This is a genomic window from Streptomyces sp. NPDC058371 (assembly GCF_042723265.1).
Classification (GTDB): Bacteria; Actinomycetota; Actinomycetes; order Streptomycetales; family Streptomycetaceae; genus Streptomyces.
Genome location: NZ_JBHXJC010000005.1, coordinates 172,804 through 230,225, shown reverse-complemented (window position 1 = coordinate 230,225; position 57,422 = coordinate 172,804). Strand labels below are relative to the sequence as shown.

The 57,422-nt window shown below is 70.4% G+C and carries 47 protein-coding genes and 1 tRNA gene (2 of these 48 only partly in view); 21 read left to right on the top strand and 27 right to left on the bottom strand.

What is annotated here, in order from left to right; all coding sequences use genetic code 11:
• The 3 genes from ACFWM2_RS18300 to ACFWM2_RS18290 form a co-directional block, all read right to left on the bottom strand.
• Positions 1-686, bottom strand: the 5' portion of a protein-coding gene (locus ACFWM2_RS18300; RefSeq protein ID WP_383280340.1) for a DUF3068 domain-containing protein. Its footprint begins 307 nt before the window's first position; the window shows 686 of its 993 coding nt (coding positions 1-686); it begins with the start codon at positions 684-686; its stop codon lies off the left edge, out of view.
• A 96-nt stretch (positions 687-782) separates the two neighbouring features.
• Positions 783-917, bottom strand: a complete 135-nt coding sequence (locus ACFWM2_RS18295; protein WP_383280338.1) for an SPW_0924 family protein — start codon at positions 915-917, stop codon at positions 783-785.
• A 145-nt stretch (positions 918-1,062) separates the two neighbouring features.
• Positions 1,063-2,733, bottom strand: coding sequence for a lytic transglycosylase domain-containing protein (locus tag ACFWM2_RS18290; protein WP_383280335.1), 1,671 nt, complete (start codon positions 2,731-2,733; stop codon positions 1,063-1,065).
• 286 nt (positions 2,734-3,019) lie between these two features.
• Between ACFWM2_RS18290 and ACFWM2_RS18285 the strand changes: the two genes are divergently transcribed.
• On the top strand, positions 3,020-3,868 hold the full coding sequence (locus ACFWM2_RS18285; RefSeq protein WP_383280332.1) for a DUF4184 family protein: 849 nt from the start codon (positions 3,020-3,022) through the stop codon (positions 3,866-3,868).
• Positions 3,869-3,892: 24 nt separating this feature from the next.
• Here ACFWM2_RS18285 and ACFWM2_RS18280 read toward each other — a convergent pair whose 3' ends face one another.
• Both ACFWM2_RS18280 and polA read right to left on the bottom strand, forming a co-directional pair.
• A complete protein-coding gene (locus ACFWM2_RS18280) occupies positions 3,893-4,420 on the bottom strand; it encodes a hypothetical protein (RefSeq protein ID WP_383280329.1) in 528 nt (175 codons plus the stop codon).
• A 641-nt stretch (positions 4,421-5,061) separates the two neighbouring features.
• Positions 5,062-7,788 (bottom strand): DNA polymerase I, encoded by a 2,727-nt coding sequence (gene polA / locus ACFWM2_RS18275; RefSeq protein ID WP_383280326.1) that lies wholly within the window; start codon positions 7,786-7,788, stop codon positions 5,062-5,064.
• 125 nt (positions 7,789-7,913) lie between these two features.
• Between polA and ACFWM2_RS18270 the strand changes: the two genes are divergently transcribed.
• The 8 genes from ACFWM2_RS18270 to ACFWM2_RS18235 all read left to right on the top strand — a co-directional run bounded on the left by ACFWM2_RS18270 (position 7,914) and on the right by ACFWM2_RS18235 (position 17,435).
• Positions 7,914-10,193 (top strand): FdhF/YdeP family oxidoreductase, encoded by a 2,280-nt coding sequence (locus tag ACFWM2_RS18270; protein ID WP_383280324.1) that lies wholly within the window; start codon positions 7,914-7,916, stop codon positions 10,191-10,193.
• A gap of 61 nt (positions 10,194-10,254) precedes the next feature.
• Entirely contained in the window at positions 10,255-10,743 is a 489-nt protein-coding gene (locus ACFWM2_RS18265; protein WP_383280321.1) for a PaaI family thioesterase, read from the top strand.
• A gap of 58 nt (positions 10,744-10,801) precedes the next feature.
• Positions 10,802-11,449 carry a hypothetical protein gene (locus tag ACFWM2_RS18260; RefSeq protein ID WP_383280318.1) on the top strand — a complete coding sequence of 216 codons (648 nt, stop codon included), beginning with the start codon at positions 10,802-10,804 and terminating at the stop codon, positions 11,447-11,449.
• 295 nt (positions 11,450-11,744) lie between these two features.
• Complete coding sequence (locus ACFWM2_RS18255; RefSeq protein ID WP_383280315.1) at positions 11,745-12,965, top strand: branched-chain amino acid ABC transporter substrate-binding protein; 1,221 nt, start codon at positions 11,745-11,747, stop codon at positions 12,963-12,965.
• A gap of 147 nt (positions 12,966-13,112) precedes the next feature.
• Entirely contained in the window at positions 13,113-14,045 is a 933-nt protein-coding gene (locus ACFWM2_RS18250) for a branched-chain amino acid ABC transporter permease (RefSeq protein ID WP_383280313.1), read from the top strand.
• A 5-nt stretch (positions 14,046-14,050) separates the two neighbouring features.
• The gene (locus ACFWM2_RS18245) at positions 14,051-15,835 is read left to right on the top strand and encodes a branched-chain amino acid ABC transporter permease (RefSeq protein WP_383280310.1); all 1,785 of its coding nucleotides are present in this window, start codon (positions 14,051-14,053) and stop codon (positions 15,833-15,835) included.
• Positions 15,836-15,840: 5 nt separating this feature from the next.
• Positions 15,841-16,722, top strand: a complete 882-nt coding sequence (locus tag ACFWM2_RS18240) for an ABC transporter ATP-binding protein (RefSeq protein WP_383280307.1) — start codon at positions 15,841-15,843, stop codon at positions 16,720-16,722.
• Entirely contained in the window at positions 16,719-17,435 is a 717-nt protein-coding gene (locus tag ACFWM2_RS18235; RefSeq protein WP_383280304.1) for an ABC transporter ATP-binding protein, read from the top strand. Before ACFWM2_RS18240 ends, ACFWM2_RS18235 begins: the two co-directional genes overlap by 4 nt.
• A gap of 90 nt (positions 17,436-17,525) precedes the next feature.
• Here the strand turns inward: ACFWM2_RS18235 and ACFWM2_RS18230 are convergent, their stop codons facing one another.
• The gene (locus tag ACFWM2_RS18230; RefSeq protein ID WP_383280300.1) at positions 17,526-18,185 is read right to left on the bottom strand and encodes an ANTAR domain-containing response regulator; all 660 of its coding nucleotides are present in this window, start codon (positions 18,183-18,185) and stop codon (positions 17,526-17,528) included.
• 103 nt (positions 18,186-18,288) lie between these two features.
• On the opposite strand from ACFWM2_RS18230, the gene ACFWM2_RS18225 reads away from it, so the two are divergent.
• Together ACFWM2_RS18225 and ACFWM2_RS18220 are read left to right on the top strand one after the other, a co-directional pair.
• A tRNA-Leu gene (locus ACFWM2_RS18225) sits at positions 18,289-18,363 on the top strand.
• Positions 18,364-18,469: 106 nt separating this feature from the next.
• On the top strand, positions 18,470-19,234 hold the full coding sequence (locus ACFWM2_RS18220) for a transcriptional regulator (protein ID WP_383280298.1): 765 nt from the start codon (positions 18,470-18,472) through the stop codon (positions 19,232-19,234).
• 5 nt (positions 19,235-19,239) lie between these two features.
• On the opposite strand, the gene pyk is transcribed toward ACFWM2_RS18220, so the two are convergent.
• On the bottom strand, positions 19,240-20,676 hold the full coding sequence (gene pyk, locus ACFWM2_RS18215; protein WP_383280295.1) for a pyruvate kinase: 1,437 nt from the start codon (positions 20,674-20,676) through the stop codon (positions 19,240-19,242).
• 127 nt (positions 20,677-20,803) lie between these two features.
• The gene (locus ACFWM2_RS18210; RefSeq protein ID WP_383280293.1) at positions 20,804-21,514 is read right to left on the bottom strand and encodes an SIMPL domain-containing protein; all 711 of its coding nucleotides are present in this window, start codon (positions 21,512-21,514) and stop codon (positions 20,804-20,806) included.
• Positions 21,515-21,652: 138 nt separating this feature from the next.
• Here ACFWM2_RS18210 and ACFWM2_RS18205 point away from each other — a divergent pair, with 138 nt between their 5' ends.
• Positions 21,653-23,458 carry a bifunctional metallophosphatase/5'-nucleotidase gene (locus ACFWM2_RS18205; protein ID WP_383280290.1) on the top strand — a complete coding sequence of 602 codons (1,806 nt, stop codon included), beginning with the start codon at positions 21,653-21,655 and terminating at the stop codon, positions 23,456-23,458.
• Between the two features lie 266 nt (positions 23,459-23,724).
• Here ACFWM2_RS18205 and ACFWM2_RS18200 read toward each other — a convergent pair whose 3' ends face one another.
• The 7 genes from ACFWM2_RS18200 to ACFWM2_RS18170 form a co-directional block, all read right to left on the bottom strand.
• A complete protein-coding gene (locus ACFWM2_RS18200) occupies positions 23,725-25,143 on the bottom strand; it encodes a lysine N(6)-hydroxylase/L-ornithine N(5)-oxygenase family protein (RefSeq protein ID WP_383280287.1) in 1,419 nt (472 codons plus the stop codon).
• Positions 25,140-26,513: a pyridoxal phosphate-dependent decarboxylase family protein gene (locus ACFWM2_RS18195; protein WP_383280284.1), complete on the bottom strand. Its 1,374-nt coding sequence runs from the start codon at positions 26,511-26,513 to the stop codon at positions 25,140-25,142. Before ACFWM2_RS18195 ends, ACFWM2_RS18200 begins: the two co-directional genes overlap by 4 nt.
• 447 nt (positions 26,514-26,960) lie before the next feature.
• A complete protein-coding gene (locus ACFWM2_RS18190) occupies positions 26,961-27,800 on the bottom strand; it encodes an SDR family oxidoreductase (RefSeq protein WP_383280282.1) in 840 nt (279 codons plus the stop codon).
• A gap of 160 nt (positions 27,801-27,960) precedes the next feature.
• Complete coding sequence (gene pepN, locus ACFWM2_RS18185; protein WP_383280279.1) at positions 27,961-30,498, bottom strand: aminopeptidase N; 2,538 nt, start codon at positions 30,496-30,498, stop codon at positions 27,961-27,963.
• 80 nt (positions 30,499-30,578) lie between these two features.
• Entirely contained in the window at positions 30,579-31,154 is a 576-nt protein-coding gene (locus ACFWM2_RS18180; RefSeq protein ID WP_383280276.1) for a two-component system response regulator, read from the bottom strand.
• Positions 31,155-31,370: 216 nt separating this feature from the next.
• Positions 31,371-31,739 (bottom strand): chorismate mutase, encoded by a 369-nt coding sequence (locus ACFWM2_RS18175; RefSeq protein ID WP_383280273.1) that lies wholly within the window; start codon positions 31,737-31,739, stop codon positions 31,371-31,373.
• 11 nt (positions 31,740-31,750) lie between these two features.
• Entirely contained in the window at positions 31,751-32,635 is an 885-nt protein-coding gene (locus tag ACFWM2_RS18170) for a helix-turn-helix domain-containing protein (RefSeq protein ID WP_383280271.1), read from the bottom strand.
• A gap of 109 nt (positions 32,636-32,744) precedes the next feature.
• On the opposite strand from ACFWM2_RS18170, the gene ACFWM2_RS18165 reads away from it, so the two are divergent.
• Positions 32,745-34,568, top strand: coding sequence for a beta-galactosidase family protein (locus ACFWM2_RS18165; RefSeq protein WP_383280268.1), 1,824 nt, complete (start codon positions 32,745-32,747; stop codon positions 34,566-34,568).
• Here ACFWM2_RS18165 and ACFWM2_RS18160 read toward each other — a convergent pair.
• From ACFWM2_RS18160 to ACFWM2_RS18150, 3 genes are all read right to left on the bottom strand, one after another.
• Complete coding sequence (locus ACFWM2_RS18160) at positions 34,454-37,534, bottom strand: endo-alpha-N-acetylgalactosaminidase family protein (protein ID WP_383280265.1); 3,081 nt, start codon at positions 37,532-37,534, stop codon at positions 34,454-34,456. The two genes, ACFWM2_RS18165 and ACFWM2_RS18160, sit on opposite strands and share 115 nt — an antisense overlap.
• A gap of 91 nt (positions 37,535-37,625) precedes the next feature.
• A complete protein-coding gene (locus ACFWM2_RS18155) occupies positions 37,626-38,081 on the bottom strand; it encodes a GNAT family N-acetyltransferase (protein WP_383280263.1) in 456 nt (151 codons plus the stop codon).
• 118 nt (positions 38,082-38,199) lie between these two features.
• Positions 38,200-39,030 (bottom strand): S1 family peptidase, encoded by an 831-nt coding sequence (locus ACFWM2_RS18150; protein WP_383280260.1) that lies wholly within the window; start codon positions 39,028-39,030, stop codon positions 38,200-38,202.
• A gap of 184 nt (positions 39,031-39,214) precedes the next feature.
• On the opposite strand from ACFWM2_RS18150, the gene ACFWM2_RS18145 reads away from it, so the two are divergent.
• On the top strand, positions 39,215-40,114 hold the full coding sequence (locus ACFWM2_RS18145) for a hypothetical protein (RefSeq protein WP_383280257.1): 900 nt from the start codon (positions 39,215-39,217) through the stop codon (positions 40,112-40,114).
• Between the two features lie 100 nt (positions 40,115-40,214).
• Here ACFWM2_RS18145 and ACFWM2_RS18140 read toward each other — a convergent pair whose 3' ends face one another.
• Positions 40,215-41,138 carry an SDR family oxidoreductase gene (locus ACFWM2_RS18140; RefSeq protein WP_383280255.1) on the bottom strand — a complete coding sequence of 308 codons (924 nt, stop codon included), beginning with the start codon at positions 41,136-41,138 and terminating at the stop codon, positions 40,215-40,217.
• Position 41,139: 1 nt separating this feature from the next.
• Positions 41,140-41,880: an SDR family oxidoreductase gene (locus ACFWM2_RS18135; RefSeq protein WP_383281080.1), complete on the bottom strand. Its 741-nt coding sequence runs from the start codon at positions 41,878-41,880 to the stop codon at positions 41,140-41,142.
• A gap of 92 nt (positions 41,881-41,972) precedes the next feature.
• Between ACFWM2_RS18135 and ACFWM2_RS18130 the strand changes: the two genes are divergently transcribed.
• The 4 genes from ACFWM2_RS18130 to ACFWM2_RS18115 are packed head-to-tail and all read left to right on the top strand — an operon-like array spanning position 41,973 to position 45,449.
• Positions 41,973-42,725 carry an enoyl-CoA hydratase family protein gene (locus tag ACFWM2_RS18130; RefSeq protein ID WP_383280252.1) on the top strand — a complete coding sequence of 251 codons (753 nt, stop codon included), beginning with the start codon at positions 41,973-41,975 and terminating at the stop codon, positions 42,723-42,725.
• Positions 42,722-43,585 carry a CoA transferase subunit A gene (locus ACFWM2_RS18125; protein WP_383280249.1) on the top strand — a complete coding sequence of 288 codons (864 nt, stop codon included), beginning with the start codon at positions 42,722-42,724 and terminating at the stop codon, positions 43,583-43,585. The genes ACFWM2_RS18130 and ACFWM2_RS18125 overlap by 4 nt, the downstream gene beginning before the upstream one ends.
• Complete coding sequence (locus tag ACFWM2_RS18120) at positions 43,582-44,370, top strand: CoA-transferase subunit beta (RefSeq protein ID WP_383280246.1); 789 nt, start codon at positions 43,582-43,584, stop codon at positions 44,368-44,370. The genes ACFWM2_RS18125 and ACFWM2_RS18120 overlap by 4 nt, the downstream gene beginning before the upstream one ends.
• Positions 44,370-45,449 carry an NAD(P)H-dependent flavin oxidoreductase gene (locus ACFWM2_RS18115; RefSeq protein ID WP_383281077.1) on the top strand — a complete coding sequence of 360 codons (1,080 nt, stop codon included), beginning with the start codon at positions 44,370-44,372 and terminating at the stop codon, positions 45,447-45,449. The genes ACFWM2_RS18120 and ACFWM2_RS18115 overlap by 1 nt, the downstream gene beginning before the upstream one ends.
• Before the next feature lie 70 nt (positions 45,450-45,519).
• Here ACFWM2_RS18115 and ACFWM2_RS18110 read toward each other — a convergent pair whose 3' ends face one another.
• The 3 genes from ACFWM2_RS18110 to ACFWM2_RS18100 are packed head-to-tail and all read right to left on the bottom strand — an operon-like array spanning position 45,520 to position 48,133.
• The gene (locus ACFWM2_RS18110) at positions 45,520-46,677 is read right to left on the bottom strand and encodes an acetyl-CoA C-acetyltransferase (protein ID WP_383280243.1); all 1,158 of its coding nucleotides are present in this window, start codon (positions 46,675-46,677) and stop codon (positions 45,520-45,522) included.
• 19 nt (positions 46,678-46,696) lie between these two features.
• Positions 46,697-47,311, bottom strand: a complete 615-nt coding sequence (locus ACFWM2_RS18105) for a TetR/AcrR family transcriptional regulator (RefSeq protein WP_383280240.1) — start codon at positions 47,309-47,311, stop codon at positions 46,697-46,699.
• Between the two features lie 30 nt (positions 47,312-47,341).
• Complete coding sequence (locus ACFWM2_RS18100) at positions 47,342-48,133, bottom strand: SDR family oxidoreductase (protein WP_383280237.1); 792 nt, start codon at positions 48,131-48,133, stop codon at positions 47,342-47,344.
• A gap of 72 nt (positions 48,134-48,205) precedes the next feature.
• Here ACFWM2_RS18100 and ACFWM2_RS18095 point away from each other — a divergent pair, with 72 nt between their 5' ends.
• Positions 48,206-49,396 carry an acyl-CoA dehydrogenase family protein gene (locus ACFWM2_RS18095; RefSeq protein WP_383280234.1) on the top strand — a complete coding sequence of 397 codons (1,191 nt, stop codon included), beginning with the start codon at positions 48,206-48,208 and terminating at the stop codon, positions 49,394-49,396.
• Positions 49,396-50,490 (top strand): acyl-CoA dehydrogenase family protein, encoded by a 1,095-nt coding sequence (locus ACFWM2_RS18090; protein ID WP_383280231.1) that lies wholly within the window; start codon positions 49,396-49,398, stop codon positions 50,488-50,490. The genes ACFWM2_RS18095 and ACFWM2_RS18090 overlap by 1 nt, the downstream gene beginning before the upstream one ends.
• Here ACFWM2_RS18090 and ACFWM2_RS18085 read toward each other — a convergent pair.
• Together ACFWM2_RS18085 and ACFWM2_RS18080 are read right to left on the bottom strand one after the other, a co-directional pair.
• Entirely contained in the window at positions 50,465-52,126 is a 1,662-nt protein-coding gene (locus ACFWM2_RS18085; protein WP_383280228.1) for a cytochrome bc complex cytochrome b subunit, read from the bottom strand. The genes ACFWM2_RS18090 and ACFWM2_RS18085 overlap by 26 nt on opposite strands.
• Before the next feature lie 116 nt (positions 52,127-52,242).
• Entirely contained in the window at positions 52,243-52,794 is a 552-nt protein-coding gene (locus ACFWM2_RS18080; protein WP_383280226.1) for a HutD family protein, read from the bottom strand.
• Between the two features lie 246 nt (positions 52,795-53,040).
• On the opposite strand from ACFWM2_RS18080, the gene ACFWM2_RS18075 reads away from it, so the two are divergent.
• Complete coding sequence (locus tag ACFWM2_RS18075) at positions 53,041-53,961, top strand: chitosanase (protein WP_383280223.1); 921 nt, start codon at positions 53,041-53,043, stop codon at positions 53,959-53,961.
• Positions 53,962-54,092: 131 nt separating this feature from the next.
• Here ACFWM2_RS18075 and ACFWM2_RS18070 read toward each other — a convergent pair whose 3' ends face one another.
• Both ACFWM2_RS18070 and gltB read right to left on the bottom strand, forming a co-directional pair.
• Positions 54,093-55,553 carry a glutamate synthase subunit beta gene (locus tag ACFWM2_RS18070; RefSeq protein WP_383280220.1) on the bottom strand — a complete coding sequence of 487 codons (1,461 nt, stop codon included), beginning with the start codon at positions 55,551-55,553 and terminating at the stop codon, positions 54,093-54,095.
• Positions 55,546-57,422, bottom strand: partial view of a glutamate synthase large subunit gene (gltB, locus tag ACFWM2_RS18065; protein ID WP_383280217.1) — the 3' end only. The gene runs 2,719 nt beyond the window's last position; the window shows 1,877 of its 4,596 coding nt (coding positions 2,720-4,596); its start codon lies off the right edge, out of view; the stop codon is at positions 55,546-55,548. Before gltB ends, ACFWM2_RS18070 begins: the two co-directional genes overlap by 8 nt.

Sequence of the window (57,422 nt, the reverse complement as noted above, 5' to 3'; positions counted from 1 at the left end):
CCGGTGAGCGGCTCGACCCAGAACTTGCGGACTGTCGTGTACCAGCGGGTCGTGCCCGTCTTGGCGACCGACTCCGGGGTGATGCCCTCGACGGGCATGATCTTGGGGAACGGGACCTTGGTCCAGGGGATGGTCTGCTCGAAGTAGTAGACCTCGACGCCGCGGAAGTTCTGCGTGCCCTTGTAGTGGATGGGGGCCGTGGTGCGGGTCTGCGCGTCGAAGTACTCGTAGTCCCGCTTCTCCGTCCGGAAGGGCCACTTGAACTCGATGCCGTCCCGCGTGACGGGGTCGCCGTCGACCGACTCGCCCGTCGCGTGGACGGGTTCCTGGCTGTGCGCGTCGAAGATGTAGCGCTCGGGGAGCTTGGAGACCATCTCGCCGTCGGGTCCCTCGACATAGGAGAGGGAGTCCCAGACGACGACGTCACGGCCCGCGGTGCGCTCGATCCGCTCGGAGGCTTTCACATTGCCCTTGAGCGTCTGCACGATGGTGATCTTGGGGACCTTCTTGGCGGTCATGCTGCCGTAGTCGAGGAGGGTCGCGTCCTTCGCCTCCAGGACCATGTCCTGGTACTGGTTTGCCGGGACCTTCGCCAGGCGCGGGAAGGCGTACCAGCGCAGCAGTGGGGACAGCGCCGTGAAGAACACGGCGAGGGCGAGCAGGACGAGGCTGGCCTTGCGTCGCATCTCGGCGGCCCTCCCGGTGCGTTACGGGGTCTGCGGGGACGGTGGCTCTACGGGGTGCTCGGGCGTTCGCTACGGGCGCTCGCGGACGGTGGCTCGCTAAGGGTGCTCGGGGACGGTGGTGAGCATCGGCTTCGGTGAGGTCGTGCCGGACGGTGAGCCCATGGCCGTGAGGGTGAGCACCAGCACGAGCGCTACGGCGAGACCGGTCGCGGCGGCGATGAGGGCACGCATACGAGCCTCCCGGCGGACGGAGAACTGATACATCGTCAGGTCGGGCACCGTAGCAACGGCGGGCCGAGATGAGAACACGTTGCACACACGGACAGCGGCGCCCCTCCGTCCGGGGACGGAGGGGCGCCGCTGTGCGGTGCGCTTGTTACGAGGTGGCGGCGGCCACCGTCAGCTCCACGGTCAGCGTGGCGCCGCCGGTGGTGTTGATACGGAGCAGGAACGTGCCGGTCGCGTCGTCCGCGTACAGCTTCGGCAGCTTGAGCAGACCGTCGGCGTCCGTGGTGAGGCCCGTGAGGGTGCGCACGGTCTTGCCGTCCGCGTCCTTGAAGTAGGGGCCCTTGTCGTTCACGGTGGCGTCGTCGGCCGACTTGATGAGCGTCGCGGTGGCCGCGACCTTGTCCGCGGCGGATCCCTTGTACGTGGCCTTCACCTCGACCTGGTCCGCGAACTCACCGCCGGGCACGCAGGTCAGCGGGGTGTCGCCGGTGCGGGCGAGGGTGTCGGCCTGGCGGGGCGTGACGGTCGCCGTGTAGTCGAGGCCGGTCACCGCGCGGCCCACGACGGTGGCCCGGACGGTGAAGTCGCCGGTCTTCTCGCCCGCCTGGAGCGCGGGCGCGGTGGCCTTGCCGGCGGTGTCGGTGACGACCGTGGCGACGCTCTCACCGCCGGTGAAGGTGGCGTCCGTGTCCCCGACGATCGTGAACCGCACCCGGACCTTCGGCACGGCCTTGCCCGCCTTGGTCTCGGGCCGCGTGGTGATCTTCTCGCCGAAGGTGTCGCCCGCCGTCGCGGTGAGCTTGGCGGTCCCCGCATCCTCCAGGTGGTCCACCGTCTCGGTGGGGGTGGGCGGAGTCGGCTTGGGCGTGCCGGGTGTGCTCGGCGGCGGTGTGCTGGGCTTGCTCGGGGGCGTGCTCGGCTTGCTCGGCGGCGCGCTGGGCGTCGACGGCGTCGAGGGCGACGGGGTGGGGCTCGCGCCACTGGTGTCGTCGCTGCTGTGCGAGGGCAGGCTGCCCGTGCCGTCCGGCACCTCGTGAGTGCCCTTGCGGTAGAACTCCAGCCACGACAGCACCGTGTTGAGGTAGGCCGTCGAGTTGTTGTAGCTGAGGATCGACGCGTTCATCTGCGACTGGACCGACATGTCGTGGTCGAAGCGGCACAGGTAGTGGCCGGCGGCGAGGGCCGCGTCGTAGACGTTGTTGGGGTTCTTCACGCCGTCGCCGTTGCCGTCGCGGCCCGCCCACGCCCAGGTGGAGGGGATGAACTGCATCGGGCCGACCGCGCGGTCGTGCGTGCTGTCGCCGTCGTACGCGCCGTTGTCGGTGTCGCTGATGTTCGCGAAGCCGTTGCCGTTGAGGACGGGGCCGAGGATCGGCGTGAACGTGGTGCCGCTCGAGTCGACGCGGCCGCCGCGGGCCTGGCCCGACTCGACCTTGCCGATCGCGGCGAGGAGCTGCCAGGGCAGGTTGCAGCCCGGCTTGGACTCGCGCAGCGAGGCCTCGGCCTTCTTGTAGGCGTCGAGGACGGTCGCGGGGATGCCGGCTTCCGTACCCGAGGTGTCGGGCGAGCCGTCACTGCCCGGACTGGGCGTCGCCGTGGGGCTTTCGAGCGGCGGGAGGTCGGTGTAGTACCGCGAGTTGCCGGTCGCGCTGCCGTCGTCGGTCCCGTCGGTCGGGGACTCGGATCCGGTGGCCTGTCTGCCGGGGTCGTCGGCGGTCACTCCGGGTGCCTGGGACGCGGCCAGTGCCGCGACTGCGGCCGCTGCCACGGCGGTGGTTGCCGCCCCTTTGCGCAGCCTCCTACCGAATTGCGCCGCCATTGCGTGAACCCCTCCCGTGGACCGACCGCCCGCGCTGCGCGCGTTCTTCTCCTGCTCGACCGCGCTCCCCCGGCACGGTGACCCAGGTGACCCTACGACAACTTCCATCAGCGGGGCACCCGTTCGTGACCGTTATTCACCGGTTGGCCACACGCTCGCGGGCCCGGACGCAGGCCCGGGGCGCCCGGGCCGGATATTCTCATGCGTCCCTCATACTCGGCGTCCGTGACCGCCGGGGTCGGGCGGGTGCCGGCTCGGGGGTCAACGTCAGCCGCAGGGAGCCGACTTGCCTTTCACTCTCAGCCACGCGGCGGCCGTACTGCCCGCCGTGCGCGGCGACGGGACCGGTCGTGGCCGGCTGGTGCCCGCGGTGCTCATCGCCGGTTCGTTCGCTCCCGACATGACCTATTACGCGGCGAGTGTGCTGTCCGGGGCGATGGAGTTCGGCGACTTCACGCATTCCTTCACCGGGGTCTTCACCCTCGACGTACTCATCGCGTGGGCGCTCGTGGGGCTGTGGCTGCTGCTGCGCGAGCCGCTGGTGGCGCTGCTGCCCCGTGCCCGGCAGGGCCGCCCGGCGGCACTGCTGCGCTGCGGATCGGTACGGCAACGCCCGAGTCCAGCGCGGGCCCTGTGGTGGTACGTCTCCGCCGCGATCGGTGCGCTGACCCATGTCGTGTGGGACGCGTTCACGCATCTCGACCGGTGGGGCATGCGGCTCTTGCCCGTCCTGGGACGGGACTTCGCGGGCTCACCGCTGTACTGGTACCTCCAGTACGGCGGTTCCGCGGTCGCGGCCGTCGTCATCGCGATCTTCGTCGTCCTCGCGCTGCGCCGGGCACCGGCGTCCGCGCCGGTGGGGGTGCCGTCGCTGTCCGGGGCGGACCGCTGGCTGGCGGGCGCGGTGATCGGCGGCTGCGCGCTGGTGGGCGCGGTGCAGCGGGCCCTGCGCTGGTGGGCGTACTGGGGTTCCACCGCGGAGCTCCGGGAGCTGATCCCGACCCTGTGCTTCGGGGCGGGCGCCGGCCTGCTGCTCGGACTGCTCCTGTACGGCGTCGGAGTGCGGCTGTGGCGTCCGGCGCCCGCACGTCCCGTACCGCCTTGCCCGGAGCCGAGCCGGTCCGCCTCGCACTGACGGCGCCCGGCTGCCGGTCCGCGGCTACGCCGGGCAGCCGCCGGTGCTCCCGGCCTCGGTCGCCGAGCCGACGCGGGTGAGGATGGCGCCCAGGTAGCTGTGGCTCAGGTCGGTCCACAGGCGGCGGGCGGCGCCGTGGTCCGAGCCGCCGGTCAGGGTGCGCAGTCCGGCCCGCTGCCAGGCGGTGAGCCGGTGGTGCCACTCCTGGACCCGGCACAGGACTGCCTGCCCGAACAGCGTCGTGCGCCCTTCCGCCGGATCCTCCTGGCGCACGCTCGCGAAAGCGCAGGTCAGACGGCTCTTCCGGAGGCGTACCGGCTCGGGCTGGGCGACCTGCTCCTCCTCGGGCGACTCCGCCGCCCGCAGGTCCAGCGCCGCGCGGGCAGCGGGGCGGCGCTCACGTGGCGGTCGGCAGGGGGCGGGTGTCCGGGCGGTACTCGCACCGGCCGCGAACACCGGGACCGGTGAGAGCAGCGCCGACACGAGCGCCGTGGCGGCCGCGACCAGGGGCGTGGCTGTCGCCGTCCGGCGGGGAATCACGCATATACCCATGCCCGCATCCTTACGGTGCCCCGCGGCGGCGGGCGCCTTCGCGGGGGCCACGCGAGTGATGGCGGAGCGTGCCGTCCGCGCCTTGCCGGCGCGGGGGTGCCGTCCGCGCTTTGACCGGCACCGGGATGCCGTCCCCACCTTGACCGGCGCGGGGGTGCCCGTCCCCGCTTTGACCGGCGCGGGGGTGCCGTCCCCACCTCGACCGGCGTGAGGGTGCCGTCCATGCCTCGACCGGCGCGAGGGTCCCGTCCATGCCTCGACCAGCACGAAGGTGCCGCCGCGGGACCGGCCAGGTCAACGGTGGGCCTGAGCCCGCTGGTGGGTCGGGCGACGGAAACGGCATGGGCTCACCGGCTGACCCGGCGACGGACCGGGCCTGGACCTACCCGCGGGCCGGCAGCGAGACAGCGCCTGGACCCACCCGCGGGCCGGGCGACGGACGAGGCCCGAGCCCCGTCGGTGGGCCGGGGAACACCTGCGGGGCCGAGGCGCCGGCGGCCGCGCACACCCGGCGGGCGCTGGACCCCCGGGCGCCAAGCGACGGACGAAGCTCGGGGCCCCGGTGGACCGGCGACAGGGCCGGTCCCCGGGAGCCGTCCCGGGGGCTCAGGCCCCCGGGAGCCGCGCGTCCGGGCCGGAGGCTAGTGCGCCGCCGACTCCCAGTCGGGTCCCGAGCCGACGGAGACGTCGAGCGGGGCCCGCAGCTGCACCGCGCCCGCCATCTCGCGGCGGACGAGCTCCTCGGTCCTGGCGCGCTCACCGGGGGCGATCTCCAGGACGATTTCGTCGTGCACCTGGAGGAGCATCCGGGACTCGAGGCCGACCTCCCGCAGCGCACGGTCCACGTTCAGCATGGCGATCTTGACGATGTCCGCGGCCGTGCCCTGGATGGGCGCGTTCAGGGCCATGCGCTCGGCCGTCTCGCGGCGCTGCCGGTTGTCGCTGTTGAGGTCGGGGAGGTGACGGCGGCGGCCGAAGAGCGTCTCCGTGTAGCCCGTGGCACGCGCCTCGTCGACCACGCGGCGCAGATAGTCCCGTACGCCACCGAAGCGCTCGAAGTAGGTGTCCATCAGGGCGCGCGCCTCGCCCGCCTCGATGTTCAGCTGCTGGGAGAGACCGAAGGCCGACAGACCGTAGGCCAGGCCGTACGACATCGCCTTGATCTTGCGGCGCATTTCCGCGTCGACCCCGGACCGCTCGACGGAGAACACCTGGGAGGCGACCGTGGTGTGCAGGTCCTCGCCGGAGGTGAACGCCTCGAGCAGGCCCTCGTCCTCGGACAGGTGGGCCATCACTCGCAGTTCGATCTGGCTGTAGTCCGCGGTCATCAGCGACTCGAAGCCCTCGCCGACGACGAACCCGCGACGGATCGCCCGGCCCTCGTCCGTACGGACCGGGATGTTCTGCAGGTTCGGGTCCGTGGAGGAGAGCCGGCCCGTCGCCGCCACCGTCTGATTGAAGGTGGTGTGGATCCGGCCGTCCGCCGCGATCGTCTTGATCAGGCCCTCGACCGTCGACCGGAGCCTTGCCTGCTCACGGTGGCGGAGCATGATCACCGGCAGTTCGTGGTCGGTCTGCGCGGCCAGCCAGGCCAGCGCGTCCGCGTCGGTGGTGAAGCCCGTCTTGGTCTTCTTCGTCCTGGGCAGGGCCAGCTCACCGAAGAGGACTTCCTGGAGCTGCTTGGGCGAGCCGAGGTTGAACTCGTGGCCCACGGAGGCGTGCGCCTCCTTCACGGCCTGCTGGACCGCGCCCGCGAACATCTGTTCCATGGCTGCCAGATGCGCCCGGTCGGCCGCGATGCCGTGCCGCTCCAGCCGGGCCAGCAGCGCGGAGGTCGGCAGCTCCATGTCACGCAGCAGGTCGGCCGCGCCGACCTCCTGAAGCTTCTCGCCGAGCGCCGTACCCAGGTCGAGGATCGCGCGGGCCTGCACCATCAGCGCCTCGGCCTCGGCCTGGTCGTCCGTGCCGAAGGCGAGCTGGCCGTCGGCCGTGGCGGCGGGCGCCAGCTCCCGGCCGAGGTACTCCAGGGACAGCGCGTCCAGGGCGAAGGAACGGCGGCCGGGCTTGACGAGGTAGGCGGCGAGCGCGGTGTCCATGGACACACCCTCGATGGTCCAGCCGTGCTCGGCGAAGACCCGCATCGCACCCTTGGCGTTGTGCAGCACCTTGGGGCTGTCGGCATCCGCGAGCCACCGCGCGAACGCGTTCTCGTCGGCCTCGTCCACCTGGGACGGGTCGAACCAGGCGGCCGCGCCGTCGGCGGCGGCGAGCGCGACCTCGGCCACCGAACCCGCGCCCAGCGCCCACGCGTCGACCGTGGCCAGGCCCAGAACCGCCGTGCCGTGCTCGGCGAGCCACGGCTTCAGCTCGCCCGCGCCGAGCACGCTGCCGTCCAGCGCGACACCGGGGGCGGCCGGCTGGGCCGGCTCGGCCTCCTCCGCCCCGGGGTCGACGGCGAAGAGCCGCTCACGCAGTGAGGGGTTCCTGATCTCCAGGGTGTCCAGGACCATCGCGACGGTCTTGCGGTCGTACGCCGCGCGCTCCAGCTCCTCGACCGCCTTGGGCAGCTCCACGCTCCGCTCCAGCTCGGTGAGCCGGCGGTTGAGCTTGACGGCCTCCAGGTGGTCGCGGAGGTTCTGCCCGGCCTTGCCCTTGACCTCGTCGGCGCGCTCGACCAGCTCAGCGAACGAACCGAACTGGTTGATCCACTTCGCGGCGGTCTTCTCGCCGACGCCCGGGATGCCCGGCAGGTTGTCGGACGGGTCGCCGCGCAGCGCGGCGAAGTCGGGGTACTGCGCCGGCGTCAGGCCGTACTTCTCGAAGACCTTCTCCGGGGTGAAGCGGGTCAGCTCCGAGACACCCTTCGTCGGATACAGCACCGTCGTGTGGTCGGAGACCAGCTGGAAGGAGTCCCGGTCGCCGGTGACGATCAGCACGTCGAAGCCGGCGGCCTCGGCCTGCGTGGCGAGCGTGGCGATGATGTCGTCGGCCTCGAAGCCGTCCACCGCGAACCGCTCCGCGTGCATCGCGTCGAGCAGCTCGCCGATCAGCTCGACCTGCCCCTTGAACTCGTCCGGGGTCTTCGACCTGTTCGCCTTGTACTCGGTGAACTCCGCGGAGCGCCAGGTCTTGCGGGACACGTCGAACGCCACCGCGAAGTGCGTGGGAGCCTCGTCACGCAGCGTGTTCGCCAGCATCGACGCGAAGCCGTAGATCGCGTTCGTCGGCTGGCCCGTCGCGGTCGTGAAATTCTCCGCGGGCAGCGCGAAGAACGCGCGGTACGCCAGCGAGTGCCCGTCCATGAGCATCAGCCGCGGGCGGCTCTCGCCGGAGGTCTTCTCGGTCTTCTTCGATGCTGTATCTGCCACGCCCCCGATCCTGCCACGTGCCACTGACAGTCCGGACCGTCCCGGATCCGGCGCAGCGCTCGGCGTCATGGGTGCGTGCGAGGATCGACGGCGTACTTCTCATGTGCCTGCGAAGGGGTCCACCGATGGCCAGCAAGCCGCCCAAGGGCGATCCGGTTCAGGACGCGCCGCAGGTCGCCGAACCGAAGCACACCGCGGCCGGACTGCCCGCCATCGGCCACACACTGCGCATCGCCCAGCAGCAGATGGGCGTGCGCCGCACCGCGCTCACGCTCCTTCGCGTCAACCAGAAGGACGGCTTCGACTGTCCCGGCTGCGCCTGGCCGGAGCCCGAGCACCGGCACACGGCGGAATTCTGTGAGAACGGCGCGAAGGCGGTCGCCGAGGAGGCCACCCTGCGCCGGGTCACCCCGGACTTCTTCGCCGCGCACCCGGTGGCGGACCTGGCCGGCCGCAGCGGTTACTGGCTGGGCCAGCAGGGCCGCCTCACCCACCCCATGTATCTGGCGGAGGGCGCCGACCACTACGAGGCGGTGCCCTGGGAGCGGGCCTTCGACATCGTCGCCGAGGAGCTCGCCGCGCTCGGCTCCCCCGACGAGGCCGTCTTCTACACCTCGGGCCGCACCAGCAACGAGGCCGCCTTCCTCTACCAGCTCTTCGCCCGCGAGCTCGGCACGAACAACCTGCCGGACTGCTCCAACATGTGCCACGAGTCGTCGGGGTCGGCCCTGACCGAGACGATCGGCGTCGGCAAGGGCAGCGTCCTGCTGGAGGACCTCTACAAGGCGGACCTGATCGTCGTCGCCGGACAGAACCCGGGCACGAACCATCCGCGCATGCTCTCCGCGCTGGAGAAGGCCAAGGCGAACGGCGCCCAGATCATCACGGTCAACCCGCTGCCCGAGGCGGGCCTGGAGCGGTTCAAGAACCCGCAGACCCCCCAGGGCATGCTCAAGGGCGCCGCCCTCACCGACCTGTTCCTGCAGATCCGCCTCGGCGGCGACCAGGCACTCTTCCGCCTGCTGAACAAGCTCATCCTCGACACCGAAGGAGCCGTGGACGAGGACTTCGTACGCGAACACACCCATGGATACGAGGAGTTCGCCGCAGCCGCCCGCGCCGCCGACTGGGACGAAACCCTCACCGCGACGGGCCTCACGCGCGCGAAGATCGACGAAGCCCTGCACATGATCCTCGCCTCCCGGCGCACCATCGTGTGCTGGGCCATGGGCCTCACCCAGCACAAGCACGCCGTGCCGACCATCCGCGAAGTCGTCAACTTCCTTCTGCTGCGCGGCAACATCGGCCGCCCGGGCGCGGGTGTGTGCCCGGTGCGCGGCCATTCGAACGTGCAGGGCGACCGCACGATGGGCATCTTCGAGCGGCCCGCCCCCGCCTTCCTCGACGCCCTGGAGAAGGAGTTCGGCTTCGCCCCGCCGCGCGAGCACGGCTACGACGTCGTACGGGCCATCCGCGCCCTGCGCGACGGCGAGGCGAAGGTCTTCTTCGCGATGGGCGGCAACTTCGTGTCCGCCTCACCGGACACGGAGGTCACCGAGGCGGCCATGCGGCGCGCCCGCCTGACCGTGCACGTGTCGACGAAACTCAACCGCTCCCACGCCGTCACGGGCGCGCGGGCGCTGATCCTGCCCACCCTCGGCCGCACGGAGCGTGATCTTCAGGGCAGCGGCGAGCAGTTCGTGACCGTCGAGGACTCCATGGGCATGGTGCACGCCTCACGCGGCCGGCTGGAGCCCGCGAGCACACACCTGCTGTCCGAGCCGGCCATCGTGTGCCGCCTCGCCCGCCACGTCCTCGGCCATGAGTCCCGTACGCCCTGGGAGGAGTTCGAGAAGGACTACGCGACCGTGCGCGACCGCATCGCGCGCGTCATCCCCGGCTTCGACGACTTCAACGCGCGCGTGGCCCACCCCGGCGGCTTCACGCTCCCGCACGCCCCGCGCGACGCCCGCCGCTTCCCCACGGCCAACGGCAAGGCCAACTTCACGGCCGCCCCCGTCGAGTACCCGGCGCTCCCCGAGGGCCGCCTCCTGCTGCAGACCCTGCGCTCCCACGACCAGTACAACACCACGATCTACGGCCTCGACGACCGCTATCGCGGCATCAGGAACGGCCGTCGGGTCGTCCTCGTCAACCCCGAGGACGCCCGCGCGCTCGGCATCGCCGACGGCTCCTACGTCGACCTGGTCGGCGAGTGGCGGGACGGCGTGGAGCGACGCGCCCCCGGCTTCCGGGTCGTGCACTACCCGACCGCCCGCGGCTGCGCCGCCGCCTACTACCCGGAGACCAACGTCCTCGTCCCGCTCGACGCGACCGCCGACACCAGCAACACCCCTGCCAGCAAGTCCGTCGTCGTACGTCTGGAACAATCGGCAACCGACTGAGCGTTTGGTCACCACCAGTGATCCACGACGAAATGATCCACGACGAACGGAGTCGGGCCCGATGGGCGAGCAGCACACCGTGAAGTTCCCGCAAGAGGTCATCGACGAGTACGCGACCCTCGGCGTCGACCTGTCCGCCCTGTTCTCGGCGGGCTACCTCGGCACCCGCATGGGCCTGCAGATCATCGAGGCCTCCGCGGAACGCGTCGTGGCCACCATGCCCGTGGAGGGCAACACCCAGCCCTACGGCCTCCTGCACGGCGGCGCCTCCGCCGTCCTCGCCGAGACCATCGGCTCCGTCGGCGCCATGCTGCACGGCGGCAGCTCCAAGATCGCCGTCGGCGTCGACCTGAACTGCACCCACCACCGAGGCGTGCGCTCCGGACTCGTCACCGGCATCGCCACCCCCGTACACCGGGGCCGCTCCACCGCCACTTACGAGATCGTCATCTCCGACGAGAACGACAAGCGCGTCTGCACCGCCCGCCTCACCTGCCTGCTGCGCGACCTCCACCCCGGCGACGGACAGCCCGCCCGCACCCAGGACTGACCGAAACCTTCCCCGCCCGGGCCGCGCCACCTACCGTCTCCCCCATGAGGCTGCGGCCATGAGCGGCACCGGGCCCGTCGAACCCGCCGACCCCACCAGGGCGACGGCGGCCGACGACCCCACCGGCACCAACTCCCCCCGGGCGGAGCCGGATCACGACATCATCGGCACCGACTCCCCCCGCCTGTCCGACCGTTGGCACGCACTGCCGCCGCGCGTACGCCACGGCGCCCTCGCGGCCGGCGCCGTGGCCGCCGCGACCGCAGCCGTCCTGCTGATCCCGCAGCCGCCCGCCGCCGCACCCCCCGACCAGCCGCCACCACCCCGGCCCTCGGCCGTAACCGACGTCCGCTACCTGGGAATTGCCGGCACCCCGGCCACCGAACCAACCGGCGACTTCCTCTTCGAAGTCACCGTGCGCCACGGGCCCCCCGTCACCGTCGACACGATCAGCACCACCCTCACGGGACTCCGCACCCTCACCACCCCCGATACACCGTTCACCGTCCGCTCCGGAACAACCCAGCGGCTCACGGTGCACATATCCGTATCCCGCTGTTCCGGACTCCCCCTCGACCCCGAGCTCCCCATTCTCGACGTAACGCTGCGTAACACGGACGCAATACAGCAGCACAGTTTTATCTTCGGCGACCCTTACTCCCGCGATCTCTCCGCACTCCTCCACTCGACCTGCGACGACATCTAGGCGCACCCCCGCCCACGCACAACCGGAAGTGCGGATTCTCAAAATGTGGACTCTGCGGAATTCCCGCCAAACCGGCTGAGAGCCCCGTTCCGAGATGCTCACCAACCGGCACGTCATAACAAGAAAGTCACAAGCCAGCCCACGGCGATGCTGCCGCCCACAGACGGGCTTAGAGTCACGGCCAGTCACCGCGCCGCCGGGCGCGTCTGCAGCACGGCACCTGTACCACCCCAGTACGGCCCGGCGAGACACACGGCAGCTCAGCAGGGCTGCTGCGCCAGGGAGAGGATTAAACGTGCGACACCGTTCTTTGGTCATACTCACCTCCGTGCTCACCACGGGAGCACTCACGCTGACTGCCTGCGGTTCGCGCGACGACAACAAGGGTGGGAGCAGCAGCGGGGACACCGAGGTCGTCATCGGTGTCGACGCGCCTCTGACCGGCGCGAACTCCGCCACGGGCCTCGGCATCCAGGGCGGCGTCCAGATCGCCGTCAACGACGCCAACAAGAACAAGCTCGTCCCCGGCGTGAAGTTCAAGGTCGTCGCCCTCGACGACAAGGCGATCCCGGCCAGCGGCCAGCAGAACGCCACCCAGTTCGTCGGCAACGACAAGGTCCTCGGCGTCGTCGGCCCGCTGAACTCCGGCGTCGCCACCCAGATGCAGCAGGTCTTCGCGACCGCCAACCTGGTCGAGATCTCGCCCTCCAACACGGCGCCCGAGCTCACCCAGGGCAAGAACTGGCAGACGAAGAAGACACGTCCCTTCAAGACGTACTTCCGCACCGCCACCACCGACGCCCTCCAGGGCGGCTTCGCGGCCGACTACGCCTACACCAAGCTGAAGAAGCGCAAGGTCTTCGTCGTCGACGACAAGCAGACCTACGGCGCCGGCCTCGCCAAGCTGTTCAAGGCCGGCTTCACCAAGGCGGGCGGCAAGGTCGCCGGCGAGGACCACGTCAACACCGGCGACACGGACTTCTCCGCCCTCGTCACCAAGATCAAGAACTCCAAGGCCGACCTCGTCTACTACGGCGGCCAGTACGACGAGTCCGAGAAGCTCACCAAGCAGCTCAAGGACGCCGGCGCCAAGGTCCCGCTCTTCGGCGGCGACGGCATGTTCACCCCCACCTACATCGAGACCGCCGGCAAGACCTCCGAAGGTGACCTCGTCACCTCCGTCGGCCAGCCCGTCGACTCCCTGCCCTCCGCCGCCGACTTCATCAAGAAGTACAAGGCCGCCGGCCTCAAGGGCGACTACGGCACCTACGGCGGCTACTCCTACGACGCCGCCACCGCCATCATCAAGGCGATCGGCAACGTCGTGAAGGACGGCAAGGTCCCCTCCGACGCCCGCGCGAAGGTCGTCGACGAGGTGCAGAAGACCAAGTTCGACGGCATCGCCGGCCCCGTCGCCTTCGACGAGTACGGCGACACCACCAACAAGCAGCTCACCGTCTACCAGGTCGTCAGCGGCAAGTGGAAGGCCGTCAAGAGCGGCACCTTCGAAGGCTGACCGCACCACCGCTAGGGCCAATCCGACCCTGAACCGCCGGACACGTCCTAGGCACCACCCAAGGGCCGCGCGGCACTGACCACACGTCACCGCGCGGCCCGATTCATACGCCCTGCTCAACACTCCCCACCACATGGAGGCCATGCGGTGAACATCCTGCCGCAGCAGCTGGCCAACGGGCTGTTCCTCGGCTCGATGTACGGGCTGATCGCCATCGGCTACACGATGGTGTACGGCATCGTCCAGCTCATCAACTTCGCCCACGGCGAGATCTTCATGACCGGAGGCTTCGGCGCTCTCACGGTCTACTTCTACGTCCTGCCCGACGGCACATCCATGTGGATAGCCCTGCCGGCCATGCTCATAGGCGGCGGACTCGTCTCCGTCCTCATCGCCGTCGGAGCCGAACGCTTCGCCTACCGACCACTACGCGGCGCACCACGCCTCGCACCCCTCATCACCGCCATCGGCCTCTCCCTCGCCCTCCAGCAGGCCGTCTTCAACTGGTACCCGGACGCCAAGACCGACCGCAACTTCCCCCAGATCAACGCGGGCCCCTGGCACCTCGGCTCCATCAACATCAGCAGCGGCGCCCTCTTCGTCATCGTCGCCGCCCCCCTCTGCATGGCAGCCCTCGCCCTCTTCGTCAGCATGTCCCGCACCGGCCGCGCCATGCAGGCCACCGCCCAGGACCCGGACACCGCCCAACTCATGGGCATCGACACCAACAAGATCATCGTGATCGCCTTCGCCATCGGCGGCTTCTTCGCCGCCGTAGCCGCCGTCTCCTACGGCCTGCGATACGGCTCGATCCAGTACAACATGGGCTTCCAGATGGGCCTCAAGGCATTCACCGCAGCCGTCCTCGGCGGCATCGGCAACATCTACGGCGCCATGATCGGCGGCCTCGTCCTCGGCCTCGCCGAAACCATGGCCACCTCCTACATCGACGGCATCCCCGGCATGCAGCAGCTCGGCGGCGGCGGCTGGTCCTCCGTCTGGGCCTTCGTACTCCTCATCCTCGTACTGCTGTTCAGGCCACAAGGCCTAGTCGGCGAACGCGTCGCGGACAGGGCGTGAACACCATGGCAACCACCGAGAAGACCACGGCCCCAACCGTGCACACCCCGCGCGGCCTGATCGGACTCCCCCAGCCCGCCGCCCGAGCCCTCATCACCCTCGGCGCCGTCGGCACCATCGCCAGCACCTTCATGTCCTGGACCTACACCGCCGACTTCCCCGGGGACCTCACCTACTACGGCTCCCCCGCCGGACTGCAGATCCTCGACCTCGTCGCCGGCCTCCTCACCCTGCTCTACGCACTCACCCTCTGGAACGTCCGCGGCCTGCGCTGGCTCAACCCCGCAGGCGCCACCCAGCCCATCGCCCTCGCCGCCGCCGCCGCGTTCAGCGTCAGCTGGTTCAGCGCCATCGCCATCGCCGTCGACCTCAAAGGCCTCGTAGCACTCGACCCCGGCGCCTACATCGCCGCCGTCGCCTCACTCATCGCCCTCCTCGGCGCCCTCGCCCTCCCCAGCCCCGGCAACACCTTCAAGGACTGGGTCGGCAAAGCCGAAAACATCCCCGCAGCGAAAAAACTCCCCGGCTGGGGCGAACGCCTCGTCATCACCGCAGCCACCGCCATCGCCCTACTCGTCTTCACCTACGGCATCGGCGTCGACCCCGACGCCAGCGAAACGTTCATCGGCTACCTGCTCCTCGTCGTCCTCGGCGCCTGGGCACTCCTCGCCGCCGGACTCTTCGACCGCTGCGCCGAACTCAACGCCCGCCACCAAGGATTCGCCACCTCCATGGCGTTCCTCGCCGCAGCGATCTTCCCCTTCGTCGAGAAGAACGAACACAACGCCAACCTCGGCGTGAACATCCTCGTCGTCGCCACCGTCGCCCTCGGCCTCAACATCGTCGTCGGCCTCACCGGACTCCTCGACCTCGGATACGTCGCCTTCCTCGGCGTCGGCGCCTACGCCGCAGCCCTCGTCTCCGGCTCCGAATTCTCCCGCTTCTCCGGCGTCCAGTTCCCCTTCTGGGCCGCCATGCTCACCGGCATGGCCGCATCGCTCGTCTTCGGCGTCCTCATCGGCGCCCCCACCCTGCGACTGCGCGGCGACTACCTCGCCATCGTCACCCTCGGCTTCGGAGAGATCTTCCGCATCACCGTCAACAACCTCGACGGCGCCAGCGGACCCAACCTCACCAACGGCCCCAACGGCATCTCCATGATCCCCGACCTCAGCATCTTCGGATTCAACCTCGGGAACGCCCACGACATCGGCGGCCTCACCCTCGGCCGATTCGCGAACTACTTCCTGCTGATGCTGATCATCACCGGCATCGTCGTCGTCGTCTTCAACCGCGCAGCCGACTCCCGCATCGGCCGCTCCTGGATCGCCATCCGCGAAGACGAAACCGCCGCCACCGCCATGGGCATCAACGGCTTCCGCGTCAAACTCATCGCCTTCGCCCTCGGCGCCTCCCTCGCCGGCCTCGCCGGTACCGTCAGCGCCCACGTCGGCTACAGCGTCAACCCCGCCCCCTACCAGTTCGCCGGCTCCGTGCCCCCGAACTCCGCCTTCCTGCTCGCAGCAGTCGTCCTCGGCGGCATGGGCACCGTCAACGGCCCCATCCTCGGCGCCACCCTGCTCTACCTCCTCCCCGAGAAGCTCGGCTTCCTCAAGGAGTACCAACTCTTCGCCTTCGGCATCGCGCTCGTCATCCTCATGCGCTTCCGCCCCGAAGGCATCATCGCCAACCGCCGCCGCCAGCTCGAATTCCACGACACCGGCCAACTCGACATCCCCGAACAAGGCCTGCCCGACACCACCGTCGGCGTCACCAAGGCAGGGGCGTGACCCACATGACCACCACCACGGCCACCAGCCCCGTCCTCGAAGCCAAAGGCGTCACCATGCGCTTCGGCGGACTCACCGCCGTACGCAACGTCGACCTCACCGTCAACAGCGGCGAAATCGTCGGCCTCATCGGACCCAACGGCGCCGGCAAAACCACTTTCTTCAACTGCCTCACCGGCCTCTACATCCCCACCGAAGGCACCGTCGCCTACAAAGGCACCGTCCTGCCGCCCAAACCCCACCTCGTCACCGCAGCAGGCATCGCCCGCACCTTCCAGAACATCCGGCTCTTCGCCAACATGACCGTCCTGGAAAACGTGCTCGTAGGCCGACACACCCGCACCAAAGAAGGCCTCTGGTCCGCCCTCCTCCGCGGCCCCGGCTTCCGCAAAGCAGAAGCAACATCCCGCGAACGCGCCATGGAACTGCTGGAATTCATCGGCCTCGCCCACAAAGCCGACCACCTCTCCCGCAACCTCCCCTACGGCGAACAACGCAAGCTCGAAATCGCCCGCGCCATGGCCAGCGAACCCGGACTCCTCCTCCTGGACGAACCCACCGCCGGCATGAACCCCCAGGAAACCCGAGCCACCGAAGAACTCGTCTTCGCCATCCGCGACCGAGGCATCGCCGTCCTCGTCATCGAGCACGACATGCGCTTCATCTTCAACCTCAGCGACCGCGTCGCCTGCCTCGTCCAAGGCGAAAAACTCGTCGAAGGCACCTCCGAAGTCGTCCAAGGCGACGAACGCGTCATCGCCGCCTACCTCGGCACCCCCTTCGAAGGCGCCCCCGGCGCCGACGAACTCGCCGAAGTCGAAGCCGCCGAAGCATCCGGAGCGACAGGAGCACAGAGCACCACCAGCAAGGAAGGAAGCGCCCAGTGACCGCACTGCTCGAGGTCGAAGACCTCAAGGTCGCCTACGGCAAGATCGAAGCCGTCAAGGGCATCTCCTTCACCGTCGAAGCCGGCCAGGTCGTCACCCTCATCGGCACCAACGGCGCCGGCAAGACCACCACCCTGCGCACCCTGTCCGGACTCCTCAAGCCCAGCTCAGGCCGCATCCTCTTCGACGGAAAACCCCTCGCCGGAACGCCCGCCCACAAAATCGTCGCCCTCGGCCTCGCCCACTCCCCCGAAGGCCGACACATCTTCCCCCGGCTGACGATCACCGAAAACCTCCAGCTCGGCGCCTTCCTCCGCACCGACAAAGCAGGCATCGAAAAAGACATCCAGCGCGCCTACGACCTCTTCCCCATCCTCGGAGAACGCAGGAAACAGGCCGCCGGAACCCTCTCGGGCGGCGAACAACAAATGCTGGCCATGGGACGCGCACTCATGTCCCAACCCAAACTCCTCATGCTCGACGAACCCTCCATGGGCCTCTCGCCGATCATGATGCAGAAAATCATGGCCACCATCATCGAACTCAAAGCCCAAGGCACCACCATCCTGCTCGTCGAACAGAACGCCCAAGCAGCGCTCTCCCTCGCCGACCAAGGACACGTCATGGAAGTCGGCAACATCGTCCTCTCCGGCAGCGGACAAGACCTCCTCCACGACGAATCCGTCCGCAAGGCCTACCTCGGCGAGGACTGACCCCGTCCCCGCTCCCCCTTCGGGCATACGAAGAGGCCCGCACCCCTCGCCAGGAGTGCGGGCCTCTCGCCGTACACGCGCGAACCAGTCCTACTGGTCCTTCGCCGACTTCTTCTCCTCGGCATCCGCGATAACCGCCTCCGCCACCTGCTGCATCGACATCCGCCGATCCATCGACGTCTTCTGAATCCACCGGAACGCCGCCGGCTCCGTCAGCCCGTACTGCGTCTGCAACACCGACTTCGCACGATCCACCAGCTTCCGCGTCTCCAACCGCTGACTGAGATCCGCAACCTCAGCCTCCAACTGCTTCAACTCCGTGAACCGCGACACCGCCATCTCAATCGCCGGCACCACATCACTCTTGCTGAACGGCTTCACCAGATACGCCATCGCACCCGCGTCACGCGCCCGCTCCACCAGATCACGCTGCGAGAACGCAGTCAGCATCAACACCGGAGCGATCGACTCCTCGGCGATCTTCTCCGCCGCCGAGATGCCATCCAGCTTCGGCATCTTCACGTCGAGGATCACCAGATCCGGCTTGTGCTCCCGCGCCAGCTCCACGGCCTGCTCACCGTCACCCGCCTCACCCACGACGGTGTAGCCCTCCTCCTCCAGCATCTCCTTCAGATCGAGACGGATCAGCGCCTCGTCCTCGGCAATGACGACACGGGTCGTCAGCGGAGGCACGTGCGACTTGTCGTCGTCGGGCGCGTCTATGGGCTGGGGCGACTCGGGGGCGGTCACGGGGTGCTCCTCGTTCCAGGGCAGGCAAGTACTGCTCCCAAGAGCGTACCTAGCTGCGGTAAGGTGGTGACCCGAGGGGGCAGGGTCCCCCTTCCTTTCTAAGGCCCCAGTACTCCAACTGGTTAGAGAGGCCGCTCTCAAACAGCGGACAGTGTGGGTTCGAATCCCACCTGGGGCACTTTTCCTTCGATTCCATGGTTGCCACCCGGAAGCGGATGTCCACATTCTCGTGAACATCCGCTTTTTGCTGCGCACCGTAGCCCTTAGTCACGCAGAGTGGCCGCATGTACGACATGGGCACACGCAAGCGAGCTCTTGCTCTGGTCGACCAGGGGCGCAGCCTGAACTCGGTGAGCAAAGAGACCGGGGTCTCCCGCGCCGCACTCCGCTCCTGGCGGATTCGCATCGAACCCCTCGACCCGGGTCGCGGAAGCCCCTGTCCACGATGCTGCGGCATCCCCGAGGCACCCGACAATCCGGCTGCGTACTCCTACCTCCTGGGTCTCTACCTCGGCGACGGGTGCATCAGCGCGTTGCGAAGAGGCGTCTACTTCCTCCGAGTTGCGTGCGCAGATGCCTGGCCCGGCCTCATCGACGCCTGCGCCGAAGCTGTGCAGAGCCTTCGCCCCGCCAACAAGGTCTTCCGCGTCCAGCGTCAGGGGTGCCAGTACGTCACCTGCTACAGCAAGCACTGGCCCTGCCTGTTCCCCCAGCACGGTTCCGGTAAGAAGCACGCGCGCGTAATCGCTCTCGAACCATGGCAGCAGGGAATCGTCGACGACTACCCATGGGAGTTCATCCGCGGACTCATCCACTCCGACGGTTGCCGCATCACCAACTGGACAACTCGCGTCGTAGGCGGAAAGCCCAAACGCTACGAGTACCCGCGCTACTTCTTCACCAATGTGTCGACCGACATCATCCGGCTCTTCACAGACACCCTCGACAAGTTGGGCGTCGATTGGAAACAGCCCAACTCACGAAACATCTCCATCGCCCGCAAGGCCTCCGTCGCCCTCATGGATACCCACGTAGGCCCCAAGTACTGACGTCCCTACTTGGGGCTGTCGTCCTCGCCGATGTGGTGGACGCGGACGAGGTTGGTGGTGCCGGAGACGCCGGGTGGGGAGCCGGCGGTGATGACGACGATGTCGCCCTTGCGGCAGCGGCCGATGCGGAGGAGTTGTTCGTCGACCTGGTCGACCATGGCGTCGGTGGAGTCGACGTGGGGTCCGAGGAACGTTTCGACGCCCCAGGTGAGGTTGAGCTGGGAGCGGGTCGCCGGGTCGGGGGTGAAGGCGAGCAGGGGGATCGGGGAGCGGTAGCGGGAGAGGCGGCGGACGGTGTCGCCGGACTGGGTGAAGGCGACGAGGAACTTGGCGCCGAGGAAGTCGCCCATTTCGGCGGCGGCTCGGGCGACGGCGCCGCCTTGGGTGCGGGGTTTGTTGCGTTCGGTGAGGGGTGGGAGGCCTTGGGCGAGGAGGTCCTCTTCGGCGGCTTCGACGATGCGGGCCATGGTCCGGACGGTTTCGACGGCGTATTTGCCGACGCTGGTTTCGCCGGAGAGCATGACGGCGTCGGTGCCGTCGAGGACTGCGTTGGCGACGTCGCTGGCTTCGGCCCTGGTGGGGCGGGAGTTGTCGATCATCGAGTCGAGCATCTGGGTGGCGACGATGACGGGTTTGGCGTTGCGTTTGGCGAGTTTGATGGCGCGTTTCTGGACCATCGGCACCTGTTCGAGGGGCATTTCGACGCCGAGGTCGCCGCGGGCGACCATGATGCCGTCGAAGGCGGCGACGATGTCGTCGATGTTGTCGACGGCTTGGGGTTTTTCGACTTTGGCGATGACGGGGAGGCGGTGGCCTTCTTCGTCCATGATGCGGTGGACGTCGTCGATGTCGCGTCCGTTGCGGACGAAGGAGAGGGCGATGACGTCGAAGCCGGTGCGCAGGGCCCAGCGGAGGTCTGCTTCGTCCTTGTCGGAGAGGGCGGGGACGGAGACGGCGACGCCGGGGAGGTTGAGGCCTTTGTGGTCGGAGACGATGCCGCCTTCGATGACGGTGGTGTGGATGCGGGGGCCGTCGACCGAGGTGACTTCGAGGCAGACTTTGCCGTCGTCGACGAGGATGCGTTCGCCGGTGGTGACGTCGGTGGCGAGTCCGTCGTAGGTGGTTCCGCAGGTGTGGCGGTCGCCGGCTACGTCGTTTTCGACGGTGATGGTGAAGGTGTCGCCGCGTTCAAGGAGTACGGGTCCTTCGGCGAAGTTGCCGAGTCGGATCTTCGGGCCTTGAAGGTCGGCGAGGATTCCTACGCTGCGGCCGCTTTCGTCGGAGGCTTTTCGTACGCGTTGGTAGCGCTCCTCGTGTTCGGCGTAGGTGCCGTGGCTGAGGTTGAAGCGGGCTACGTCCATTCCGGCTTCGACCAGTGCTTTGATCTGGTCGTACGAGTCGGTGGCGGGGCCCAGAGTGCAGACGATTTTTGCTCGGCGCATGGTTTGAGCCTAGGCCTTACCGGTGGGTAGGGAATTGGTCGGGTGTGACTGCTCAACGGCCTTGGGGTGAAGCGCTCTTGACAAGTGTTGAATCGTGCGCCGGGGTGCTCTGATGAGCGTTTGGGTTTTACAGCGTTGGGGGCGCCATGGTGAATCGGGCGTTGACCTGGGCGTAGACGGTTTGGCGTTGGGGTTCGAGGTCGAGTGGTGCGGTTTCTTCGGCTGTGGCGTCGTAGGCCATGGAGCGCATGCCGCGGCCGGCGGTGGTGGGGTAGGGCTGGGTGTTCTCGGCGCCGATGTCGGCGAGTTCGACGAGGGCGGTGAGGGTGGTGCCGAGGGCTTCGGCGTATTCGCGGGCGCGTTGGACGGCTTCGCGGACGGCTTGTTGGCGGGCTTGGCGGTGGGCGGGTGAGGTGGGGCGCAGTGCCCACCAGGGGCCGTCGACCCGGGTGAGGTCGAGGTCGGCGAGGCGGGTGGTGAGTTCGCCGAGGACGGTGAAGTCGGTGAGTTCGGCGGTGATGTGGACGCGGCCGTGGTAGGCGTGGATGCGTTCGCCGCGGCCGTGTTTGGTGAGTTCGGGGCTGATGGAGAGGGCGCCGGTTTCGAGGCGTTCGACGGCTTCTGTGTGGCTTTTGATGAGGTCGAGGGCGGTGGTGTTGCGGCGGGTGAGGTCGGCGAGGGTGTCTTGTCGGTCGGTGCCGCGGGCGCTGACGGTGATGCCGATGCGGGCGATTTCGGGGTCGATTTCGAGGTGGGCTTCGCCGCGGACGGCGATGCGGGGGGCGTCGGGGGTGCCGTAGGGGACGGCGGGGCGGGGGTCGTCGGGGGTGGGGGTCATACGTCCCACTCTGTCACCGGGGGGCGGGTTGTGGTGGCCGGCGGTCATCAGATCGCAACCTGCGGGGCCTGTTCGGGGGTGTGGCGGGTGGGTCAGAATCTACGCGCGTCATCGACTTACGCCCGAGGAGTTGTGGACATGCCGTTGAACCGCCGGAAGTTCCTGAAGAGGTCCGCTGTGACGGGTGCGGGGGTGGCGTTGACCGGTGCGGTCGGTGCGCCGGCCGCTCGGGCGGCGGTGGCCGAGGGGGGCAGGAAGCACGTGAAGCGGTATGCGTTGACGGTGCTGGGCACGACCGATCTTCATGGGCATGTTTTCAACTGGGACTATTTCAAGAACGCGGAGTATTCCGACGCGGCGGGCAATGCGATGGGTCTGGCCCGGATCTCGACGCTGGTGGCGCAGATCCGCAAGGAGAAGGGCCGCCGTAACACTCTGCTGCTGGACGCGGGCGACACGATTCAGGGCACACCGCTGACGTATTACTACGCGAAGGTGGATCCGATCACCGCCAAGGGTGGTCCGGTGCATCCGATGGCGCAGGCGATGAACGCGATCGGGTACGACGCGGTGGCTCTGGGGAATCACGAGTTCAACTACGGCATCGAGACGTTGCGGAAGTTCGAGTCGCAGTGCGATTTCCCGTTGTTGGGTGCGAATGCGCTGGATGCGAAGACGTTGAAGCCGGCTTTCCCGCCGTATTTCATGAAGCGGTTCCATGTGCCGGGTCTGCCGCCGGTGAAGGTGGCCGTGCTGGGGTTGACGAATCCTGGTATCGCGATCTGGGACAAGGCGTATGTGCAGGGCAAGTTGACGTTCCCGGGGCTTGAGGAGCAGGCGGCGAAGTGGGTGCCGAAGCTGCGGTCGATGGGTGCGGACGTGGTGGTGGTGTCGGCGCACAGTGGTTCGTCGGGGACGTCGTCGTACGGTGATCAGTTGCCGTATGTGGAGAATTCGGCGGCGTTGGTGGCGCAGCAGGTGCCGGGGATCGACGCGATCCTGGTGGGGCATGCGCATGTGGAGATCCCGGAGTTGAAGGTCACGAACGCGAAGTCGGGGAAGACGGTCGTGCTGTCGGAGCCGCTTTGTTATGCGGAGCGGCTGAGCGTTTTCGACTTCGAGTTGGTCTTCGAGAAGGGGCGGTGGCAGGTCGAGTCGGTGGCGGCGTCGCTGCGGGACTCGAAGTCGGTCGCCGATGATCCGGAGATCACGAAGCTGTTGAAGGATGAGCATGCGGCGGTCGTGAAGTATGTGAACCAGGTCGTCGGTACGGCGACGGAGACGTTGACGACGGTGGAGGCGCGTTACAAGGACGCCCCGATCATCGATCTGATCACGAAGGTGCAGGAGGACGTGGTCAGGGCGGCGTTGGCGGGGACGGAGTATGCGTCGCTGCCGGTGATCGCGCAGGCTTCGCCGTTCTCGCGGACGTCGCAGATTCCGGCGGGTCAGGTGACGATCCGGGATCTGTCGGGCCTGTATGTGTACGACAACACGTTGGTCGCGAAGTTGCTGACGGGTGCGCAGGTGCGGGCGTATCTGGAGTATTCGGCGGAGTATTTCGTGCAGACGGCGGCGGGTGCGGTGGTCGACCCGGAGAAGCTGACGAATGCGAACAACCGGCCGGACTACAACTACGACTATGTGTCGGGGCTGCGGTACGACATCGATGTGGCGCAGGCGGCGGGTGCGCGGATCAAGAATCTGACGTTCAACGGTGCGGCGTTGGATGACGCGCAGCAGTTCGTGTTGGCGGTGAACAACTACCGGGCGAACGGTGGGGGTGCGTTCCCGTATGTGGCGTCGGCGAAGGAGTTGTGGTCGGAGTCGACGGAGATCCGGACGCGGATCGCGGAGTGGGTGACGGCGAAGGGTTCGCTGGATCCGAAGGAGTTCGCTTCGGTGGACTGGAAGTTGACGCGGGACGGCACGCCGGTCTTCTGACCGGGGTCGGTCCGTCCGTCCTCTGACCTGAGTCCGCTCGTCCTCTGACCTGAGTCCGTCCGTCCTCTGACCTGAGTCCGCTCGTCCTCTGACCTGAGTCCGTCCGTCCTCTGACCTGAGTGCGCTCGTCCTCTGACCTGAGCTCGTTTTCTGAGCGGGCTCCGCCTGTTTTCCGACCGGTGTTCATGCCCCGGGCCGCCTTGGTTGCGGCCCGGGGTTTTGTGTTGCGGCCGCTGGTCGGAGGGGGCTTGCCGGTGACGGGTTGCTCAGCGTCCGTCGATGAGGGGTGTGAGGACTTGGGACCGGCGTGCGGTGGGGATGTGGGGCTGGGGGTCGAGTCCGAAGGTGGTGAAGGCCGTGCGGTCGGGCAGGGGGTAGGGGTCTTTGCCGGTGAGGGAGTTGAGGATGGTCGCGCTGCGCCAGGCGGCGAGGCCGAGGTCGGGGGCGCCGACGCCGTGGGTGTGGAGTTCGGCGTTCTGGACGTAGACGCGGCCGGCGACGGAGGGGTCGAGGACGAGGCGGAAGCGGTCGTCGATGCGGGGGCGGTCGGAGCTGTCGCGGCGCAGGTAGGGGTCGAGGCCGGCGAGGATGCGGCCGAGGGGGCGTTCGCGGTAGCCGGTGGCGAGGACGACGGCGTCGGTGGTGAGGCGGGAGCGGGTGCCCTGCTGGACGTGTTCGAGGTGGAGTTCGACCTTGGTGGTGGCGACGCGGCCTGCGGTGCGGACTTGGACGGCGGGGGTGAGGGTGGCGTCGGGCCAGCCGCCGTGCACGGTGCGGCGGTAGAGCTCGTCGTGGATGGCGGCGATGGTGTCGGCGTCGATGCCTTTGTGGAGTTGCCACTGGGCGGCGACGAGGCGGTCGCGTACGGGTTCGGGGAGGCCGTGGAAGTAGCGGGTGTAGTCGGGGGTGAAGTGTTCGAGGCCGAGTTTGGAGTACTCCATGGGGGCGAAGGCTTCGGTGCGGGCGAGCCAGTGGATTTTCTCGTGTCCGGCAGGCCGGTTGCGCAGGAGGTCGAGGAAGACTTCGGCGCCTGACTGTCCGGCGCCGATGACGGTGATGTGTTCGGCGGTGAGGAACTGGTCGCGGTGTTTGAGGTAGTCCGCGGCGTGGATGACGGGCACGCCGGGGGCTTCGACGAGGGGTCTGAGGGCGTCGGGGATGTAGGGGGCGGTGCCGACGCCGAGGACGATGTTGCGGGTGTAGGTGCGGCCGAGGGCTTCGGCTTCGCCGTCGGTGTCGAGTTGGGTGAAGTCGACTTCGAAGAGGGAGCGTTCGGGGTTCCAGCGGACGGCGTCGACCTGGTGGCCGAAGTGGAGGCCGGGGAGGTTGTCGCTGACCCAGCGGCAGTAGGCGTCGTATTCGGCGCGCTGGATGTGGAAGCGCTCGGCGAAGTAGAAGGGGAAGATGCGGTCGCGGTCCTTGAGGTAGTGGAGGAAGGACCAGGGGCTGGTGGGGTCGGCGAGGGTCACCAGGTCGGCGAGGAAGGGGACTTGGAGGGTGGCGCCGTCGATGAGGAGGCCGGGGTGCCAGTCGAAGCCGGGTCGCTGTTCGTAGAAGACGGTGTCGAGTTCGGGGAGGGGGTGGGCGAGGGCGGCGAGGGAGAGGTTGAAGGGGCCGATGCCGATGCCCACGAGGTCGCGTGGTGCTTCGGGTTCGTGGTGCGGGGGGTGGGGCGTCGGGCTCATCGGGGTGTGTGTCCTTCCACCAGTTTCAGGAGCGCGGCCAGGTCGCCCGGCCGGGTGTGGGGGTTGAGCAGGGTGGCCTTGAGCCAGAGGCGGCCGTCGAGGGCGGCGCGGCCGAGTACGGCGTGGCCTTCGGTGAGGAGGGTGCGGCGTACGTCGGCGACGGTGTCGTCGGAGGCTTCGGCGGGCCGGAACACGACGGTGCTGATGGTCGGGGTGTCGTAGAGCTCGAAGCCGGGGTGGGTGGCGAGGAGGTCGGCCAGTTCTGCCGCTCGTGCGCAGACGTGGTCGACGAGTGCGCCGACTCCTGTGCGTCCGAGTGTCTTGAGGGTGACGGCGATTTTGAGGATGTCGGGGCGTCGGCTGGTGCGCAGGGAGCGGCCGAGGAGGTCGGGCAGTCCGGCGTCGGTGTCGTCGTCGGCGTTGAGGTAGTGGGCGTGGTGGTCGAGGGCGTGCAGGTCGTGGGGGTCCTGTACGGCGAGGAGGCCGGCGGCGACGGGTTGCCAGCCGAGTTTGTGCAGGTCGAGGGTGACGGTGTGGGCGCGGGCGAGGCCGTTGAGTTTGTTGCGGTGGCGGTCGCTGAACAGGAGGCCGCCGCCGTAGGCGGCGTCGATGTGCAGGCGGGTGCCGTGGGCCTCGCACAGGTCGGCGATGTCGGGCAGGGGGTCGATGAGTCCGGCGTCGGTGGTGCCGGCGGTGGCGGCGACGAGGAAGGAGCCGCGGGGGCCCTGCAGTTCGGTGAGGGCTTCGTCCAGGGCGGCGGGGTCCATGGTGCCGGCGGGTGCGGGGACGACGACGGGGTCGGGCAGGCCGAGGAGCCATGCGGCGCGGTGCAGTGAGTGGTGGGCGTTGGCGCCGCAGACGAGTTGGACGCCGGCGTGTGCCTCGCGGGCGAGGAGGAGGGCGAGTTGGTTGGATTCGGTGCCGCCGGTGGTGACGAGGGAGGCGGCTTCGGTGCCGTACACCTCGCGGGCGAGGGTGTGGGTGACGAGTGCTTCCAGTTCCGATGCGGCGGGGGCCTGGTCCCAGGAGTCCAGGGACGGGTTGAGTGCGCTGGCGGCGAGGTCGGCGGCGACCGCGATGGCGAGGGGTGGGCAGTGGAGGTGGGCTGCGCAGAGGGGGTCGGCGGGGTCTGCGGCGCCTTCGGCGAGGGCTCGTACGAGGATGCGCAGGGCGTCTTCGGTGCCTTCCTGGGGCAGTGCCTCCCCCACCGCGTCCCGCAGTTGCCGGGCCACCGCTTCCGGCCCTCCCGCGGGCAGCGGTCCGCCACGCGCCTCGGTTCCTTCGCGCAGGGCGTCGAGGACGGTGTCGAGCAACGGCCGCAGTGCGTCGGGGCCTTCGGGTCCTGAGGCGAGGGGCGGCGGCGTGCTCATGGGGTCCTCCGGGGGCGCAAGGCAGGGAGTTCCAGCCTGTACGCGTGTGGGTCGACGCGCCCGGAAAGCCCAACGACCGGAACCCGAAAGGGGGTACTGCCGTGCGGGGGAAACGTGTGGGAGGGGCCGGGATGCTAGGGGTGACGTCGGCCCGACCGGTTGACGCATGGACGATCGATAAGTGCCGGGCGGGCGCCCGGTGTCGCGGGGGCCGGGCCGGCTGACGGGGCGAAGGGACGGGGAGCGGGTTCTCAGCGGCGGGAAGCGGTCTCCCAGCTGTCGGCGGGACCCCCGGCGGCGAGGTGAGACCTTCAACTCGGCCTGCTCGGCCCGCCTCTTGAGGCCGTGTTTCCTCTCCCCGCCGCCGAGGGTTCCTCTCCCCGCCGTTCAAGGCCGCCCCCGTCGTGGGCGGCCGCTCCCCTGCGAAGCGCACGTCCGCGCCGAGCGTCAGGCCGTGAAGTCGTCGCGGTGGTCCTCGGCCCAGGTGGCGAAGGTGCGGGCGGGGATGCCTGTGACCGTTTCGACGGTCGTGGTGATCTCCGGTGGTACGCCCACGGAGGCCTCGAAGGACTTGAGGAGCGGCTGGAGCATCTCCGGCGGGACGTGCGGGAAGAGCTTGCCGGCCTCGTGCGGGGGGATCTCGACGAAGCGCAGGTCGCGGCCGACCGCCCGGCCTATCGCGGCGATCTGCTCGCCGGTGGTGACCGCTTCGGGGCCGGTGATGCGGTGGACGGCGCCTGCGTGTCCGTCGTCGAGGAGCGCGTGGGCGGCGACGGCGGCGATGTCGTGCTCGTGGACGGGGGCCGAGAGGGCGCCTTCGAAGGGGCCCCGGACGGTGTCGCCTGCGCGGATCTGCGGCGCCCACTGAAAGGCGTTCACGGAGAAGGCGTTGGGGCGCAGGAACGTCCAGGTCAGCCCGCTGTTGCGGACGAGTTTCTCGATCCCGGCATGCCAGGCGTGGATGGGGTGGGTCTCGTCGGCGCCCTCTTTGATGATCCCCGACGAGAGCATGACCACGTGCTGGACGCCGGCCGTGCGGGCCGCGTCGAGGACGGCTTCGGTGCGATCACCGGTGGCCTGCACATGGAGGAACAGCCTGGACGGCTTGGACGCGCCGTCGAAGAGGGCGGCCGGTCGGCTCAGGTCGAGGCGGGCGACCTCGGCCCCGGCGGGGAGTTCGGCCCGTCCCGGGTCGCGGGTCAGGGCGCGTACGGGTCGGCCTTCGGCGGTCAGCCGGTCGACGAGCGCACGGCCCACGTTCCCAGTGGCGCCGGTCACAACGATCACGGGTTCCTCCTCGGGCTGATCATCCCTGGTCGCTGTCGAGCCTAGGAGGGATGATCAGCCCGCCGCGTCGGCGGATGGGACCAGCCGCCCTACACCGCTGGGCGTAGGGCTCGTGGCCGTGCTCGCCGGACGGCCGGTCCTCGGAGCTTTCGGAATTGCCTCACGACTCCCGGACGCGCAACGCCCGTGCCAGGTCGTCGAGTTGGTCGACGAGCTTGCGGCGCAGGGCGGGGATGGGGTCGGCGTCGCGGAGGCAGGTCTCGCCGAGGCGGAGGGTGGAGGTGGAGACCGCGTGGACGGGGAAGGCCCAGCGGCCGGCGGCCTCGGCGATGGCGGGACCGCGGCGGGCGGCGACGGCGACCGCGTCGGTCCAGTACCGCTCGACGTACTCGCTGACCAGGTCGGCCTGTTCGGGCTGCCAGAAGCCCTGGGCGGTGGCGGTGAAGAGGTAGTTGGAGAGGTCGTCGGAAGTGAACATCGACTCCCAGGCCGCGCGCTTGGTCTGTGGGTCGGGCAGTGCGGCGCGGCAGCGGGCGGCGCCTTCCTGGCCGGTGGCGCTGGGGTCCTGGACGAGTTCGGCGTCGATGACGGCGTCGTCGATGGCGCCGAGGACGGCGAGCCGGCCGAGGATGCGCCAGCGCAGTTCGGGGTCGAGTTCGGGTCCGCCGGGGACGGTGCCTTCGGAGAACCAGGCGCTGATGGTGTCGGGGTGGGCGGCGACGTCGATGAAGTGGCGTACGGCGGTGAGGCGCAGGCCGGGGTTGGAGCCGTCCTCGGTGCGGCGGATCAGGTCGCGGCACAGGTCGGTGAGGGTGGCGAGGGCGGCGGGCCGCTCGGTGGCGGGGAGGTAGCGGTCGGCGACGTGCGCGGAGGCGAAGGACAGGACGCCCTGGACGAGGGCGAGGTCCGTCTCGCGCGGGAGGTGGGCGCGGGCGGTCTCCACGTAGGCGGCGGCGGGGAATGCGGGTTCGGGGGCCGTGTCCGGGGAGCTGCCGCCGTCGCGTACGGCGTCGCGCAGGGCGTTCCAGACGACGGCGCGGGTGAGCGGGTCGGGCAGGCCGGAGAGGGCGCTGCGGACGGTGGCGAAGGAGTCGGGGTCGAAGCGGACCTTGGCGTAGGACAGGTCGCTGTCGTTGAGGAGGAGCAGCGCGGGGCGTTTGCCGATGGGCTTCGTGGCGGTCCCCGGGGCGTCGAGTTCGACGCGTTCGCGCAGGGTGAGCCGGCTGCCGTCGGTGAGGTCGCGGTCGTAGAGGCCGGCGGCGATGCGGTGCGGGCGGCTGCCTTGGTGGTCGATGGTGAGGGTGCAGGTGCCGTCGTCGGCGGGGGTGATCGTGGGGGTGAGGGTGTCGACGCCGGTGGTGCGCAGCCAGGCGTCGGCCCAGGCGGGCACGTCGCGTTCGGTGGCGCCGGCGAGGGAGTCGATGAAGTCGGCGAGGGAGGCGTTGGCGAACTTGTGGCGGGCGAAGTGGGTGTTGATGCCGGTGAGGAAGTCCTTTTCGCCCAGCCAGGTGACGAGTTGCCGGAGGGCGGAGGCGCCCTTGGCGTAGGAGATGCCGTCGAAGTTGAGCATCGCGGAGGCGGTGTCGGGGACGGCGTCCGGGTCGGGGGCGACGGGGTGGGTGGAGGGGCGCTGGTCGGCGTCGTATCCCCAGGATTTGCGGGCGACGCCGAAGTCGGTCCAGGTGTCGGTGAAGCGGGTGGCTTCGGTGAGGGTCTGGTAGCCCATGTACTCGGCGAAGGACTCGTTCAGCCAGATGTCGTCCCACCAGCGCAGGGTGACGAGGTCGCCGAACCACATGTGGGCCATCTCGTGGGCGATGACCATGGCGCGGGTCTGGCGTTCGGCGTCGGTGACGGCGGAGCGGTAGACGAATTCGTCGCGGAAGGTGACCAGGCCCGGGTTCTCCATGGCGCCGGCGTTGAACTCGGGGACGAACGCCTGGTCGTAGGAGTCGAAGGGGTAGGGCTCCTCGAACTTCTCGTGGTAGCGGTCGAAGCAGGCGCGGGTGATGTCGAGGATTTCGTCGGCGTCGGCGTCCAGGTGGGGGGCCAGGGAGCGGCGGCAGTGGATGCCGAAGGGCAGGCCGCGGTGTTCGGTGCGTACGGAGTGCCAGGGTCCGGCGGCGACGGCGACGAGGTAGGTGGAGATCGGCGGGGTGGGGGCGGCCTTCCACCGGCCCCTGCCGAGGTGTTCGGTGACTCCGTTGGCGAGGACGGTCCAGCCTTCGGGTGCCGTGACGGACAGATCGAAGACGGCCTTGAGGTCGGGCTGGTCGAAGGCGGCGAAGACGCGCTGTACGTCGTCCATGAACAGCTGGGTGTAGAGGTAGGTCTCGCCGTCGGTGGGGTCGGTGAAGCGGTGCATGCCTTCGCCGGTGCGGGAGTAGTGCATGGTGGCGTCGACGCGCAGTTCGTGCTCGCCCGCGGTGAGGTGCGTGAGCGGCAGTCGGTTGCCGTCCAGGGCCTCCGGGTCGAGGGGCTGTCCGTCGAGGGTGGCGGAGCGCAGTTCGGCCGGCTTGATCTCGACGAAGGTGTCCGCGGTCTCCTGGTCCCCGCGCACCGTGAAGTGGATGACGGTACGGGAGTCGAAGGTGTCGTCTGCGCCGCTCACGTCGAGCTCGATGGTGTAGCGGTGGACGTCGAGGAGCTTGGCACGGGTCTGCGCTGCGTCGCGCGTCAGTACGGACATGGGGGACATGCTGCCCGATGCCCAGGGGATGACACAGAGGTGGATCGGTACGCGGCCTATGTCCGGGTGGGGGCCGGGCCGCAGGGCCGCTACGACCGGTCCTGTTCGAGCTTCTCGCCGTGCACACCGTGAACATCGTGGATGTCGTGGGCGCCGTGGACGCTGTGGACATCGCGCTGTACCGGGACGCGGGTGTCGGGGATGGTGAGAGCGGGGTCCCGGGGGCGCCGGCCTGCGACGCGGGCGCGCAGGTCGCGCACTTCGCGTTCCAGGGCCTGGAAGCGCTGGTGGGCGTCGTACAGGTAGCGGACCTTGGTGCGCAGGGTCCAGGGGTCGATGGGTTTCATCACGAGGTCGGCGACGCCGAGTGCGAAGGCGGTGGAGGTGAGTTCGGCGTCGGCGCCGAAGCCGGTGAGCAGCAGGACGGGGATGTGCTGGGTCTGCTCCAGGCGTCGCATGTAACGCACCACGTCCAGGCCGCTGACCTTGGGCATCCGCACGTCGAGGAGCAGTAGTCCGACCTGGCCGCGCAGGACTTCCTTGAGTGCGTCGTCGCCGTTGGTGGCGCGCGTGAGCCGGTAGCCCAGCGGGGCGAGTGCGCTCTCCAGCGCGTACAGCGTGTCCTCATGGTCGTCGACGATGAGGATCTTGGCATCCGACGGCATGGCCCGACGTCCCCTCGTCCCGACGTCCTCTGCGCCGCAGGCTTGGGCCGGACCGTTTCACGGTGCGTGCGTCCGGCCTGACACGGAGTGCTCAAGGCAGGATGCCGCGTCGGGCGCCCGGTGTCACGCCCCCGAACCGGCCTCCTTGGCCGGTCTCGTACCCCCGGCCTCCGTGGCCGCCTCCGCACCGGCTGCGTACCGGCGGGCCCGAGCCGGCTACGGACCGGCAGGCCCGCCCACCGCGCCGTCCGCGATGCTCTCGTGGTGGCGGATCACCTCGGCGATGATGAAGTTGAGGAGCTTCTCCGCGAAGGCCGGGTCCAGTTTGGCGTTCTCCGCGAGCCGGCGCAGCCGGGCGATCTGCTGGGATTCGCGGGCCGGGTCGGCGGGCGGCAGCTGGTGTGCGGCCTTGAGGTGGCCGACCTGCTGGGTGCATTTGAAGCGCTCGGCGAGCATGTGGACGACGGCGGCGTCGATGTTGTCGATGCTGTCGCGCAGCCGGTCGAGTTCGGCGCGGACGGCGGGGTCGACGGCACTGCCGCCGGTGCTGCCTGCTGCCGCTTCGTTGGTGTTGCCGGTGGTCATGAGCGCCAACCCTACGTGGCGTGGAGCCGTTCGATCATCGGTGGATCGTCGGGGTCCGGTATCCGGTTGCTCCAGCCGCCGGGCACGGTACGGCCCTGTTGTGCGCGGAAGCGGACGGGGGCCGTGCCGACGCGGCGGGTGAACAGCCGGGAGAAGTAGGCCGGGTCGTCGTAGCCGACGCGGCGGGCGACGGCGGCGACCGGCAGTTCGGTGGCGGCGAGGAGTTCCTTGGCGCGGCCCAGCCGGATGCCGACGAGGTAGTCCTTGGGGCTGCAGCCGGCGCCGCGGCGGACGGCGGTGCGCAGTTCGGCGGGGCTCATGCCGTGCCGGGCCGCGTGCTCGGCGACGGACAGCGGCTGGAAGGCGTCGCGGGCGAGGGCCTGGAGCACGGGGTCGCCGTCGGGGGCGAGGTCGGCGCGGGCGCGGCGCAGGGCGACGAGGAGTTCATGGACGGCGGCGCCGGTCTCGACCTCCAGGAGGGGGTTGCCGCGGCGGGCGGCGCGGGTGATCCGGCCCACGGTGGCGCGGGGGCCCGCGGCGTCCGAGAGGGGCACCACGGGCCGGTCCGGCTCGATGTAGCCGAGTTCGGTGTACGTGGCGGTCGCGGGCCCGGTGAAGTCGACGAAGCACTCGTCCCAGCCGTCGTCGGGTCCGTAGTGGTGCGGCACCCCGGGGGTGAGCCAGAGCAGGGCGGGTGCGGTGACGGGGTGGCGGAGTCCGTGGGCGTCCTGGAACCAGCCGTTGCCCGCGCTGACGACGACGGCCACGTGGTGGTCGAGGGTGCGCGGTCCGACGGTGGGCAGTTGCCCGTGCTGGAGCCCGACGCCGAGGCAGACCAGGCCGAGCCGGTGGTGCACCGGGCCAGGGGTGAAATACCGCATCCACGTGTGGTACATCCGGTTTCCTCCCGCCTGCTCGGTGTCGTGGTTCTGCCTGTTTGTTGCGTCCAACCAGCGCTGATCTTTGTCCATGGACGCGACTGCCGCCAGGGGTGAGGGTGAGGGCATGAGCGAGTTCACGGTGGGGGACACCGATTTTCTGCTGGACGGGCGGCCGGTGCGACTGCTGTCCGGGGCGCTGCACTACTTCCGGGTGCACGAGGCGCAGTGGGGGCATCGACTCGGCATGCTGCGGGCGATGGGGCTGAACTGTGTGGAGACGTATGTGCCGTGGAATCTGCACGAGCCGCGTCCCGGTGACTTCCGTGATGTGCAGCAGTTGGGGCGCTTTTTGGACGCGGCGCGGGAGGCGGGGCTGTGGGCGATCGTGCGCCCGGGCCCGTACATCTGCGCGGAGTGGGAGAACGGCGGGCTGCCGCACTGGCTGACGGGGGCGCTGCGGACCCGGGACGAGGAGTATCTGCGGCAGGTGGAGCGCTGGTTCCACCACCTGTTGCACGAGATCGTGCCGCGGCAGATCGACCGGGGCGGCCCGGTCCTGATGGTGCAGGTGGAGAACGAGTACGGCAGTTACGGCTCGGACCAGGTGTATCTGCGGTGGCTGGCGGACCTGTTGCGGGCGAAGGGGGTGAGTGTGCCGCTGTTCACGTCGGACGGCCCCGAGGACCACATGATCACCGGCGGTTCGGTGCCGGGCGTCCTGGCGACCGCGAACTTCGGCTCGCATGCGCGGGAGGCGTTCGAGACGTTGCGCAGGCACCGGCCGCGCGGGCCGCTGATGTGCATGGAGTTCTGGTGCGGCTGGTTCGACCACTGGGGTGCCGAGCACACCGTGCGCGATCCCGCCGAGGCGGCCGGGGTGCTGCGGGAGATCCTGGAGTGCGGGGCCTCCGTCAATGTGTACATGGCGCACGGCGGTACGAGCTTCGCGGGCTGGGCGGGCGCCAACCGGGGTGGCGGCGATCTGCACGACGGGCCGCTGGAGCCGGATGTGACGTCGTACGACTACGACGCGCCGATCGACGAACTCGGCCGGCCCACCGAGAAGTTCTGGCGTTTCCGGGAGATCCTCGCCGACTACGCGGACGGGCCACTGCCCGCTGTGCCGCCCGCGCCGGCGCCGCTGGGTGCGACCGCCGCGGCCGGACTCACGGGGTGGGCGCCGTTGGATGCCGTACTGGAGACGTTCGGTGGCCCGGACGGCGAGTACCCGGTGCCGCCGACCTTCGAGGAACTCGACGTGGACCGGGGGCTCGTCAGGTACGAGGTGAGCGTGCCGGGTCCGCGGCAGCCGTATCCGCTGCGGGTGCGCGGGCTGAGGGATCTCGCGGTGGTGCACGTCGACGGGAAGCCGGCCGGGGTGCTCACCGAGGAGGACGCGCTCCTGGGGGAGCCGGTCGCGGGGTACGCGCGCGTGGAGCTGTGGGTGGAGTCCCTGGGGAGGGTCAACTACGGGCCGCGCACGGGTGAGCCGAAGGGCATCACCGGGGGTCTGCTGCACGAGCGGCAGTATCTGCACGGGGTGCGGGCGCGGGCGCTGCGGCTGGACGCGCTGGACGGCGGCGTCGGCCGGGTGCCGTTCGGGGAGCTTCCCGCGGACGGCGCCCCCGGCCTGTACCGCGGCACCTTCACGGTGCGCGGCGCGGGGGACGCCTTCCTCGAACTGCCGGGCTGGACGCGGGGGTTCGTGTGGGTGAACGGTTTCAATCTGGGCCGTTACTGGTCGGCGGGGCCGCAGGGCTCGTTGTACGTCCCCGGGCCGGTGCTGCGCGAGGACGTCAACGACGTGTGGATCCTGGAGTTGGAGAGCGCCGGTCAGTCGGCCTGCGACACCTCGAACGAGTCCAGTACGAACTCGGCGGTGCCGTCGTCCCCGGTCTTGCGCAGCCCGACCCAGGCCTCCCCTTCGGTGGGTGCGGTGAACTCGTAGACGAGCGTGGTGGGTTCGGTGGCGACCGGGAGGTCGCGGCGGTCGAGTTCCCGGGTCGTCGCGGCCCGGTCGACGGCGGTGATCCAGGCGTACTGGCCGGCTTTCTCGTTCTCGTGCCGCAGCGTGATCCGGTAGCGCCGGCCGGGCTGGAACCGGACGGTGTGCGGCACGGTCCGGTAGACCAGGCCGTCGTTCTCGCCGCGTGACTTCAGTGACTGCGTGCCGTCGATGACGTCGTCGATCGCCTTGCCGTTCCAGCCGCGCCGGGTGAAGGGGGCGTGCCGCTGGGCGATGTGGGTGCGCGGGTCGGTGACGCCGCCCGCGTCGCCCTTCACGAAGGGGCCCCAGCCCTGCGGTACGTGCTCGAAGTCCTCGAAGACCAGGGCCCCTTCGTTCGCCGGCCGCCGGGCGGCCACGATCCGCACGTTGTCGAACCGCACGCGCGCCTGTCCGGCGTCGGCGCGCAGCGACAGGTCGACGGGGCCGCCGCCCTCGGGGACGGTGAAGTAGGTGAACATGCGCTGGAAGCGGGTGCCGTGCTTGCGGTCGGCGGCGACGTGGTTGCCGGCCGTGGACGTCTCGGTCCAGTTGGCGGCCGTGGCCCCGTCGGCGGTCCGCACCACGAGGGACGCCTTGCGGGTGTCGCCCGCCTGCTCGCCCACCTCGACCTGGACGGAGGCGGCGTAGCTGCCGGGCTGGAGGCGGGTCAGCCGCTGCCCGGCCGAGGCGGCGGCGCCCGCGGTGATCACCAGCTCGCAGTCGCCGAGTCCGCTCGGCCGCACGGACGCGGGTCCACTGACCGTCCAGCCTTTCAGGGACCCGGAGTTGAAGCCCGGGTCGTACAGCGGGGTGGCCTGGCCCCAGCCTGGGGCGGGGCCGTCGGCGACGCGGGCGCGGTGCAGGACGTACGGCTGTTTCGCGCGGGCGTCGATCGTGACCTTGCCGCCGCGCACGGGGACGTACGAGACGAAGACGCGTCCCTGGTCGGTGAGCCGGTACAGGGCTACGCGGGAGAGGTCCTCCCAGGTGCGCGGGAGTCGCCAACTGCTGGTGCCGCCACGGGGGTTGTAGTGGTACAGCTTGGTTGCCCTCCGGGGCTCCCAGGGGAGCAGATAGCTGCCGCCCTCGTAGACGAGACGTCCGTCGGTGGTGATGCGGCGGGTGCCGTCGCTGTCGGAGACCGAGGTGGCTTCCGGTCCGAAGAAGGTGATCTCGTGCTCGCTCCACGTCCTGATCGGCTGGGCCTGGAGGTACTTGGCGGGCAGGGAGTCGGTCCAGATCAGTTCGTAGAAGTGGTTCCAGTCGGTCTTGCCGGTCCAGCCCTCGAAGTTGCCCATGCGGGCGATGCCGAGCAGGGTCGGCCATTTGTCGGCGAAGACGTCCTTCTGGTGGTTGCGGATGAAGCGGATGAGGCGGGAGTTGATGCCGCGTGAGGTGTCGGGGCCGTAGTCGGTCTCGGTCGCCCAGTGGGACCACAGGGAGGAGCGCTCCAGGCCGTGCCCCCACTCGGTGGTGACGCGCCAGCCCTGTGCGCGCAGGGCGCGCTGGAGGCGGTCGGAGGTCCAGCCGGACTCGCGGAAGACGTCGATGTAGAGGGAGTCGAGGGCCGGGTCGGTCTCCGCGCGCAGGTCGGCGAAGCGCCGGACGATGTCGCCGGAGACCAGGTCGCGGCGCTGGTCGATGCGGTAGCTCTGGTCGAGCCAGTCCCACTGTTCGTCGGTCTTGTCGACTAGGGTCTCGGAGAAGGCGTGGGCGACGGGGTACGACTCGGTGGCGTTGACGTGGACGGCGAAGTCGCTGTTCCAGCGCTTGCCCTCGCGGACCAGGGTGTTGAGGTCGTCGAGGCCGCCGGCGCGTTGGTTGTGGTTGCCGGCGTAGTCGGGGTGGGCGGAGTCGTGGCCCTCCGACTGGTAGCCCTTGAGCAGGGTGAACTGGCGCAGGCCGTCGGTGGCGAGCGAGATCCGCTTGACGTTGTCGAGCGTCGCGAGGAACGGGTTGGTGGCCTGCGAGGCGAAGTTGAAGGGGATGTGGGGGACGGCCCGCAGATGCTGCTCGTCGGCGCCGAGCGGGTTGGTCATGATGTCGCGGAAGGCGATCGCTGCGTCCTGCCAGTCGATCCGCCCGTCACCGTTGCGGTCGCCGGTGACGATCACCTTCGCGTACGGCAGGGGTTCGGTGCCGGCGGAGGTCGCCGCGCGGTGGGTCCACTGGCCGGGCGTGAGCTGCGCCTTGACGTATCCGTCCGCGCGCACGGTGCTTCGCCACAATCGGCCGTTCTCCCAGGAGCTGCTGCCGTCGGGCTTGTCGTAGCTGGTGTTCGTCTCGACGGCGCCGGCGAGTGCGTTGTGTGCGACGACCGCGTACGCGCATCCGGTCGCCGACTCGGCGGGCGTGTCCGCCGTGGGGGTGACCAGGGTGTCGCCGCTCTTCGCCTTGTCCAACTGGATGCGGGCGGCGAGCAGTTGGGCGCCCGGCTGGTCGCTGCGGACGGACAGCAGGGCGAGGCCGGGGATCTGGAGGGTGCCGACCGGGCGCGTGGTGGTGTCGTCGATGCCCGTGACGCGCCAGGTGACCTGACCGCCTGTCACCGCGATCTCCACGTCGACGGTGGTGCCGCCGTCGAAGGCGAGACGGTAGGCGACACGGTCGTCGCCGGGGGTGGCCGTGACTGTCGGGGTGCGCTCGGCGCCGTCGATCAGGACCGAGGTGACCGCGTCCTCCTGGCCGTGCAGGACGGCGCGGGTGGCCCGGTCGGTGTAGGAGACGATCCGCGGGAAGGCGGCGGCCACCCCGACGTCGAGGGCATCGGAGCGGATGACCAGCTCGTCCGGGAGGGCGCTCGCCGCGGCGCCGGGCGGGGCGGCGGCCGCGGCGGCGGGCAGCCCGAGCGCGGTTCCGATCCCGGCCGCGGCGCCCGCCGCGACGACGGCTCTGCGGCTGGGGGCATTCGTGTCTGACGGCTGCAAGACGCTCCTCCTCAAGGCGGCTTTCCGTGCCCGCCACCTTGCGACGCGGGGAGCGGAGGTGCCCATGGACAAAGGAGGGGCGGCAGTTGGACTAACGGGCGGCGGGCCCGAGTGTCTTGTGGAGGTGCACGTCCTGGTGGCCGCCCGGGATGCCGTCGGTGCGGCCCGTCTCGCGGTAGCCGTGGCCGCGGTAGAAGTCCGGGGCCTGGAAGGTGAAGGAGGAGACGATCACCTCGGTGCAGCCGCGGCGCGCGCTCTCCTCCTCCGCGGCCCGCAGCAGCCTGCTCCCCCAGCCGGCGTGCCGCTGGTCCTCGCGCACCCACAGCATGTCGACCGCGCAGCAGCTGCCCCACACCCAGGCGGTGAGTCCGCCGACCAGCTCGCCCACGGTGTCGGTGACGCGGACCGAGAGCGGGGCCGGTGTGCCGGCGCCGGTGGCGCGGGCGTTGAAGGCGGTGAGCTCGTCGTCGAGCCGCTTCTCCAGATCGTCGTCCTGGGCCCCGACCTGCAACGAAGCGGTGAGGGGAGCCTGCGGTCCGGTACTCATGGCGCGGAGTATGTCACCGCCCGGTGACCGGTGCCGAACGCTTTTCCGTGGCGTGGGAGCGGGGCGCCCGCGGACACCCCGCTCCACGTATCAGCAGGTCACGGGATGGGCCGGCGGGTCACAGAGTGGATGCCGCCTGGGCTATCGCCGCCGCGAAGGTCGACACCTCGCTGTAGACGCCGGGGTATCCGGCGCGGGCGCAGCCCTCGCCCCAGCTGACGATCCCGATCTGGACGTAGGCGCCGGCGTTGTCCTTGCGGAACATGGGTCCGCCGGAGTCGCCCTGGCAGGTGTCGACCCCGCCCTGCTCGAATCCGGCGCAGATCTCGTCACCGGGCACGAGATCGCTGCCGTACGCGTCCTGACAGGTGGCGTCGTCGACGAAGGGGACGGTTGCCTTGAGGAGGTAGCGCTGCTGGGCGCCGCCCTCGCGCGCGGCTCCCCAGCCGGCGACGGTGAAGTTCCCGTTGTTGTACGCGGTGCTGGTGGCGATGTTCAGGGTGGGCTGGTTGATGGGCGCGGCGAGTTTGATGAGCGCCCAGTCCTTGCCCTTGCCGTTGTAGCCGGGCGCCTGGAGGACCTTCGTCGACTTGACCTTGGTCGCGCTGCTGCTCTGCAGGTCGACTACGCCGGCGGTGGCGGTGATGGAGGTGTTGTTGCCCGAGCCGCTCACACAGTGCGCGGCGGTCAGGACGATGTTCTTGGCGTACAGGGCGCCGCCGCAGCCCATGGAGAGCCGGACCATGAACGGGAACTCGCCCTGCGCTGCGCGGGTGCCGCCGACGACGGGCTGGGGTGCGGCCTGCGCGGAGAGGGGCTGGAGGGAGACGGCGGCGAGCACGACGGCTCCGACGGCGAACAGTCTTCGGAGGCCGGTGAGCTTCTTCAGAGTCTTCAACGTGCTTCCTTTCGTGGGGGGTTGCACAAGGAAGCCGGGCCACAATGACATGACCCCGCCAATGCGCGGTTGGATTATCGGGAGGGCCACGCTCCCCCCACAAGGGACCCTTTCCGGCCACGGCCCCCGGCGCCCCGTCCCACGCCCGTCCGGACCGGCGGCGATCGCTTTAGAGTGGGGAGGAGTCCAGGTCTCGCCAGGGCCTGTTTTCCGGCGTCTTCCAGGGGGTGCGGGCGTGGCCAACGGCGGACCGGTCGAACACGGCTTCCCGCATCTGGACACCGTGCGGGCCGGGATCACCGCGCTGTACAAGCGGCTCTCGTACGACACCGTCCAGACGTTCGCGGCCAGCGTGGCCCCCGCCGACGTGGCCTTCTGCGACACCGACGACCTGCATCTGGGCGCGCAGCGCGTGGCCCGCGAGATGGTGCGGCACTACCGGCTGCCGGACGCCCGGATGATCGTCGGCTTCCGCGAGATGACCCACGCGGCCAACGTCGAACTCGCCGCGGGACCCGAGTACTTCATCGAGCTCAACGACCGTTTTCGCACCCATCGCCGGGACATCGGCGCCGCCCTCGCCCACGAGGTGATGCACGTCTATCTGCACCGCCTGGACCTCTCCTTCCCCGGCACCCGGGACAACGAGATCCTCACGGACACGGCGGCCGCCTACCTCGGGGCCGGCTGGCTCCTGCTCGACGCCTACCGCGAGGACTCGGACTCCTCGCAGAAACTCGGCTATCTCACGCCGGAGGAGTTCGGTTACGTCCTCGCCAAGCGCGCCCTGGTCTTCGGCGAGGACCCGTCGATCTGGTTCACCAGCCCGCAGGCGTACACCGCGTACACCAAGGGCATGGCCCGGGCCCGCCGCGACGAGCAGCAGCCGCCGCTGACCGCGGCCGGCTGGGCGGGCCGTCGCCGCTACGCGAAGGACCGGCGCTACGCCCAGGACCACCACCCGGCGCCGGACGCGCACTCCGACGTCCCCTACTCGTTCGTCCCGGACGCCGGCGGCGCGCTCCGCGTCTCCTTCCCCTGCCCGACCTGCCACCAGCGCATCCGCATCCCGGTCCGCGGCCGGGTCCGCGCACGCTGCGCGCTGTGCCGGACGGTGCTGGAGTGCGACACCTAGGGTCTGTCCGGTGGATCCTGCGGTTCCGTCCCCACGGTGCCGGGCAACCGGGCGCGACCCACCGCACGATCCGCCGGACAGGCCCCAGGGTCTGTCCGCCTCACCCTTCCGCTCCGTACACCCCTCCCGGGGCCGCCGCCTCCGCCAGCAGCTTCAGCGCCGCGTCCCCGGCCTCCGCGGGAGTCCACCGCCCGCCCCGGTCGGCGGTCGGGCCGGGCCGCCAGCCCTCCATCACGGTGATCCGGCCGCCCTCGGTCTCGAAGACCCGGCCGGTGACGCCCGGGCCCGCGGCGGAGCCCAGCCAGACGACCAGCGGTGACACGTTCTCGGGCGCCATCGCGTCGAAGGAACCGGCGGCGTCCGGCGCGGCCATGGTCTGCGCGAAGGCCCGCTCGGTCATCCGGGTACGGGCCGTGGGAGCGATCGCGTTGACCTGGACGCCGTACCGACCCAGCTCCGCCGCCGCGACCAGCGTCAGCCCGACGATGCCGGCCTTGGCGGCGCTGTAGTTCCCCTGCCCGACCGACCCCAACAGCCCTGCCCCGCTGCTGGTGTTGACGACGCGGGCCCGGGGCACGCGGCCCGCTTTCGCCTCCGCCCGCCAGTGGGCCGCGGCGTGCCTCAGCGGCAGGAAATGCCCCTTCAGGTTGACCCGCATCACGGCGTCCCAGTCGTCCTCGTCGAGGTTGACCAGCATCCGGTCGCGAAGGAATCCCGCGTTGTTGACGAGGGTGTCGAGGCGCCCGTACGTCTCCAGGGCGGTGCGTACGAGGGACGCGGCGCCCTCAGTCGTCGCGATGTCGCCCCCGTGGGCCACGGCCTCACCGCCCGCCGCCCGGATCTCCTCGGCCACCCGCCCGGCCGGGCTGTCCGGGTCGGGGGTGCCGTCGAGGCCCACCCCCAGGTCGTTGACGACGACCCGCGCGCCCTCGGCGGCGAACGCGAGGGCGTGCGCCCGGCCGAGCCCGCGGCCCGCGCCCGTCACCACCACGACCCGCCCGGCACACAGCAACGGTGCACTCATCTCAGCTCTCCTTGTTGACGGTTGCGGCATCCAGGAAGGCGGGCCGCTCCCCGCCCCCGTGCACGAGCAGGCTCGCCCCGCTGATGTAGGCGGCCGCGTCCGAGGCGAGGAAGACGGCGGCCTCGCCGACGTCGGCGGGTTCGGCGAGCCGGCCCAGCGGAACGGTCCGCCCCACGGCCTCGATGCCCTGCTCGTCCCCGTAGTGCAGCCGCGACCGCTCGGTGCGGACCATGCCGACGACGAGGGTGTTGACCCGGACGGCGGGGGCCCACTCGACGGCCATCGAGCGGGCCAGGTTCTCCAGTCCCGCCTTCGCGGCCCCGTACGCCGCCGAGCCGGGTGAAGGGCGCGTTCCGCTCACGCTGCCGATCATCACGATCGAACCCCTGGCCCGTTCGAGGTGGGCGTGGGCGGCGAGTGAGGCGGTCAGCGGTGCGGTGAGGTTGAGCTCGATCACGCGCGCGTGCCGCTCGGCCTCGGTCCCGGCCAGCAGCCGGTACGGGGCGCCGCCCGCGTTGTTCACCAGCACGTCGAGCCGCGGCAGGCCGTCGAAGAACGCGTGCACGGCGGCCGGGTCGCGCAGGTCCAGGGACACGAACTCGGTACCCTCCAGCAGCTTTTCGGGCGGCCGGCGGGCGCAGACCACCACGTCGGCGCCCGCCCGTGCGAAGGCGCGCGCGATCCCGGCCCCGACCCCGCGGGTGCCGCCCGTGACGACGACGGTCCTGCCGCCGAGATCCACGTTGTCCACAGGGCCTCCCGCTGGGATGCATTCGCTGCTAGCTTCGGAATCTCCCCTAACAAACGTTTGGTGGAAAGGTAGCTGATGCGCCCATGGGTGTCTCCACCTCGTCCCCGGAAAAGGGGATTTCCGTCGTCACGGCCGACTTCCCGCCGGTCAACGCGCTGCCGGTGCGCGGCTGGTTCGACCTGGCCGACGCCGTCCGCGCGGCGGGCCGCGACCCCGGCACCCGCTGTGTCGTGCTGACCGCCGAGGGGCGCGGTTTCAACGCGGGCGTGGACATCAAGGAGATGCAGCGGGACACCACCGGTCACGGCGCGCTGATCGGTGCCAATCGCGGCTGCTTCGAGGCGTTCGCGGCGGTGTACGAGTGCGAGGTGCCGGTGGTGGCGGCGGTCCAGGGGTTCTGTCTGGGCGGCGGCATAGGCCTGGTCGGCAACGCGGACGCGATCGTGGCGAGCGACGACGCGACGTTCGGGCTGCCCGAGCTGGACCGCGGGGCGCTCGGCGCGGCCACGCATCTGGCCCGGCTGGTCCCGCAGCACCTGATGCGCGTCCTGTACTACACCTCGCGCACCGCGACCGCGGCCGAGCTGCACGCGCACGGCTCGGTGTGGCAGGTCGTGCCGCGCGGTGAACTGCGGGCGGCGGCCCTGGAGCTGGCCCGCGAGATCGCCGCGAAGGACGGCCGTCTCCTCCGGCTCGCCAAGGCCGCGATCAACGGCATCGACCCCGTCGACGTACGCCGCAGCTACCGCTTCGAGCAGGGCTTCACCTTCGAGGCCAATCTCAGCGGGGTGGCCGACCGCGTCCGCGACACCTTCGGCAAGGAGGCCGCTCAGTGAGCGACAAGACCATGTCGGCCGAGGAGGCCGTCAGCCGCCTGGAGAGCGGGATGACGCTCGGCATCGGCGGCTGGGGCTCGCGGCGCAAACCGATGGCCCTGGTCAGAGCAGTGCTCCGGTCCGAGGTCACCGATCTGACCGTCGTCTCGTACGGCGGCCCGGACGTGGGCCTGCTCGCCGCCGCCGGGCGGATCCGGAAGCTGGTGACCGCCTTCGCGACGCTCGACTCGATCCCGCTCGAACCGCACTACCGCGCGGCGCGCGAGCGGGGCGCCTTCGAGCTGACGGAGGTCGACGAGGCGATGTTCATGTGGGGGCTGCACGCGGCCGCGAACCGGCTGCCCTTCCTGCCGGTGCGGGCCGGGATCGGCTCGGACGTGATGCAGGTCAACCCCGGCCTGAGGACGGTCACTTCGCCGTACGCGGACGAGGTCTCGGGAGTGCGGGAGGAGTTCGTCGCCATGCCGGCCCTGCGCCTGGACGCCGCCCTGGTGCACATGAACCGCGCGGACCGCCTCGGCAACGGCCAGTATCTGGGCCCGGATCCGTACTTCGACGACCTGTTCTGCGAGGCGGCCGACGCGGCCTACGTCTCCTGCGAGCGGATCGTGGACACCGCCGAGCTGACGAAGGAGGCCGCGCCGCAGACCCTGCTGCTCAAGCGGTCGAGCGTGACAGGCGTCGTCGAGTCGCCCAGCGGCGCGCACTTCACCTCCTGTGCCCCCGACCACGGACGCGACGAGGCCTTCCAGAAGCTGTACGCCACGACGCCGTACGCCGAGTTCGCCGAGCGGTTCCTCGGCGGCGACGAGCAGGCGTACCAACGCGCTGTCCAGACCTGGCAGAAGGAGCAGCGGTGACCGCCACCAAAGCCGGGCAACCGGCCGTGACCCGAGCCGAGTACTGCGTGATCGCCTGCGCCGAGGCGTGGCGGGACAACGGGGAGGTGCTCGCCGGCCCCATGGGCCTGATCCCGTCCGTGGGCGCCCGCCTCGCCAAGCGCACCTTCTCGCCCGACCTGCTGCTGACCGACGGCGAGGCGCTGCTCGTCGGCCTCGACGGCACACCGGAGGGCTGGCTGCCGTACCGACAGCATCTGACGATGGTGACCGGTGGCCGGCGGCACGTGATGATGGGCGCGAGTCAGATCGACCGCTTCGGCAATCAGAACATCGCGTGCATCGGCGACTGGGCCCGGCCCGCGCGCCAGCTGCTCGGGGTCCGCGGCGCGCCGGTCAACACCCTGAACAACCCGACCAGTTACTGGGTTCCGCGGCACTCCCGGCGGGTCTTCGTCGAGAAGGTCGACATGGTGTGCGGTGTGGGGTACGACCGTGCCGCCGCCGCGGGTCCGAGCGCCACCCGTTTCCACCACCTCCCGCGGGTGGTGTCCGACCTCGGCGTCTTCGACTTCGCCACCCCCGACCACGCGATGCGCCTCGCCTCCCTGCACCCCGGGGTGACGGTCGGCCAGGTGCGGGAGGCGACGGGCTTCGACCTGCACATCCCGCCGGACGTGCCGTACACGAGGGAACCGACCGCTGAGGAGCTGGAGTTGATCCGCGTGGTCATCGACCCGAAGGACACCCGCAGCCGCGAGGTCGCCGAACCCCGCCCGGTCGGCACCCCGGAGGCCGGGCGGTGATCGAGACCGCGCTCACCCGGCTCGTCGGGGTCCGCCACCCTCTCGTACAGACCGGGATGGGGTGGGTGTCGGGCCCCCGTCTCGTCTCCGCCACGGCGAACGCGGGCGCGCTCGGCATCCTGGCCTCCGCGACGATGACACTCGACCAGCTGCGGGACGCCGTACGGGAGGTCAAGTCCCGTACGGACGCGCCGTTCGGGGTGAACCTGCGGGCGGACGCGGGGGACGCGGGCGACAGGGTGCGGATCATCGTCGACGAGGGCGTGCGCGTCGCGTCCTTCGCCCTGGCCCCGTCGCGTGAGCTGATCGCCGAGCTGAAGGCGGCGGGGGTGGTCGTCGTCCCGTCGGTCGGGGCGCGCCGGCACGCGGAGAAGGTGGCGGCCTGGGGCGCCGACGCGGTGATCGTGCAGGGCGGCGAGGGCGGCGGCCACACCGGCGAGGTGGCGACGACGGTGCTGCTGCCGCAGGTGGTGGACGCCGTGGACATACCGGTGGTGGCGGCCGGTGGTTTCCACGACGGACGGGGGCTGGTGGCGGCGCTCGCGTTCGGCGCGGCGGGCGTCGCGATGGGCACGCGGTTCCTGCTGACGTCGGACTCGACGGTCCCGGATGCCGTGAAGGCGCGGTATCTGGCGGCGACGGTCAAGGACGTCACGGTCACGACGGCCGTCGACGGACTCCCGCACCGCATGCTCCGCTCCGATCTGGTCGACTCCCTGGAGAGGTCCGGCCGCACGCGGGCGCTCGTCCAGGCCGTCCGGCGGGCCGCCGGCTTCCGCAGGACCTCCGGGCTCTCCTGGCCGGGGATGATCCGCGACGGCCTCGCCATGAAGCACGGCAGAAGCCTCACCTGGAGCCAGGTCCTGCTCGCCGCCAACACGCCCATGCTCCTCAAGTCCTCGATGGTGGACGGCCGTACGGATCTGGGCGTGATGGCGTCGGGCCAGGTCGCGGGCGTGATCGACGATCTGCCGTCGTGCGGGGAACTGGTCGAGCGCGTGATGGCGCAGGCATGCGAGACCCTCGGCGCCCTTTCCGCACCGGCGTTGCGGGGCCCACGCGGGTCGGTCACTTCCTGACGGCGGCGGCCGAAATCCGGAGGCGCGGAGGCGCCGAGGGCATCGGCGCCGGAGGCGTCGGCCGGGCCCCTCAGAGGCGTTCGATGATCGTCACGTTCGCCTGGCCGCCGCCCTCGCACATGGTCTGGAGGCCGAAGCGGCCGTCCGTGCGCTCCAGTTCGTGCAGCAGCGTGGTCATCAGCTTCACGCCGGTGGCGCCGAGGGGGTGGCCCAGGGCGATCGCGCCGCCGTTGACATTGACCTTGGCGGGGTCCGCGCCGGTCTCCTTGAGCCAGGCGAGGACGACGGGCGCGAACGCCTCGTTGATCTCCACGAGGTCGATGTCGTCGAGGGACATGCCGGTCTTCTTCAGGGCGTACGCGGTGGCCGGGATGGGGGCCGAGAGCATGCGGATGGGGTCCTCGCCGCGTACGGAGAGATGGTGGACGCGGGCCCGGGGCGTCAGCCCGTGCTCCCGGACCGCGCGCTCGGAGGCGAGCAGCATCGCGGCGGCGCCGTCGGAGACCTGCGAGGAGCAGGCGGCGGTGATGGTGCCGCCCTCGACGACCGGTTTCAGGCCGGCCATCTTCTCCGGCGAGGTGTCCCGGCGCGGCCCCTCATCGACGGTGACCTCCCCGTACGCCACCGTCTCGCGGGCGAAGCGGCCCTCGTCGATGGCGTGGGCGGCCCGCTGGTGGGAGCGGAGCGCGAACTCCTCCTGGTCGCGGCGGCTGATGCCCCACTTGGCGGCGATCAGCTCGGCGCCGTGGAACTGGTTGACGGGCCGGTCGCCGTAGCGGGCCCGCCAGCCCTCGCTGCCGGCGAACGGGCCCTGGGTGAGGCCGAGCGGTTCGGCGGCCTGGCGGGAGGCGAAGGCGATGGGTATCTGGGACATGTTCTGCACGCCGCCCGCGACGACCAGGTCCTGGGTGCCGGACAGGACCGCCTGGGCCGCGAAGTGCACGGCCTGCTGGGAGGATCCGCACTGCCGGTCGACGGTGACACCCGGCACCTCCTCGGGCAGTCCCGCCGCCAGCCAGCAGGTGCGGGCGATGTCCCCGGCCTGCGGCCCCACCGTGTCCAGACACCCGAAGACGACGTCCTCGACGGCGGCCGGGTCCACCCCGGACCGCTCGACCAGGGCCGCGAGGACGTGGGCGCCGAGGTCCGCCGGGTGCACCCCGGCGAGCCCTCCTCCCCGCCGTCCGACGGGTGTGCGGACCGCTTCGACGATGTAGGCCTCGGCCATGGCGGTGTCCCTTCCGGGGTCAGGTGTCGCGTAGGGAGATCCCGTCGAGCACCATCGACAGATACTGGCGGGCGATCTCCTCGGGGCTGTGCTGTCCGCCGGGCCGGTACCAGGACGCGGCGACCCAGACGGTGTCGCGCACGAAGCGGTAGGTGAGCCGGATGTCCAGGTCGGCCCGGAAGACCTGGGCGTCGACGCCGCGCTCCAGCGTGCTGAGCCACGCCTTCTCGAAGTTGCGCTGCGACTCGGCGAGAAACGCGAACCGCTCCTGCGCGGCGAGGTGTTTGGACTCCTTCTGGTAGATCGCGACGGCGGCCCGGTGCCGGTCGATCTCCCGGAAGGACTCGGTGACCAGGGCCTCCAGCGTTTCCCGGGGGCCGAGTCCGGCGTCCAGGACGGTGTCGTAGCCGTCCCACAGCTCGTCGAGGAAGGTCCGCAGGATCTCCTCCAGCATCGATTCCTTGGAGTCGAAGTGGTAGTAGAGGCTGCCCGCGAGCATGCCGGCGTGGTCGGCGATCTTGCGCACGGTGGTGGCGTTGTAGCCCTGCTCGGCGAAGACCTCGGCAGCGGTGCCGAGGAGTTCACGGCGCCGCTCCGGTGAGGCGGTCACCTGGGGCTTCTTCTTGGTAGGCACGCAGCCATTGTGGTCCTTCGGCCCCCGGGCCTACGCATGCCGGCTGCTGACGGAGACGACCTCACCCGTCATGTACGAGGAGTAGGGGGAGGCCAGGAAGACGATCACATTCGCGACCTCCCAGGGCTCTGCGTACCGCCCGAAGGCCTCCCGGGCTGTGAGCTCCTCCAGCAGTTCGGGGGTGGTGACCTTCACCAGGTGCGGGTGCATGGCGAGGCTCGGGGAGACGGCGTTGACCCGCACCCCGTAGGCCGCGGCCTCGACGGCCGCGCACCGGGTGAGCGCCATGACGCCGGCCTTGGCGGCCGCGTAGTGGGCCTGCCCGGCCTGGGCGCGCCAGCCGACGACCGAGGCGTTGTTGACGACGACGCCGCCCCGCCCGCGCCGCTTGAGCAGCCGCAGCGCGGCGCGGGTGCAGCGGAAGGTGCCGTTCAGGGTGACGTCCAGGACTTTCGACCACTGGTCGTCGGTCATGTCGACGAGCTCCGAAGTCCCGCCGAGGCCCGCGTTGTTGACGACGATGTCCAGGCCGTCGTGGAGGTCGTCCGCGTGGGCGAACAGGGCGCCCACCTGCTCTTCGCTCGTCACGTCGCAGGGCAGGGAGGCGACGTTCGCCGCGCCGAACTCCTCGGCGAGGGCGTCCGCGCTCTCCTTGAGGCGGCGGGTGTGAGCGTCGCCGAGCACGACCCGGGCGCCCTCCTCCAGGAACTTGCGGGCGGTGGCGCCGCCGATGCCGGCGCCCGCGGCGGCCGTGATGACGGCGGTGCGCCCCTTCAGCAGCCCGTGCCCGGGTACGTACGCCGGGCTCTCGACGTCGCTCATGACGCCACGCTAACCTACCAAACACTTGTTAGGGAAGGTCGCCGCCGAGGCCCCCACCGGAAGGTGCCGTCGATGGATCTCACGCACTCCCCCGCCGACGAGGCGTTCCGCGCCGAGGCCCGGACCTGGCTCGCCGACCATGTGCCGTCGGTCCCCCTGCCCTCCCTGGAGACCGCGGAGGGCTTCGCCGCGCACCGCCGGTGGGAGGCCGAACTGGCCGCGGACCGCTGGTCGGTGGTGTCCTGGCCGGCGGAGTACGGCGGGCGGGACGCGGACATCGTCCGTTGGCTGGTCTTCGAGGAGGAGTACTACGCGGCGGGCGCTCCGGGCCGCGTCGGCCAGAACGGCATCAGCCTCCTCGCCCCCACGCTCTTCGACCACGGCACGCGCGAGCAGCGCGCCCGGATCCTGCCCCCCATGGCGTCCGGCGAGGTGGTGTGGGCGCAGGCCTGGTCCGAGCCGGAGGCGGGCTCCGACCTGGCCTCGCTCACCTCCCGGGCGGTCCGCACGGACGGGGGCTGGCTGCTGAGCGGGCAGAAGACGTGGTCGTCGCGGGCCGCGTTCGCGGACCGGGCCTTCGGGCTCTTCCGCAGCGACCCGGACACGCCGAAGCCGCATCAGGGCCTGACGTATCTGATGTTCGACCTGCGGGCGCCCGGCGTCACCGTCCGCCCGATCGGCCGTCTCGACGGGAAGCCCGCCTTCGCCGAGCTCTTCCTGGACGAGGTCTTCGTGCCGGACGAGGACGTGATCGGCGAGCCGGGCGGGGGCTGGCGGGTCGCCATGTCCACCGCGGGCAATGAACGCGGCCTGACGCTCCGCTCGCCCGGCCGCTTCCTCGCCGCCGCCGACCGGCTGACCGAGCTGTGGCGCGCCCGCACTCAGGCGTCCGGCCCTTCGGACACTGCGGACACCCCAGACAGCGCAGCCACCGCGGACACGGCGCTGCGCGACCGGGTGGCCGACGCGGTGATCGGCGCCCGCGCCTACCAGCTCTTCACCTACGCCAACGCGTCCCGCTTCGCCGCGGGCGAGGCCATCGGTCCGGAGTCCAGCCTGAACAAGGTGTTCTGGTCCGAGTACGACATCGCGCTGCACGAGACGGCGCTCGATCTCCTGGGCGCCGAGGGCGAGTTGGCCGACACCGAATGGTCCGAGGGGTACGTCTTCTCGCTCGCCGGGCCCATCTACGCGGGCACCAACGAGATCCAGCGCGACATCATCGCCGAGCGGCTGCTCGGCCTGCCGAAGGGCCGCCGCTGATGCGCTTCCTCCTCGACACCGAGCAGCGTGCGTTCGCCCGTTCGCTGGACGCGATGCTGACGGCCGCGGACACTCCCGCTGCCGTGCGCGCCTGGAGCACGGGCGATCACGCGGCGGGCCGTGCGGTGTGGTCCCGCCTCGCCGACGCCGGCGTCTTCGCGCCGGCCGTGCCCGAGGCGTACGAGGGAATGGGGCCCCTTCCCGTGGAACTCGCGGTGGCTTTCGTGGAGTTGGGGCGGCACGCGGTCCCGGGGCCGCTGGTGGAGACGGTCGCCGCCTGCGTCCTGCTGGCCGGTCTCGAGGAGTCGGGACCCGCGAAGCGGCTGCTGCCGGCGCTCGCCTCGGGCGAGACAGTGGCGACGGTGGCCCTGCCGGGCGGGAGTCCGTACGTGCTGGACGGGGACGCGGCGGAGGTGCAGCTGACCGTGCGCGGCACCGGCGACGACACCGCCCTGCACCTGACCCGGGCCCCGGTCCACGCACCCGCCCCGCACCACTCCCCCGACCCGGCACCGCGCCAATCCCCTGACCCCGCGGCGCGTCCCCGACCCCGTCCAGCACGGACGGACCCCGCCCCGCGCCCCTCCCTCGACCCCGCCCGCCGTCTGGCCCGCCCGCTGCCCTGCGGAGAGGTGCTCGCCACCGGCCCCCATGTCACCCGTGCCGCCGCCGACGCCCTCGCCTGGGCCCGGCTCGCCACCGCCGCGCAGGCCCTCGGCGTCGGTCTTGCGCTGCTCGAGCGGACGGTGGCGTATGTGCGGCAACGTACGCAGTTCGGGGTGCCCGTCGGCTCGTTCCAGGCCGTGAAGCACCGGCTGGCCGACGCGAAGGTCGCCCTGGAGTTCGCGCGCCCGCTGCTGTTCGGCGCGGCCCTCACCCTGCACCCCGCGGACCTCGCCGCCGCCAAGGTCACGGCCTGCGAGGGGGCGTACGCCACGGCGCGGACCGCGCTGCAACTGCACGGCGCGATCGGCTACACCGCCGAGTACGACCTCTCGCTCTGGCTGACCAAGGCCCGCGCGCTGCGCACGGCGTGGGGCACCCCGGCCCAGTGCCGGGCCGAGGTCCTCAGGGGTGGTGGTCGCCGCTCGTGACTTCGCGGTACTCCTCCGCCGTCGGCTTCTCGATCTGCGTCCCGGGTCCGTACAGGGCGCGGGCGAGCCGGGCACGCAGCCGTCGGGAGGGGGCGACGCTGCGGACGACGCCGTTCGCGTCGACGAGCGGGCCCACCTCGTACGGCGGCGGCTGCTCGTGCTGGGTGAGCGTGAACCGCTGCGCCTGCGAGAGCGGTTCGTGCACCTCGACGTACTCGCCGTGCGGGAGCCGCTTGATGGTGCCCGTCTCCCGTCCGTGCAGCACCTTGTCGCGGTCGCGGCGCTGCAGCCCCAGGCAGATGCGTTTCGTGACGACGAAGGCGAGCACCGGCCCGACGAAGAAGGCGATCCGTACGAACCAGGTGATCGAGTTGATCGAGAGATGGAAGTGGGTGGCCCACAGGTCGTTGCCGCCGCCGACCAGCAGGACGGCGTACAGCGTCAGGAAGGCGACGCCCAGCGCGGTGCGGGTGGGCACGTTGCGGGGGCGGTCCAGGATGTGGTGTTCGCGTTTGTCGCCGGTGATCCAGGCCTCGACGAACGGGTAGACGCCGATGGCGGTCAGGACGAGCGGGAAGAGCATGAAGGGGATGAAGACACCCAACTGCAGGGTGTGGCCCCAGGCGTTGATCTCCCATCCCGGCATCACCCGGATCAGCCCCTCGGAGAAGCCGAGGTACCAGTCGGGCTGGGCGCCGGTGGTCACCAGGTCGGCCCGGTAGGGGCCGAAGGCCCACACGGGGTTGATCGTCGCGACCGCGCCCATCATCGACAGCACGCCGAAGACGAGGAAGAAGAAGCCGCCCGCCTTGGCCATGTAGACGGGCATGAAGGGCATGCCGACGACGGACTTCTCGTCGCGTCCGGGGCCGGGGTACTGGGTGTGCTTGTGGTAGACGACGAGCACGAGATGGGCCACCACAAGACCCAGGATCACCCCGGGCAGCACCAGGATGTGCATCGGGTAGAGGCGCGAGATGATCTCGTGCCCCGGGAACTCTCCGCCGAAGAGGAAGAAGGAGAGATACGTGCCCACGACCGGTATGGACAGGATCGCCCCCTGGGCGAACCGGATGCCGGTGCCGGACAGCAGGTCGTCGGGGAGCGAGTAGCCGGTCAGTCCGGTGATGAGCGCGAGCATGAACATGGTCCAGCCGAACAGCCAGTTGACCTCGCGGGGCTTGCGGAACGCGCCGGTGAAGAAGACCCGCATCATGTGCACCAGCATCCCGGCGAGGAAGATCAGCGCCGCCCAGTGGTGGATCTGCCGGATGAGCAGACCGCCGCGCACCTCGAAGCTGATGTCGAGCGTCGACTCGTACGCGCGGGTCATGATGACGCCGTTCAGCGGCTCGTACGTGCCGTGGTAGACGACCTCGGCTCCGCTGGGATCGAAGAACAGGGTGAGGTAGACGCCGGTGAGGATCAGGATGACGAAGCTGTAGAGGCAGACCTCGCCGAGCATGAAGGACCAGTGGTCCGGGAACGCCTTGCGCATCAGGAACTTGGCCTGCGGATAGAGGCCCAGACGGCCGTCCGCCCAGTCCGCGACCCGCTCGCCCTTGCCGGCGTCCGTGGACCTCCCGGCCCGCGAAGTCCCCGTACTCCGGCTGGATTCGATCTCTTCCGCGACCATGGCCCCGCCCCCCTCGGATCGCCCCAGGGTGTCACGAGGTCCCCACGAAGCCAACGGGTCCCGCGGACAAGTCAGTTGGCGGGGGGCAGACCGCCCTGGCGAGGAGGTGCCGGGCCTCAGTCCGGCGGGGTGAGGCCGATGACTGCGGTACGGCCCCTGGCGTGCAGGACGGTGTCCGTGCCGGTCAGCAGTGCCGCGTCGTACCGTCCGAGGGTCACCCCGGCCACTTCGGTGCCGCCGTCGAGGGCGACGACCAGCGCGGGTGTGGCAGCCAGCCGCAGCCTGCCGCGTACGACCGCGACGTGCGGGGCCGTACGGCCGCCGCCCCTGCGCCACATCACGTTGAGGTTCACCACCGGGCCGTCGAGCAGCCGGCAGTCGGTCGGCACGTCACCACGGAAGTCCTGGGGCACGTCACGCGTGTCGACCAGCCGGGGCGCGCCGTCCACCGTCAGATCCATGCCCGCTCCCTCGACGAGCGTGAGGGTCCGGTCGACGTCGGGGAACGCGGAGAACGGTCCGTCGGCGCCGACCTCGGCGAGGCTCACCCGCCACGCGAAGCCGGCCATGTCCGCGCCCGGCGGCCAGGCAGCGATCTCGCGGGTGACACCGCCGCCGTTCTTCCAGGGCACGGCCGCCCGTACGGCGGCAGGGAGCAGCCGGGTCACTGGACGATGCCCGCCGTGCGGGTGAGGCCGGTCCCGGCCATGCGGGCTCCTTCGCGGTGCGGTGACGGAGACAGGATGCGGTGACGAAGGCGAGATGCGGTGACGAAGGCAAGTGCGGTGACGGAGGCGAGATTACGTCACCCACGCACCCGCGCCTCCGGCCCCCGGCGCAGCCCGGCACTCACGCGCGGCGCGAGCCGATCCGGGGTCCGGGCGCGGCCGGTGCGGCCGCCGTACCCTTTGCCCATGAAACGAGCCGTCGGCCTGTTGTTCGCCGCCGTCCCGCTCCTGGCCGCGGCGGTCTGTCTCGCCACCCCGTCCGAGCACACGGTGACCGATGACGCCGGGCGCGGAGTGACCGCGTCGCGCCAGGCACCGCCCGACGCCTCGGCGCCGACCGGGGGGCCGGCCGACAGCGAGCGGCCCACCGACCCGCCGAGCACTCCCGCCGACCCGGACCAGGGTCTCGACGCCCCGGACAAGAAGGAGCTGGCCCAGAAGCTCGTGGCGAGCGCCGAGAACGCCACGCTCGACTGGCGCGGGCAGTACGGCTACATCGAGGACATCGACGACGGCCGGGGCTACACCGCGGGCATCATCGGCTTCTGCACCGGCACCCACGACCTGCTCGTCCTGGTGGAGCACTACACCGGGGACCACCCGGACAACGGGCTCGCCCGCTATCTCCCCGCCCTGCGCGAGGTCGACGGCTCGGACTCGCATCAGGGCCTGGACCCCGGTTTCACGGCGGCCTGGCGGGCGGAGGCGAAGGTCGCCGCCTTCCGCGAGGCCCAGGACAGCGAACGGGACCGTGTGTACTTCGACCCCGCGGTCCACCTCGCCAAGCTCGACGGCCTCGGCACACTCGGCCAGTTCATCTACTACGACGCGATGGTCATGCACGGCCCCGGCACCGGCCCCGACAGCTTCCAGGGGCTGCGTGCCCGTGCGATGGCCGCGGCGGACACCCCGGCCGAGGGCGGCGACGAGAAGACGTACCTCGGCCACTTCCTCGACACCCGCCGCAGCGCCATGAAGTCGTCCCCCGACCACCACGACACCACCCGCATCGACACGGCCCAGCGCCGCTTCCTCGACGAGGGCAACCTCGACCTGGACCCGCCCCTGGAGTGGCAGGTCTACGGCGAGCGCTACGAGGTGCGGTAGCCGAACCCGTCAGCCCGCGGCCCGCCGGAGGCGGACGCACCACGGCGCCCACCCGGGTCCGGTCGGGGACGGGGCAGGCGCCGCGTTCAGTTCCGTACGCCTTTGTACGGGACGTCTGTTGGGGCGGAGCGTCAGACCATCAGCGCACGGTCGGTCGGGCGGATCGGCGCCGGCAGTTCGCTCGCGCCGGTCAGGAAGCGGTCCACGCCGCGGGCGGCCGAGCGGCCCTCCGCGATGGCCCAGACGATGAGCGACTGCCCGCGGCCCGCGTCGCCGGCGACGAAGACGCCGGGCACGTTGGTCTGGAAGTCGCCGTCGCGGGCGATGTTGCCGCGTTCGTCGAGCCCCAGGCCGAACTGCGAGACCAGGCCGTTCTCGACGTCCGTGCCGGTGAAGCCCATGGCCAGCGTCACGAGCTGCGCGGGGATCCTGCGCTCCGTGCCGGGCTTCTGGGTCAGCTTGCCGCCGACGAACTCGACCTCGATGAGGTGCAGCCACTGGACGTTGCCGTCCTCGTCGCCCTCGAAGTGGGTGGTGTTGACGGAGTAGACCCGCTCGCCGCCCTCCTCGTGCGCGGAGGTGACCTTGTAGAGCATCGGGAACGTCGGCCAGGGCTGGCCGGGGTTCCGCTCGTCGCCCGGGCGGGGCATGATCTCCAGCTGCGTGACGGAGGCCGCGCCCTGGCGGTGGGCCGTGCCCACGCAGTCCGCGCCCGTGTCGCCGCCGCCGATGACGACGACGTGCTTGCCCTCGGCCGTGATCGGGGGCGCCACGAAGTCGCCCTCCTGGACCTTGTTGGACAGCGGCAGGTACTCCATCGCCTGGTAGATGCCGGTCAACTCCCGCCCGGGGACGGGGAGATCACGGGCGGTGGTGGCGCCGGCGGCGACGACCACGGCGTCGTACCGCTTGCGCAGGTCCGTCGCCTTGAGATCGCGGCCGATCTCGATGCCCGTACGGAACCGGGTGCCCTCCGCGCGCATCTGCTCGATACGGCGGTTGATGTGCCGCTTCTCCATCTTGAACTCGGGGATGCCGTAGCGCAGGAGGCCGCCGACGCGGTCGGCGCGCTCGTACACCGCGACCGTGTGACCGGCCCGGGTCAGCTGCTGGGCGGCGGCGAGACCCGCCGGGCCGGAGCCGACGACCGCGACCGTCTTGCCGCTGAGGCGCTCGGGGGCCTGCGCCGCGACATCGCCGGTGTCCCACGCCTTGTCGATGATCGAGACCTCGACGTTCTTGATGGTCACGGCGGGCTGGTTGATGCCGAGGACACACGCCGACTCGCAGGGAGCGGGGCACAGCCGGCCCGTGAACTCCGGGAAGTTGTTCGTGGCGTGCAGGCGCTCGGAGGCGGCGGACCAGTCCTCGCGGTAGGCGTAGTCGTTCCACTCGGGGATCAGGTTCCCCAGCGGACAGCCGTTGTGGCAGAACGGGATACCGCAGTCCATGCAGCGGCTGGCCTGCTTGCTGATGATGGGCAGCAGCGAGCCGGGGACGTAGACCTCGTTCCAGTCCTTGAGGCGCTCCTCGACGGGACGGGTCGGGGCGACCTCGCGGCCGAGGTTGAGAAAGCCCTTGGGATCAGCCATTGGTCGCCGCCTCCATCATCTTCTCGGTGATCTCGGTCTCGGAGAGACCGGCTCGCTCGGCGGCGTCCTTGGCGGCGAGCACTGCCTTGTACGTGCTGGGAATGATCTTGCTGAAGCGCTCCACCGACACGGACCACTCGGCGAGGAGCTTCTCGGCGACCGTCGAGCCGCTCTCCTCGGCGTGCCGGCGCACCACGTCGTGCAGCCACTGCTTGTCGGTGTCGTCGAGGGCCTCGACGGCGCCCGCGTTGCCGACGTTCACGTTGTCGGGGTCCAGGTCGATGACGTACGCGATGCCGCCGGACATGCCGGCCGCGAAGTTGCGTCCCGTCTCGCCGAGGACGACCGCGTGACCGCCGGTCATGTACTCGCAGCCGTGGTCGCCCACGCCTTCGGCGACGACGGTCGCGCCGGAGTTGCGGACGCAGAAGCGCTCACCGGTGCGGCCGCGCAGGAAGAGCTCGCCGCCCGTCGCGCCGTACGCGATGGTGTTGCCCGCGATCGTCGAGAACTCGGCGAGGTGGTCGGCGCCCCGGTCGGGACGGACGATCACCCGGCCCCCGGAGAGGCCCTTGCCGACGTAGTCGTTGGCGTCGCCCTCCAGGCGCAGCGTGACACCGCGCGGCAGGAAGGCGCCGAAGGACTGGCCCGCGGAGCCGGTGAAGGTGATGTCGATGGTGTCGTCGGGCAGGCCGGCGCCACCGAACTTCTTGGTCACCTCGTGGCCGAGCATGGTGCCGACCGTGCGGTTGATGTTGCGGATGGCGACCTGGGCGCGGACCGGCTGGGCGTCGGTCGCGGAGTTCGCGGCCAGCGCGTCGCCCGCCAGCTTGATCAGCTCGTTGTCGAGCGCCTTCTCCAGGCCGTGGTCCTGCTGGATGACCTGGTGCAGGGGCGCGCCCTCGGGCAGCTCCGGCACGTAGAAGAGCGGGGACAGGTCCAGGCCCTGCGCCTTCCAGTGGTCGACGGCGCGGGTGACGTCGAGGCTCTCGGCGTGGCCGACGGCCTCCTCGATGGAGCGGAAGCCCAGCTCGGCGAGGATCTCGCGGACCTCTTCGGCGATGAACCGGAAGAAGTTCACGATGTACTCGGCCTTGCCGGCGAACCGCTCGCGCAGCACCGGGTTCTGCGTGGCGATGCCGACCGGGCAGGTGTCCAGGTGGCAGACGCGCATCATGACGCAGCCGGAGACGACGAGCGGCGCAGTCGCGAAACCGAACTCCTCGGCGCCGAGCAGCGCGGCGATGACGACGTCACGGCCGGTCTTCAGCTGACCGTCGGTCTGTACGACGATGCGGTCGCGCAGGCCGTTGAGCAGCAGGGTCTGCTGGGTCTCGGCGAGGCCGAGCTCCCAGGGACCGCCCGCGTGCTTCAGAGAGGTGAGGGGAGAGGCACCCGTACCGCCGTCGTGGCCGGAGATCAGGACGACGTCCGCGTGTGCCTTGGAGACACCCGCGGCGACCGTGCCGACGCCGACCTCGGAGACCAGCTTCACGTGAATCCGCGCCTGCGGGTTCGCGTTCTTCAGGTCGTGGATCAGCTGGGCCAGGTCCTCGATGGAGTAGATGTCGTGGTGCGGCGGCGGGGAGATGAGGCCCACGCCGGGCGTGCTGTGCCGGGTCTTGGCAACCCAGGGGTAGACCTTGTGGCCGGGCAGCTGGCCGCCCTCGCCGGGCTTGGCGCCCTGGGCCATCTTGATCTGGATGTCGTCCGCGTTGACCAGGTACTCGCTCGTCACACCGAAGCGGCCGGAGGCGACCTGCTTGATCGCCGAACGGCGCGCGGGGTCGTAGAGACGGTCCGCGTCCTCGCCGCCCTCACCGGTGTTGGACTTGCCGCCCAGCTGGTTCATGGCGATGGCGAGGGTCT

Coding starts and splice junctions, on each gene's coding strand:
- ACFWM2_RS18295 (WP_383280338.1), bottom strand. CDS start 917: ATGCGTGCCCTCATCGCCGCCGCGACCGGTCTCGCCGTAGCGCTCGTG.
- ACFWM2_RS18290 (WP_383280335.1), bottom strand. CDS start 2,733: ATGGCGGCGCAATTCGGTAGGAGGCTGCGCAAAGGGGCGGCAACCACC.
- ACFWM2_RS18280 (WP_383280329.1), bottom strand. CDS start 4,420: ATGGGTATATGCGTGATTCCCCGCCGGACGGCGACAGCCACGCCCCTG.
- ACFWM2_RS18270 (WP_383280324.1), top strand. CDS start 7,914: ATGGCCAGCAAGCCGCCCAAGGGCGATCCGGTTCAGGACGCGCCGCAG.
- ACFWM2_RS18265 (WP_383280321.1), top strand. CDS start 10,255: ATGGGCGAGCAGCACACCGTGAAGTTCCCGCAAGAGGTCATCGACGAG.
- ACFWM2_RS18260 (WP_383280318.1), top strand. CDS start 10,802: ATGAGCGGCACCGGGCCCGTCGAACCCGCCGACCCCACCAGGGCGACG.
- ACFWM2_RS18245 (WP_383280310.1), top strand. CDS start 14,051: ATGGCAACCACCGAGAAGACCACGGCCCCAACCGTGCACACCCCGCGC.
- ACFWM2_RS18240 (WP_383280307.1), top strand. CDS start 15,841: ATGACCACCACCACGGCCACCAGCCCCGTCCTCGAAGCCAAAGGCGTC.
- ACFWM2_RS18220 (WP_383280298.1), top strand. CDS start 18,470: ATGTACGACATGGGCACACGCAAGCGAGCTCTTGCTCTGGTCGACCAG.
- pyk (WP_383280295.1), bottom strand. CDS start 20,676: ATGCGCCGAGCAAAAATCGTCTGCACTCTGGGCCCCGCCACCGACTCG.
- ACFWM2_RS18210 (WP_383280293.1), bottom strand. CDS start 21,514: ATGACCCCCACCCCCGACGACCCCCGCCCCGCCGTCCCCTACGGCACC.
- ACFWM2_RS18205 (WP_383280290.1), top strand. CDS start 21,653: ATGCCGTTGAACCGCCGGAAGTTCCTGAAGAGGTCCGCTGTGACGGGT.
- ACFWM2_RS18200 (WP_383280287.1), bottom strand. CDS start 25,143: ATGAGCCCGACGCCCCACCCCCCGCACCACGAACCCGAAGCACCACGC.
- ACFWM2_RS18195 (WP_383280284.1), bottom strand. CDS start 26,513: ATGAGCACGCCGCCGCCCCTCGCCTCAGGACCCGAAGGCCCCGACGCA.
- pepN (WP_383280279.1), bottom strand. CDS start 30,498: ATGTCCCCCATGTCCGTACTGACGCGCGACGCAGCGCAGACCCGTGCC.
- ACFWM2_RS18180 (WP_383280276.1), bottom strand. CDS start 31,154: ATGCCGTCGGATGCCAAGATCCTCATCGTCGACGACCATGAGGACACG.
- ACFWM2_RS18175 (WP_383280273.1), bottom strand. CDS start 31,739: ATGACCACCGGCAACACCAACGAAGCGGCAGCAGGCAGCACCGGCGGC.
- ACFWM2_RS18170 (WP_383280271.1), bottom strand. CDS start 32,635: ATGTACCACACGTGGATGCGGTATTTCACCCCTGGCCCGGTGCACCAC.
- ACFWM2_RS18165 (WP_383280268.1), top strand. CDS start 32,745: ATGAGCGAGTTCACGGTGGGGGACACCGATTTTCTGCTGGACGGGCGG.
- ACFWM2_RS18155 (WP_383280263.1), bottom strand. CDS start 38,081: ATGAGTACCGGACCGCAGGCTCCCCTCACCGCTTCGTTGCAGGTCGGG.
- ACFWM2_RS18150 (WP_383280260.1), bottom strand. CDS start 39,030: ATGTCATTGTGGCCCGGCTTCCTTGTGCAACCCCCCACGAAAGGAAGC.
- ACFWM2_RS18140 (WP_383280255.1), bottom strand. CDS start 41,138: ATGAGTGCACCGTTGCTGTGTGCCGGGCGGGTCGTGGTGGTGACGGGC.
- ACFWM2_RS18130 (WP_383280252.1), top strand. CDS start 41,973: ATGGGTGTCTCCACCTCGTCCCCGGAAAAGGGGATTTCCGTCGTCACG.
- ACFWM2_RS18110 (WP_383280243.1), bottom strand. CDS start 46,677: ATGGCCGAGGCCTACATCGTCGAAGCGGTCCGCACACCCGTCGGACGG.
- ACFWM2_RS18100 (WP_383280237.1), bottom strand. CDS start 48,133: ATGAGCGACGTCGAGAGCCCGGCGTACGTACCCGGGCACGGGCTGCTG.
- ACFWM2_RS18095 (WP_383280234.1), top strand. CDS start 48,206: ATGGATCTCACGCACTCCCCCGCCGACGAGGCGTTCCGCGCCGAGGCC.
- ACFWM2_RS18090 (WP_383280231.1), top strand. CDS start 49,396: ATGCGCTTCCTCCTCGACACCGAGCAGCGTGCGTTCGCCCGTTCGCTG.
- ACFWM2_RS18085 (WP_383280228.1), bottom strand. CDS start 52,126: ATGGTCGCGGAAGAGATCGAATCCAGCCGGAGTACGGGGACTTCGCGG.
- ACFWM2_RS18075 (WP_383280223.1), top strand. CDS start 53,041: ATGAAACGAGCCGTCGGCCTGTTGTTCGCCGCCGTCCCGCTCCTGGCC.
- ACFWM2_RS18070 (WP_383280220.1), bottom strand. CDS start 55,553: ATGGCTGATCCCAAGGGCTTTCTCAACCTCGGCCGCGAGGTCGCCCCG.